At 61.2% G+C, this 56,765-nt stretch carries 59 protein-coding genes (2 of these 59 running past the window's edge); 14 read left to right on the forward strand and 45 right to left on the reverse strand.

Annotated elements, in window-relative coordinates:
• Positions 1-2,444 carry the 3' portion of a response regulator gene (locus tag BLW36_RS04645; protein WP_091385623.1) on the forward strand. It extends 400 nt beyond the left edge of the window, so 2,444 of the gene's 2,844 nt are visible here — the last part of the coding sequence; its start codon lies beyond the left edge, outside the window; the stop codon is at positions 2,442-2,444.
• Between the two features lie 13 nt (positions 2,445-2,457).
• Here BLW36_RS04645 and acpS read toward each other — a convergent pair whose 3' ends face one another.
• From acpS to BLW36_RS04685, 9 genes are all read right to left on the reverse strand, one after another.
• Positions 2,458-2,841, reverse strand: a complete 384-nt coding sequence (acpS, locus tag BLW36_RS04650) for a holo-ACP synthase (protein WP_091385625.1) — start codon at positions 2,839-2,841, stop codon at positions 2,458-2,460.
• Positions 2,831-3,589 (reverse strand): DNA repair protein RecO, encoded by a 759-nt coding sequence (gene recO, locus BLW36_RS04655; protein ID WP_091385628.1) that lies wholly within the window; start codon positions 3,587-3,589, stop codon positions 2,831-2,833. The genes acpS and recO overlap by 11 nt, the downstream gene beginning before the upstream one ends.
• Positions 3,590-3,600: 11 nt before the next feature.
• A complete protein-coding gene (locus tag BLW36_RS17595) occupies positions 3,601-3,726 on the reverse strand; it encodes a hypothetical protein (RefSeq protein WP_280140342.1) in 126 nt (41 codons plus the stop codon).
• A gap of 14 nt (positions 3,727-3,740) precedes the next feature.
• Positions 3,741-4,640, reverse strand: a complete 900-nt coding sequence (gene era, locus BLW36_RS04660) for a GTPase Era (RefSeq protein WP_091385630.1) — start codon at positions 4,638-4,640, stop codon at positions 3,741-3,743.
• 93 nt (positions 4,641-4,733) lie between these two features.
• On the reverse strand, positions 4,734-5,426 hold the full coding sequence (gene rnc, locus BLW36_RS04665; RefSeq protein WP_211567133.1) for a ribonuclease III: 693 nt from the start codon (positions 5,424-5,426) through the stop codon (positions 4,734-4,736).
• Positions 5,419-5,859 carry a DUF4845 domain-containing protein gene (locus BLW36_RS04670; RefSeq protein ID WP_091386951.1) on the reverse strand — a complete coding sequence of 147 codons (441 nt, stop codon included), beginning with the start codon at positions 5,857-5,859 and terminating at the stop codon, positions 5,419-5,421. Before BLW36_RS04670 ends, rnc begins: the two co-directional genes overlap by 8 nt.
• Before the next feature lie 50 nt (positions 5,860-5,909).
• Complete coding sequence (lepB, locus tag BLW36_RS04675; protein ID WP_091385633.1) at positions 5,910-6,677, reverse strand: signal peptidase I; 768 nt, start codon at positions 6,675-6,677, stop codon at positions 5,910-5,912.
• A 50-nt stretch (positions 6,678-6,727) separates the two neighbouring features.
• The gene (gene lepA, locus BLW36_RS04680; protein WP_091385636.1) at positions 6,728-8,533 is read right to left on the reverse strand and encodes a translation elongation factor 4; all 1,806 of its coding nucleotides are present in this window, start codon (positions 8,531-8,533) and stop codon (positions 6,728-6,730) included.
• A 145-nt stretch (positions 8,534-8,678) separates the two neighbouring features.
• Positions 8,679-10,076, reverse strand: coding sequence for a Do family serine endopeptidase (locus BLW36_RS04685; protein WP_091385638.1), 1,398 nt, complete (start codon positions 10,074-10,076; stop codon positions 8,679-8,681).
• Positions 10,077-10,250: 174 nt separating this feature from the next.
• Between BLW36_RS04685 and mpaA the strand changes: the two genes are divergently transcribed.
• On the forward strand, positions 10,251-10,955 hold the full coding sequence (mpaA, locus tag BLW36_RS04690) for a murein tripeptide amidase MpaA (protein ID WP_091385640.1): 705 nt from the start codon (positions 10,251-10,253) through the stop codon (positions 10,953-10,955).
• On the opposite strand, the gene ycjG is transcribed toward mpaA, so the two are convergent.
• From ycjG to rpoE, 5 genes are all read right to left on the reverse strand, one after another.
• The gene (gene ycjG / locus BLW36_RS04695) at positions 10,943-11,890 is read right to left on the reverse strand and encodes an L-Ala-D/L-Glu epimerase (RefSeq protein WP_091385643.1); all 948 of its coding nucleotides are present in this window, start codon (positions 11,888-11,890) and stop codon (positions 10,943-10,945) included. The genes mpaA and ycjG overlap by 13 nt on opposite strands.
• 48 nt (positions 11,891-11,938) lie before the next feature.
• Positions 11,939-12,385, reverse strand: coding sequence for a SoxR reducing system RseC family protein (locus BLW36_RS04700; RefSeq protein ID WP_244506129.1), 447 nt, complete (start codon positions 12,383-12,385; stop codon positions 11,939-11,941).
• 17 nt (positions 12,386-12,402) lie between these two features.
• Positions 12,403-13,413: a MucB/RseB C-terminal domain-containing protein gene (locus tag BLW36_RS04705; protein ID WP_170833118.1), complete on the reverse strand. Its 1,011-nt coding sequence runs from the start codon at positions 13,411-13,413 to the stop codon at positions 12,403-12,405.
• Positions 13,414-13,480: 67 nt separating this feature from the next.
• Positions 13,481-14,212 (reverse strand): sigma-E factor negative regulatory protein, encoded by a 732-nt coding sequence (locus tag BLW36_RS04710; RefSeq protein WP_244506130.1) that lies wholly within the window; start codon positions 14,210-14,212, stop codon positions 13,481-13,483.
• A 91-nt stretch (positions 14,213-14,303) separates the two neighbouring features.
• The gene (gene rpoE, locus BLW36_RS04715) at positions 14,304-14,918 is read right to left on the reverse strand and encodes an RNA polymerase sigma factor RpoE (RefSeq protein ID WP_091385648.1); all 615 of its coding nucleotides are present in this window, start codon (positions 14,916-14,918) and stop codon (positions 14,304-14,306) included.
• Between the two features lie 181 nt (positions 14,919-15,099).
• Between rpoE and nadB the strand changes: the two genes are divergently transcribed.
• Positions 15,100-16,731 (forward strand): L-aspartate oxidase, encoded by a 1,632-nt coding sequence (gene nadB / locus BLW36_RS04720; protein ID WP_091385650.1) that lies wholly within the window; start codon positions 15,100-15,102, stop codon positions 16,729-16,731.
• A 24-nt stretch (positions 16,732-16,755) separates the two neighbouring features.
• Here nadB and BLW36_RS04725 read toward each other — a convergent pair whose 3' ends face one another.
• Both BLW36_RS04725 and BLW36_RS04730 read right to left on the reverse strand, forming a co-directional pair.
• Complete coding sequence (locus BLW36_RS04725) at positions 16,756-17,208, reverse strand: protein YgfX (protein WP_342027471.1); 453 nt, start codon at positions 17,206-17,208, stop codon at positions 16,756-16,758.
• Positions 17,183-17,428, reverse strand: coding sequence for an FAD assembly factor SdhE (locus BLW36_RS04730; protein WP_091385653.1), 246 nt, complete (start codon positions 17,426-17,428; stop codon positions 17,183-17,185). The genes BLW36_RS04725 and BLW36_RS04730 overlap by 26 nt, the downstream gene beginning before the upstream one ends.
• Before the next feature lie 178 nt (positions 17,429-17,606).
• Here BLW36_RS04730 and ygfZ point away from each other — a divergent pair, with 178 nt between their 5' ends.
• Entirely contained in the window at positions 17,607-18,650 is a 1,044-nt protein-coding gene (ygfZ, locus tag BLW36_RS04735) for a CAF17-like 4Fe-4S cluster assembly/insertion protein YgfZ (RefSeq protein ID WP_091385655.1), read from the forward strand.
• Positions 18,651-18,715: 65 nt separating this feature from the next.
• On the opposite strand, the gene ung is transcribed toward ygfZ, so the two are convergent.
• From ung to BLW36_RS04760, 5 genes are read right to left on the reverse strand one after another with little or no spacing between them, the layout of a single operon-like run.
• On the reverse strand, positions 18,716-19,438 hold the full coding sequence (gene ung / locus BLW36_RS04740; protein ID WP_091385657.1) for a uracil-DNA glycosylase: 723 nt from the start codon (positions 19,436-19,438) through the stop codon (positions 18,716-18,718).
• A 19-nt stretch (positions 19,439-19,457) separates the two neighbouring features.
• Positions 19,458-20,048, reverse strand: a complete 591-nt coding sequence (locus tag BLW36_RS04745; protein ID WP_244506131.1) for a uracil-DNA glycosylase family protein — start codon at positions 20,046-20,048, stop codon at positions 19,458-19,460.
• Positions 20,049-20,068: 20 nt separating this feature from the next.
• Positions 20,069-20,995 carry an esterase-like activity of phytase family protein gene (locus tag BLW36_RS04750; protein ID WP_091385659.1) on the reverse strand — a complete coding sequence of 309 codons (927 nt, stop codon included), beginning with the start codon at positions 20,993-20,995 and terminating at the stop codon, positions 20,069-20,071.
• 44 nt (positions 20,996-21,039) lie between these two features.
• Positions 21,040-21,522: a YajQ family cyclic di-GMP-binding protein gene (locus BLW36_RS04755; protein ID WP_091385660.1), complete on the reverse strand. Its 483-nt coding sequence runs from the start codon at positions 21,520-21,522 to the stop codon at positions 21,040-21,042.
• A gap of 31 nt (positions 21,523-21,553) precedes the next feature.
• Positions 21,554-22,090, reverse strand: a complete 537-nt coding sequence (locus BLW36_RS04760) for a YaeQ family protein (RefSeq protein WP_091385661.1) — start codon at positions 22,088-22,090, stop codon at positions 21,554-21,556.
• A gap of 99 nt (positions 22,091-22,189) precedes the next feature.
• On the opposite strand from BLW36_RS04760, the gene BLW36_RS04765 reads away from it, so the two are divergent.
• Genes BLW36_RS04765 through BLW36_RS04780 form a run of 4 tightly spaced genes read left to right on the forward strand, consistent with a single transcriptional unit; the run spans position 22,190 to position 25,074 of the window.
• Entirely contained in the window at positions 22,190-22,804 is a 615-nt protein-coding gene (locus BLW36_RS04765) for a LemA family protein (RefSeq protein WP_091385663.1), read from the forward strand.
• Between the two features lie 27 nt (positions 22,805-22,831).
• Positions 22,832-23,584 carry a TPM domain-containing protein gene (locus tag BLW36_RS04770; protein ID WP_091385665.1) on the forward strand — a complete coding sequence of 251 codons (753 nt, stop codon included), beginning with the start codon at positions 22,832-22,834 and terminating at the stop codon, positions 23,582-23,584.
• Positions 23,584-24,195, forward strand: a complete 612-nt coding sequence (locus BLW36_RS04775) for a TPM domain-containing protein (protein ID WP_244506132.1) — start codon at positions 23,584-23,586, stop codon at positions 24,193-24,195. The genes BLW36_RS04770 and BLW36_RS04775 overlap by 1 nt, the downstream gene beginning before the upstream one ends.
• Before the next feature lie 3 nt (positions 24,196-24,198).
• Positions 24,199-25,074, forward strand: coding sequence for a PDZ domain-containing protein (locus BLW36_RS04780; protein ID WP_091385669.1), 876 nt, complete (start codon positions 24,199-24,201; stop codon positions 25,072-25,074).
• 61 nt (positions 25,075-25,135) lie between these two features.
• On the opposite strand, the gene lysS is transcribed toward BLW36_RS04780, so the two are convergent.
• From lysS to BLW36_RS04835, 11 genes are all read right to left on the reverse strand, one after another.
• Positions 25,136-26,629, reverse strand: coding sequence for a lysine--tRNA ligase (gene lysS / locus BLW36_RS04785; RefSeq protein ID WP_091385672.1), 1,494 nt, complete (start codon positions 26,627-26,629; stop codon positions 25,136-25,138).
• An 82-nt stretch (positions 26,630-26,711) separates the two neighbouring features.
• Positions 26,712-27,807, reverse strand: a protein-coding gene (prfB, locus tag BLW36_RS04790) for a peptide chain release factor 2 (RefSeq protein ID WP_139304817.1) whose coding sequence is annotated in 2 segments (ribosomal slippage) — positions 26,712-27,734 and positions 27,736-27,807 — 1,095 coding nt in all. Because the reading frame shifts where the segments join, the coding sequence is not laid out codon by codon here.
• Positions 27,808-28,263: 456 nt separating this feature from the next.
• Positions 28,264-29,364, reverse strand: a complete 1,101-nt coding sequence (locus BLW36_RS04795; protein ID WP_244506133.1) for a permease — start codon at positions 29,362-29,364, stop codon at positions 28,264-28,266.
• Entirely contained in the window at positions 29,357-29,752 is a 396-nt protein-coding gene (locus BLW36_RS04800; RefSeq protein ID WP_091385676.1) for a MerR family transcriptional regulator, read from the reverse strand. The genes BLW36_RS04795 and BLW36_RS04800 overlap by 8 nt, the downstream gene beginning before the upstream one ends.
• A gap of 65 nt (positions 29,753-29,817) precedes the next feature.
• Complete coding sequence (locus BLW36_RS04805) at positions 29,818-30,258, reverse strand: hypothetical protein (protein WP_139304818.1); 441 nt, start codon at positions 30,256-30,258, stop codon at positions 29,818-29,820.
• 148 nt (positions 30,259-30,406) lie between these two features.
• Entirely contained in the window at positions 30,407-30,928 is a 522-nt protein-coding gene (locus tag BLW36_RS04810; protein WP_091385680.1) for a hypothetical protein, read from the reverse strand.
• Between the two features lie 36 nt (positions 30,929-30,964).
• Positions 30,965-31,603 carry a LysE family translocator gene (locus BLW36_RS04815; RefSeq protein WP_244506134.1) on the reverse strand — a complete coding sequence of 213 codons (639 nt, stop codon included), beginning with the start codon at positions 31,601-31,603 and terminating at the stop codon, positions 30,965-30,967.
• Positions 31,603-32,532, reverse strand: coding sequence for a DMT family transporter (locus tag BLW36_RS04820; RefSeq protein ID WP_091385682.1), 930 nt, complete (start codon positions 32,530-32,532; stop codon positions 31,603-31,605). Before BLW36_RS04820 ends, BLW36_RS04815 begins: the two co-directional genes overlap by 1 nt.
• A gap of 174 nt (positions 32,533-32,706) precedes the next feature.
• Positions 32,707-34,434, reverse strand: coding sequence for a single-stranded-DNA-specific exonuclease RecJ (recJ, locus tag BLW36_RS04825; RefSeq protein ID WP_091385684.1), 1,728 nt, complete (start codon positions 34,432-34,434; stop codon positions 32,707-32,709).
• Positions 34,435-34,450: 16 nt separating this feature from the next.
• Positions 34,451-35,845, reverse strand: a complete 1,395-nt coding sequence (gene thrC, locus BLW36_RS04830) for a threonine synthase (protein ID WP_091385686.1) — start codon at positions 35,843-35,845, stop codon at positions 34,451-34,453.
• Positions 35,846-36,049: 204 nt separating this feature from the next.
• Positions 36,050-37,384, reverse strand: a complete 1,335-nt coding sequence (locus tag BLW36_RS04835; RefSeq protein WP_244506182.1) for a homoserine dehydrogenase — start codon at positions 37,382-37,384, stop codon at positions 36,050-36,052.
• Positions 37,385-37,789: 405 nt separating this feature from the next.
• On the opposite strand from BLW36_RS04835, the gene BLW36_RS04840 reads away from it, so the two are divergent.
• From BLW36_RS04840 to aspA, 3 genes are all read left to right on the forward strand, one after another.
• On the forward strand, positions 37,790-38,803 hold the full coding sequence (locus tag BLW36_RS04840) for a type I asparaginase (RefSeq protein ID WP_091385690.1): 1,014 nt from the start codon (positions 37,790-37,792) through the stop codon (positions 38,801-38,803).
• Between the two features lie 51 nt (positions 38,804-38,854).
• The gene (locus BLW36_RS04845; protein ID WP_091385692.1) at positions 38,855-39,670 is read left to right on the forward strand and encodes a helix-turn-helix transcriptional regulator; all 816 of its coding nucleotides are present in this window, start codon (positions 38,855-38,857) and stop codon (positions 39,668-39,670) included.
• A gap of 95 nt (positions 39,671-39,765) precedes the next feature.
• Positions 39,766-41,232, forward strand: coding sequence for an aspartate ammonia-lyase (gene aspA, locus BLW36_RS04850; protein ID WP_091385694.1), 1,467 nt, complete (start codon positions 39,766-39,768; stop codon positions 41,230-41,232).
• A gap of 59 nt (positions 41,233-41,291) precedes the next feature.
• Here the strand turns inward: aspA and BLW36_RS04855 are convergent, their stop codons facing one another.
• The 8 genes from BLW36_RS04855 to ffh form a co-directional block, all read right to left on the reverse strand.
• Positions 41,292-42,044, reverse strand: a complete 753-nt coding sequence (locus BLW36_RS04855; RefSeq protein ID WP_091385696.1) for a DsbC family protein — start codon at positions 42,042-42,044, stop codon at positions 41,292-41,294.
• 139 nt (positions 42,045-42,183) lie between these two features.
• Complete coding sequence (locus BLW36_RS04860) at positions 42,184-43,596, reverse strand: serine hydrolase domain-containing protein (protein WP_211567134.1); 1,413 nt, start codon at positions 43,594-43,596, stop codon at positions 42,184-42,186.
• 53 nt (positions 43,597-43,649) lie between these two features.
• Entirely contained in the window at positions 43,650-44,555 is a 906-nt protein-coding gene (gene xerD, locus BLW36_RS04865) for a site-specific tyrosine recombinase XerD (protein WP_091386961.1), read from the reverse strand.
• Between the two features lie 76 nt (positions 44,556-44,631).
• Positions 44,632-44,982 carry a 50S ribosomal protein L19 gene (rplS, locus tag BLW36_RS04870; protein WP_091385700.1) on the reverse strand — a complete coding sequence of 117 codons (351 nt, stop codon included), beginning with the start codon at positions 44,980-44,982 and terminating at the stop codon, positions 44,632-44,634.
• A 151-nt stretch (positions 44,983-45,133) separates the two neighbouring features.
• Entirely contained in the window at positions 45,134-45,901 is a 768-nt protein-coding gene (trmD, locus tag BLW36_RS04875; protein WP_211567136.1) for a tRNA (guanosine(37)-N1)-methyltransferase TrmD, read from the reverse strand.
• Between the two features lie 2 nt (positions 45,902-45,903).
• Positions 45,904-46,455, reverse strand: coding sequence for a ribosome maturation factor RimM (gene rimM / locus BLW36_RS04880; RefSeq protein ID WP_091385704.1), 552 nt, complete (start codon positions 46,453-46,455; stop codon positions 45,904-45,906).
• 24 nt (positions 46,456-46,479) lie between these two features.
• On the reverse strand, positions 46,480-46,719 hold the full coding sequence (gene rpsP, locus BLW36_RS04885) for a 30S ribosomal protein S16 (RefSeq protein ID WP_073271637.1): 240 nt from the start codon (positions 46,717-46,719) through the stop codon (positions 46,480-46,482).
• A 159-nt stretch (positions 46,720-46,878) separates the two neighbouring features.
• Positions 46,879-48,300: a signal recognition particle protein gene (ffh, locus tag BLW36_RS04890; RefSeq protein WP_091385706.1), complete on the reverse strand. Its 1,422-nt coding sequence runs from the start codon at positions 48,298-48,300 to the stop codon at positions 46,879-46,881.
• Between the two features lie 203 nt (positions 48,301-48,503).
• Between ffh and BLW36_RS04895 the strand changes: the two genes are divergently transcribed.
• The 3 genes from BLW36_RS04895 to BLW36_RS04905 all read left to right on the forward strand — a co-directional run bounded on the left by BLW36_RS04895 (position 48,504) and on the right by BLW36_RS04905 (position 52,404).
• Positions 48,504-49,304 carry a cytochrome C assembly family protein gene (locus BLW36_RS04895; protein WP_091385709.1) on the forward strand — a complete coding sequence of 267 codons (801 nt, stop codon included), beginning with the start codon at positions 48,504-48,506 and terminating at the stop codon, positions 49,302-49,304.
• 88 nt (positions 49,305-49,392) lie between these two features.
• Positions 49,393-50,676 carry an HlyC/CorC family transporter gene (locus tag BLW36_RS04900; RefSeq protein WP_091385711.1) on the forward strand — a complete coding sequence of 428 codons (1,284 nt, stop codon included), beginning with the start codon at positions 49,393-49,395 and terminating at the stop codon, positions 50,674-50,676.
• Between the two features lie 321 nt (positions 50,677-50,997).
• Positions 50,998-52,404 (forward strand): aminotransferase class III-fold pyridoxal phosphate-dependent enzyme, encoded by a 1,407-nt coding sequence (locus tag BLW36_RS04905; protein ID WP_091385713.1) that lies wholly within the window; start codon positions 50,998-51,000, stop codon positions 52,402-52,404.
• Positions 52,405-52,475: 71 nt separating this feature from the next.
• On the opposite strand, the gene rnhB is transcribed toward BLW36_RS04905, so the two are convergent.
• From rnhB to lpxD, 5 genes are all read right to left on the reverse strand, one after another.
• Entirely contained in the window at positions 52,476-53,093 is a 618-nt protein-coding gene (gene rnhB, locus BLW36_RS04910; protein WP_091385716.1) for a ribonuclease HII, read from the reverse strand.
• On the reverse strand, positions 53,090-54,244 hold the full coding sequence (gene lpxB, locus BLW36_RS04915) for a lipid-A-disaccharide synthase (protein WP_091385718.1): 1,155 nt from the start codon (positions 54,242-54,244) through the stop codon (positions 53,090-53,092). Before lpxB ends, rnhB begins: the two co-directional genes overlap by 4 nt.
• Positions 54,245-54,361: 117 nt before the next feature.
• On the reverse strand, positions 54,362-55,141 hold the full coding sequence (gene lpxA, locus BLW36_RS04920; protein ID WP_091385720.1) for an acyl-ACP--UDP-N-acetylglucosamine O-acyltransferase: 780 nt from the start codon (positions 55,139-55,141) through the stop codon (positions 54,362-54,364).
• 123 nt (positions 55,142-55,264) lie between these two features.
• Positions 55,265-55,702, reverse strand: a complete 438-nt coding sequence (fabZ, locus tag BLW36_RS04925) for a 3-hydroxyacyl-ACP dehydratase FabZ (protein ID WP_091385722.1) — start codon at positions 55,700-55,702, stop codon at positions 55,265-55,267.
• A gap of 84 nt (positions 55,703-55,786) precedes the next feature.
• Positions 55,787-56,765, reverse strand: the 3' portion of a protein-coding gene (lpxD, locus tag BLW36_RS04930) for a UDP-3-O-(3-hydroxymyristoyl)glucosamine N-acyltransferase (RefSeq protein ID WP_091385724.1). The gene runs 83 nt beyond the window's last position; only the last 979 of its 1,062 coding nucleotides appear in the window; its start codon lies beyond the right edge, outside the window; it ends in the stop codon at positions 55,787-55,789.

Raw genomic sequence — 56,765 nt, forward strand, 5'->3', positions numbered from 1 at the left:
CCATCAGCAGCGAACTGCTGCGGGGCGACGAAGCATTTGTGTTCGAGCGGAACAACAGCCTGCAGATACTCCAACCGCTGGAAAGCGACGTCACCACCTGCTGGATCGCGATAGAACTGCACCGCCCCTATTTTCTGGTCGGCACCTACCAGGTGGTGCTGATCGGGCTGGTCGGGTTGATCATATGTTCCCTGGCGGCACTGATCTGGTCGGTCTTCCTGTCCGAGCGCTTCGCCCACAGCCTGATGAGACTCGGACAAACCCTCGAAGCCATCGGCCGCGGCAAGTTCAACAAACGCGCCGAAGAGACCGACAACCGCGAGCTCGCCAGGCTGGCGGAGCAGATCAACGAGATGGCTGGCAATCTCTCAAGCTATCAGCAGGAGTACAAAGCCAACCTGATGCAGTCGATGGACGACCTGCGCCAGTCACTGGACAGCATGGAAGAACAGAACATCGAGCTGGACCTGGCGCGCAAGAAAGCTCTGGAGGCGAGCAGGGTCAAATCCACCTTCCTCGCCAATACCAGCCACGAGATCCGCACCCCACTGAACGGCATTATCGGTTTCACCAACCTGCTGCTGAAAACCGACATCGACGAACTGCAGCAGGACTATCTACAAACCATTCTGCGCTCGTCCGAGAATCTGCTCACCACCATCAACGATATTCTCGACTTTTCCCGCATCGAGTCCGGCAACCTGGTGCTAGATCACATACCGATGAATCTCGGCCAGTTGCTGGAGGAAACACTGCAGATTTTGGCGCCCTTCGCCTACGAACAGCAACTCGAACTGGTTCCACTGATCGACGCACAGCTGCCCGGCACGCTGGTCGGCGATCCGCTGCGGATCAAGCAGATCCTGACCAACCTGGTCGGCAACGCGGTGCGCAGCTCCGAGGACGGCAATATTCCGGTGCGCATGAGCGTACAGAGCAGCAAAGACTCGGAGCTCATGATTCGCATCAGCGTCACCGATCTCGGCAACCGAATCGACGAACTGAGCCGCCGGGAACTGCACCAGATACTGGTCAGCAAGACGCAGCAGCACAACCAGCAAATCAGCAATAACGGCCTCGGGCTGGCCATTGCCCGCAGTCTGGTGGAACGCATGCGCGGCAGTATCGGTATCGACGAGGCCGCCGGTGGCGGCAGCACCTTCTGGGTACTACTGCCGCTGCTGCTGGAGCGCAATCGCACCATGTCGGTACGGGAACAGTTCCCCGGCTGCCGCCTGCTGCTTGCCGATCCGAATCGCATGACTCGGATGCAGGTGGCACAGCTGCTCAAGCACTGGCAGGTGGAAGCCGTCGAGCTGGCCGATGCCGATACGCTGCAGCCGGCCGTCGAGCAGATGTGGCGCCACGATGCCCTCTCCGATGCAGTGATCATCGACACCGCCATCGCCCAAGGCGACTTCGACAATTTCATCAGCACCGTACAGTCCCTTGTGGACACCTACCAGTGCCGGGTGATCATCCAGGGCTCCCCGGTGGAGCTACGTCGCTGTTACGAGCAGCTGCGCACCCGCGTGCTCACGTTCCTGGCCAAACCCGTCACCCGCGACAACCTCTTGCGCGCGCTGAAGCGGGTGGCACCGCAACAATCCCCAAGCCGGCCCGGCGGCGCTAACCCGGCCCTGCCCTGGCCCGCGGCGCCGCGGGTGCTGGCGGTAGACGATCACGAAGCCAATCGCCTGCTGGTCAGTGAACTGCTGCGCGCGCAGGGCATCGAGGCCGTCATTGCCGCCAGCGGAGAGGAAGCGCTGGAACTATGGCAGCAGGAAAACTTCGACCTGATTTTTATGGACATTCAGATGCCCGGCATGGACGGTATCGAAGCCACGCGACGCATCCGCGAGCAGGAAACCGGCCGGCGCATTCCAATTATTGCTCTGACTGCGCACGCCGGCGCCGAAGAGAAAGCGCGACTGCTCTCCGCCGGCCTCGACGACTACCTGAGTAAGCCGGTTAGCGAAGCCCAGCTCTCCCATATGATCAAGCGCTGGATGAAAATACTGACCCCAGCGATGCCCGATAACTACAGTTTTGAGCGTCTACGGCTGGTCGATGTCGCGGAGAGTGTCAGCCTCAGTAACAACGATGCCGGCCTGGCGCGGGACATGATGCAGATGCTGATCAAGGGACTGGTTTCAGATGAACAGGAATTGAACCGGCTGCGCAGCAGCGGCGATCACAAGGGCATGTTCGAATTGGCCCACCGGATGCACGGCGGCTGCTGCTATTGCGGGGTCCCGCGACTGCGCGAAGCCACCGGCAAACTACAGGAAGAGTTGCGCCCGCTGCAGAATCGCGACACAGCGGAAATCAATGACCAGAGCGTAGAGGCAGTTATGCGGGAAATCCGCGCGCTGCGCGAATGGGCGTCGGAGCAGGACATGGACGCGTTGTTCGGGGTGGAGGCAACCGAAACAGAAAGCTGAGTGCGAGCGCCGGCTAACTCTCAAAAATAACAAACGCCAGGGCGAAGTCTTTTTCATCCGACAGGCTCAGGTGAATCCGCGCCACCCCCATCGCATCGGCGCGCGCCCTGGCCGCGCCGGACAAGAACACCTGCGGTGCCTCCCCCCTGCGGCGCCGCACTTCGATATGCTGCCAGGAAATACCGCGGCCAATACCGGTGCCCAGCGCCTTGCCCAGCGCCTCCTTCGCGGCGAAGCGCTTGCAGAGATAGGCGGCGCGATTGGGGATCGCCAATTCGGCAAAGGCGCGCTGCTCCCCCGCAGACAGTACCCGCTCGACAAAGCGGTCGCCGAACCGACGCCAGGCGGCTTCGACGCGGGAATAACTGCAGATATCGGTACCGATGCTAACGATCATTGTTGCTGTAGACCTGTCTGAAAAGTTCGCGGCTCTGCAGTGGGCGGTCGCCCAACAGCGGAGTCAGGAGCAGGCGGGTGAGCCGCTTGGCAGGAGCCAGTAGAGTCGTGGCGAATTCGCCGTTTTGCAGCGCCTGTTCCAGCGCCAGCAGATCGGCGCCGGAAAACTCGCCACGGATCTCTCGCTCATCGCCCCGGCGGTGTACCGGCACAAAACCGGTTTCAGCCTCCAACCGGTAACACGCACCGGCTGTCACGGGCCCCTGACTGTGAGCACAGTAACTCAACTGCGGACAGCTGCCGAGCTCCTGCAACAACTGCAGCTCGAAGCGCCGCAGCGGGGGCTCCAGTTGTCCCGCACCGGTGCCATCGAGCGCTGCCAACGTCTGTAGCAGGGTCTGGTAGCAGGCGAAGACTTCATACTGAGCCTCCCCCACCGCCAACAGGCGCATCAGCAATTCGTTGGCATAAAGACCGGCGTATACGGCCCGGCCCTTTAGCCAGAGCGCGCTGCCGGCATTCTCCACCGGCCCCAGGGTTTTCAGTTCGCCGCGCCCGAGCAGGGAAACCAGTAACGGTACAAAGGGTTGCAGCGATTGCTGGCGGCGCTGCTTGTCGCGGCGTGCACCGCGCGCAACACAGCCGATCCTGCCGTACTCCGGCGTCAACAGCTCCAGGATCAGACTGGAATCGCTGTAGGGGCGCGAGTGCAGAATGTAGGCGGGCTGTAGAGGTTGCTGTTGCGCCATGGCGTGCTCGGTCAGGGCAAATGCTCGAGATGGTTCGGCAGCGGAACCCAGTGGTGCTTGTGTTTTTCATAGGTGGAGACCGGCGGCGCGGCAAATACGCCCACCGGCTCCGGCTCCACATTCAGCTGCAGATACACTGTGGCGCCGAGAGTTATTCGTCGCGGTAGCCGAGGCTGCGCAAGGCACGCTCGTCGTCGGACCAGCCGGATTTCACCTTGACCCACAGGTTGAGCATGACCTTGCTGTCAAACAGCCGCTCCATATCCTCGCGCGCCTGACTGCCGATCTGCTTGATGCGCTCGCCCTTGTTGCCGATGATGATGCGCTTCTGTCCGGAGCGCTCTACCAGAATCGCGGCACTGATATGCAATATAGGACCGTCTTGACTGAACTCCTCCACCTCAACCGTAACCTGATAGGGCACTTCGGCACCGAGCTGACGCATGATCTTCTCGCGCACAATTTCCGCGGCAAGGAAACGCGAACTGCGGTCGGTAATCTGATCTTCCGGAAAGAAGTGCTGTCCCTCCGGCAGGTGTTGCACTATCACGTTTTCCAGCGTATCCAGATTGGTGCCACGCAGGGCTGAGATAGGCACTATTTCGGCCTTTGGATGGCTTTCCGCCAGCGCCTGTAACTGCGGCAGTAGGTCGCCCTTGTCGCCGAGCTGGTCCACCTTGTTAACCGCGATGACCAGCGGGCACTTAATACCGCGCAGCTTGTCCGCCACCAGCTGATCGCCCTCGGTCCAGCGGGTGCGTTCCACCACGAATACAACCACATCCACATCGCGGGCGGCACTGGCCGCCGCGCGGTTCATATAGCGGTTGATCGCTTTTTCCTGATCGGCGTGCAGGCCGGGGGTATCCACAAAGATGATCTGGTTCGGGCCTTCGGTCTTGATGCCGAGCATATTGTGGCGGGTTGTCTGCGGCTTGCGCGAGGTAATCGCCAGCTTCTGTCCCAGCAAGTGGTTCAGCAGGGTGGACTTACCCACATTCGGGCGGCCGACAATGGCGACATAGCCACAGCGGGAGGGTTGGTCGTTCAAATAATTTCTCCGAAAAAGTTATTCCGGGTTCCACCCAGCGCGGGATTCCCGGAGCGGCTCGATCTGCGCTAAAGAACTTCGAGCATAATAGCCTCAGCCCTGGCCGATCAGGCGGTTGTATGCCTCGGTGGCTGCGGCCTTTTCCGCGCCGCGGCGACTGCTGGCCTGACCGCGTACCGGCTGCGCCAGTCCGCTGACCCGGCACTCTACGACAAACTGCTGGGCGTGCTCGGCACCGGCGACCTCCACGACAGTGTACTCCGGTAGCGGTTTCTGACGCGCCTGCAGCCATTCCTGCAAGCGCGTCTTGGGATCCTTGGCGGTTTCCAGGGAGAGGTTCTGCAGGCGGGACGCGAACCAGGCCAGCACCCGTTCGCGGGCGGTTTCCAGGCCGGCATCCAGATAAATGGCCCCTATCAGCGCTTCCACCGCGTCGGCGAGGATTGACGCGCGGCGGAAACCGCCACTCTTCATTTCACCCTCACCGAGGCGCAGACAATCGCCGATCTCCATCTCCCGCGCCAGTTTCGCCAGGGTCTCACCGCTGACCAGCTGCGCGCGCAGGCGGCTCAGCTGCCCTTCCCTGCCCTGGGGAAACTGCTCGAACAGGGCGGCGCCGATGGTAAAGCCGAGAATGGAATCGCCGAGAAATTCCAACCGCTCGTTGTTGCGGCTGCCGTGAGAGCGGTGAGTCAGCGCCAGTTCCAGCAGGTCCCGGCGCTCGAAGCTGTGGCCGAGGCGCCCACACAGGCGCTCCAGCAAGAGGTCATTGGAGAAATCAGTCACGTTTGCGGAATTGCTCCAGATCTACCAGCGGCTCACAGCAGAGCTCCGGCTTGGCGGTATTGAGCTGCTTATCGAACTTCATCACAACATCCACGTTGCGGATCAGCGGCTGGCGCAGCTCGTAGTCCACACTCACCAGCACGCTGTCGGCACCACGGATAACCTGCACCGCCTTGGTCGGCTCACCGCGCACGTTGTTGATCAGGAAGAAACGGTCGAGTTCACTCTTGATCTGCCCACGTGTCATATCGCGCAGATTTGGATTCTCCGCCAGCTTCTTCAACCCCTCGTCCACGTAGTAGGCGTCAATATAAGCCGGCCCCATCTTGGACACACAAGTCAGGATAAAACCGAAAACCGCTACTATCAGCATTAAACTCCAGTAGCTCATGCCCCGCTGGCCGCGCAGAGAAGAACGGATATACCCACTCATTGAATCACCCTCGATCATTATTGCTGTAATTAATTCGATCGTAACGCCATTTACTGAATTGTGCCTACCCGGCTGAAACTCGGCAAACTGAGCAGCTTGTCCCAGTGCATCCAGATGGCGAAAGCCTTACCGACCACATCGCGCTCCGGCACAAAGCCCCAGGCGCGGCTGTCCAGGCTGTTATCGCGGTTGTCACCCATCATAAAGTAATGCCCCTCGGGCACCGTCGCACTGAAATTGCTGTAGCGACTGGGCGCGATGTCCTTGGCCATCAGGTGACGGCGGCCGTAGATTTCCTCCCACAGCACCTCGACCTGTGGATTGGCCGGTGGCAGTGCCTGGATCAGCTGCTGCGAAGCCCTCTCACCATTGATATACAGCACGTTGTTCTTCATCTCGACCCTATCGCCGGGAAGCCCGATAACCCGCTTGATAAAGTAAGTGTCATTCATATGCGGCGGAAAGAACACCATCACGTCGCCTCGCTCGGGCTCACCGACATCCACGACCTTGGTGCGGGATACCGGCAGGCGCAGGCCGTAGGCATACTTGTTCACCAGAATAAAATCTCCCACCTGCAGAGTCGGCACCATCGAGGCGGAGGGAATCTGGAAGGGTTCCACGATAAAAGAGCGCAGCACGAACACGATTGCCAGAACCGGAAAGAAGGACTTGGCGTATTCCACCACGACCGGTTCTGCCGCCCGCTCGCCGGCTTGCTGCCGCCGCCGGCGCGCGAAAAACAGGCTGTCGATCAGCCAGATAACACCCGTGACGACAACCAGCCACAGCAGAATCAGGGGGAAATTAATATCCATTCACTATTCTCTATTGTCCCTTCGAACCATCAGCGGGGCGCACCGGCGCCCTACTGATCTACTTTCAATACGGCGAGGAAGGCCTCCTGCGGCACTTCCACGCGGCCGAGCTGCTTCATGCGGCGCTTGCCCGCCTTCTGTTTTTCCAGCAGCTTTTTCTTGCGTGTCACGTCGCCACCATAACACTTGGCGGTAACGTTTTTGCGCAGGGCCTTGACGGTAGTACGGGCCACCACCTGGCCGCCGATGGCTGCCTGGATGGCCACATCGAACATCTGCCGCGGAATCAGTTCCTTCATCTTTTCCGCCATGGCGCGGCCCTTCTGCTGTGCGTTGTCGCGGTGCACGATCAGGGCCAGGGCGTCGACGCGATCACCGTTAATCAGGATATCCAGACGCACCAGCTTGGCCGGATCGAAACGCGCGAAACTGTAGTCCAGCGAGGCGAAGCCCCGGCTGACGGATTTGAGGCGGTCAAAGAAGTCCATCACCACCTCGCTCATCGGCAGCTCGTAGCGCAGGGATACCTGGCTGCCCACGTACTGCATGTCTTTCTGAATACCGCGTTTCTCCACGCACAGCGTAATCACGTTGCCCAGGTATTCCTGCGGCACCAGGATATTGACCTCCGCGATGGGTTCGCGCATTTCCTCGATATTACCAACATCGGGCAGGCGCGACGGGTTGTCTACCGTCACAACAGCACCGTCGGTCTGCTGCACCTCGTACACTACCGTCGGCGCAGTGGTGATCAGATCCAGGTCGTACTCACGCTCCAGGCGCTCCTGGATGATCTCCATATGCAGCATGCCGAGGAAGCCACAGCGGAAACCGAAGCCCAGCGCATCGGAGGTTTCCGGCTCGTAAAACAACGAGGCGTCGTTCAGGGACAGCTTCTCCAGCGCGTCGCGAAAGGCCTCGTAGTCATCAGAACTGACCGGGAACAGTCCCGCGTAGACCTGCGGCTTAACTTTCTGGAAGCCCGGCAGCATGGACACTTCTTCAACACCCTTGGCATGGGTCAGGGTGTCACCCACCGGCGCGCCGTGAATATCCTTGATGCCGGCGACCACAAAGCCCACTTCGCCGGCGCGCAACACGCCGGTTTCCTTGCGTTTCGGCGTGAAGATGCCGACGCTGTCGACCACGTGGGCGCGACCTATGGATTTGGTTACGATCTTCTCTTTGGTTTTCAGGGTGCCATGAACCACGCGCACCAGCGACACCACTCCGAGATAGCTGTCGAACCAGGAATCGATGATCAGCGCCTGCAGCGGTGCATCCACATCCCCCGCCGGCGGTGGCACCAGCCGCACCAGATCCTCCAGCACATCCTCGACGCCGAGCCCGGACTTGGCACTGCAGCGGGTCGCTTCGGTGGCGTCGATACCGATGATGTCCTCGATCTCCTCGGCCACCTTGTCCGGATCTGCCTGCGGCAGGTCCATCTTGTTCAGTACCGGGATCACCTCGAGCCCCTGCTCGATCGCGGTGTAGCAGTTGGCCACGGACTGGGCCTCCACACCCTGGGCGGCGTCGACCACCAGCAGGGCGCCCTCACAGGCCGCCAGGGAGCGGGACACTTCATAGGAGAAGTCCACGTGACCGGGCGTATCGATAAAGTTCAGCTGGTAGGTTTTACCATCCCGCGCGGTATAGTCGAGGGTCACGCTTTGCGCCTTGATGGTGATACCGCGCTCCCGTTCCAGGTCCATGCTGTCCAGCACCTGCTCGGCCATTTCGCGATCGGAAAGGCCGCCGCAGACCTGAATGAAGCGGTCCGCCAGGGTGGATTTGCCGTGGTCGATATGGGCAATAATGGAGAAATTGCGGATATGGGAGAGATCTGTGGCCACTGCGGAATAAAAATCCTTGAAAAATCAGAATGTTAGCCGGCAGCGATGCCGGCTGTGTGGCGCAAGTCTATCAGAACTAGTGATCGGTGGTGAGTGGTTGGTGTCGAGAGACTCGGCGCCCCCGTCACCAACCAAGCGTTACCCGTCAGTCTTCGATTTGAATGGTGCGGAAGGTCGGCTGGCCGGCGCGGAAGAAGCGGATCGGCAACAGCTCGTCTGAGGGCAGGTCCTTGACCACCCTGTCGTAGTCCTTCATGTCTCCCACTTCGTCAAAACCCAGCTGCGCGATAATGTCGCCGCTGCGCAGACCGGCCTTGGCGCCGGCCTTACCCGGAACCACCTGTTTGACCAGCACGCCGCTATCCACATTCCAGCGCTGCTTGAGGGCATCGGGAATCTCGCTGACCACCAGGCCCAGGCGCCCGCCGACATCGGTGGACGGCTTTACCGACGCTTGCTGTTCGTCGTCGTCCTGTCCCGGCAGTGCCCCTACAGTGACCCGCAGCCGCTTGGACTTGCCCTTGCGCATCAGTTCCACGCTTACTTCGCTGCCCGGACGGGTCTGACCGACCACGTGCGGCAGGTCGCCATGCGTCTCGATTTTGTGGCCGTCGAAGCGGGTGATGATATCGCCGGCCATAATGCCGGCCTCAGCCGCCGGTGCGCCGGCTTCGACCTGCGCCACCAGGGCGCCAACCGGCTTGCCAAGCCCCATGGCCTCCGCCAGGTTGCGGTCCACATCCTGAATCCCAACGCCGAGCCAGCCGCGGTCGACACGGCCCTTGCTCATCAGCTGCGCCACCACGTCGCGGGCCAGGCTGGCCGGAATGGCGAAAGAGAGGCCGATAGAGCCGCCGCTGCGGGTATAAATCTGCGAGTTGATGCCGACCACTTCACCCTTCAGGTTGAACAGCGGGCCGCCGGAGTTACCGGGGTTGATGGCCACGTCCGTCTGGATGAACGGCACGTAGTTCTCGCGGCTCTCATTGGGAATACTGCGCCCCATGGCACTGACGATGCCGGCGCTGGCGCTGTAGTCGAGCCCGAACGGCGAACCGATGGCAACCACCCATTCGCCCACTTTCAGATCCTCGGAATCCCCCCAGCGGATCGACGGCAGGTCCTGCGCATCGATCTTGATCAGCGCCAGATCGGAGCGGAGATCCGTACCGATGACCTTCGCCTCGTACTCGCGGCGATCGGTCAGGGTAACCGTCACCTCGTCGGCACCGTCCACCACATGATTGTTGGTGACTATGTAACCATCGGAGGAAATGATGAAGCCGGAACCCATGCTCGCCACGGGGCGCTGCTGGCGGCGCCGGGGCTCCAACAGGTGGCGGAAGATGTCCGGAATATCCTGCTGGTATTGCGGCGGCGGCCCGCCACGGGTCACCTCATTGCGCTCCACGGTATTGATCTTTACTACCGCGGGGGAATTCTGTTCGATCAGGTCGGTGAGTTCCGGTAGCCCACGGGCGCAGGCAGAACCCGCTATCAACAGGCTGAGGACCAACAAGTACTGCGTACAGCGTTTAACCATAGGTTTGTTACCCCTAATGATCGCTTCTAATATGAAATCAGTTGCTTTTTGGATGTCCTAGTGGATCACCCGCAAAAGATGCGGGCACCCTCGCGGACATTCAAGTTACTAATTAGTGGCAATCTGGCCACGAAAGTTCTCCCATATTATGTAAAACAGTGTAAAGGGCCCCCTATGTCCACACTGCGCCCGCGCACCGAACGCGGTCATTTCAGCCACCCGCGACGGCCGTACGGGCAGTCGGAACTGGGGGCGCCGCTGTTTTACTTCCCCGCCCAGAGCGGCGCCAATCACGGTATCGTCATGGCCGGCACCCACGGAGACGAGGTGGCGGCGGTGGTGGCGCTGTCCTGTGCACTCCGCGCCCTGCCGCCCGAACGACTGCGCCACCACGTGATACTCGCTGTCAATCCGGACGGCTGCCAGCTGGGAATCAGGGCCAACGCCCGCGGCGTCGACCTGAATCGCAATTTTGCCACCGGCAACTGGGACGGCAGCGGCAGCGTCTACCGCTGGAACAGCGCCGCGGAAGAGCGCGACGTGCTCCTGAGCACCGGCAGCGAAGGCGGCTCCGAGGCGGAGACTCACGCCCTCTGTGAGCTGATCGGCAAGCTGCAACCGGCCTGGGCGGTATCCATTCACGAGCCTCTGGCCTGTGTAGAGGACCCGGACAACAGCCCGCTGGGCCAGTGGCTGTCCGCAGGGCTGAATCTACCCCTGGTGACCGACGTCGGCTATCTGACGCCGGGCTCCTTCGGCACCTGGTGCGCGGAACGCGGGCTGCCCTGCATCACCGTGGAACTTCCGCCAGTATCGGCCGATCACGCCAGCGAGGACTACCTACAGGCGTTGATAGAGCTGCTCACTTACGACCAGTAGACCCGCCCCGCCGCGAAGCGCAGCGCCGGCTCCACATCCTTTGCCAGCCAGGTGGGACCGTCGAGATCGAGAAAGCGCACTTTATCGCCCAACGGCCAGGCCGCGCGGATGGCCCGGGACGTACACAGCATGCAACCGAGCATCAGCTCGAACCCCTGCGCTTTGGCCGCATCGGCCAGCGCCAGCGCCTCGGTGATGCCCCCGGTCTTGTCCAGCTTGATATTCACCATCTCGTAGCGACCGCGCAGTCGCGGCAGATCCTCGCGGGTGTGGCAGCTTTCATCGGCACAGATCGGCAGTGGATGGGCAAAGCTTTCCAGAAAGGCATCGTCATTGGCGGGCAGCGGCTGCTCCAGCATCGCCACCCCCTGCTCCGCGAGCTGCCGGCAGCGCTCCTGCAGCGTCTCCGCAGGCCACGCCTCGTTGGCGTCGATTACCAGTTGCGCATCCGGTGCCGCACGGCGCACGGCGGTTACCCGCTCCAGAACCTCGCGGTCGTCGAGTTTCAGCTTGAGCACGGACACGCCCTGCGCGACTGCCTGGACGGCGGCGCCGGCCATCGCCTCGGGGCTATCGATTACCAGCGTCTGTACCGTCGGCAGGGATGCCGGCCCGGAAAATTTCGAGCCGCTACGCTTCGCCTCCCAGTCGGCCAGCGCACAGTCCAGCGCGTTGCGGGCCGCACCGGCGAACAGGCGCGCCTGCAGCTGCTCTCGGGTAAGGCCCTGGGCCACTTCGCACAACAGCGGTTGCAGCTGCTGCAATACCGACTCGACACTCTCGCCATAGCGCGGATAGGGGGTACACTCGCCGACACCGGTAACACCGTCACCGGTTACCTCCACCACCACCACCTGCGCCTCGGTACGGGCACCGCGGGAAATGACAAAGGCGGTGCGCAGCGGCCAGCTTTCCGCATAGCAGCGAGCCTGCATTGGAAATCTCCTACAGGGTTCGGAGATAACAGTTTAGGTTAGGGAACCCTAGAGCGGACTGGAGGGCTCGACGCGCAACAGCAGCGGCGTGTAGGCGGGATTGGCAACGTGGCGGAGACTGTACCAGCGCACAAACAGGGCGCCGCCGATCAGGCCGATCAGCGCACCGATGATGGCACCGACCTCACCGGCCAGCGCCTCGCCAGCCAGCGCTGCCAGCACCAGAGAAACCAGCGGCAACAGATACACCAGCAGAGCACTGGTGGTCAGGGCGTTCTCGGCAATGCCGATTACCGCAGTATCGTTGAGGGAAATATTGTCGGGATCCCAGCTGTTCAGGGCCACCCGCACACGTGTCGCGCCGGACAGGTAGTCGCCCAGCAGGCCGGTACCGCAGCCGGACTTGGCGGAACAGCCATGACAGCCGCTGCGCTGGATCGTTTCGACCCAGATAGCGCCCGGCTCTATGGCCACCACCCGACCGCGCTCTTCCACCACAGTCCTGCCCTCGCTCAGCCTTCGACAGTGACGGCGCTCGCTACCCGCTGCGCGGTGATATCGGGAATCTCACCCACTACGGTCACCGTGTAGCTGACGCCATCCACCTCTATGCGATCCATATAGGCCACGGTGGCGCCGCGGATTGCACGCCCCTTGAAATTGAGCTCGGGGCCGAGCCGCTGCACGAACACGGTAAACACGCTCAGACCATCGCTGAACACCAGCATGTCACCATCGGTAAGCGGCTTGACCGAGACCGGCTTGAAGCCGTCCGGCAGCCAGCTGACCTGCCAGCGACTCTGCGAGGTGCTGCAGGGATTGTTGTTGTCGATACGACGCGCATCGGCGGACTGAGGCTGCAGATCGCTGTCCTGCACCGGAGACAGGTCCAGTTGCACAAACTGGTAGCGTTCCAACACACGCCCCTGGGCACCCACCAGCATCGTCTTCAGCGGCAGGCCGGTCTCGCGGTCCAGGTTAACCACCAGCCCCAGGCGGTGGCGATCCCGCGGGCGCGCCTCGATCACCACGGTATCGCGATCAGCGATACGCTCCTCGCCGCGCAAAATAAACTGATAGGCACGCTGCACATCCTGCTGCCCGGCGCGGCTCCACAGCCCCACCCGCGCCATCGGGCCCGAGGTCCGCTCGCAATTCTCGCTGTTGCCGTGACTGATCAGCTCGCGCGGCTCGCCACTCAGGTAGCGCACCCGCTCGATCTGCTCACCGTCACGCACCGCGTGCACGACCTGCAGCGTTTCCAGCATGCCGGCGTGTTCAAAGGTCACCAGGCCGCGGTAATCCAGTTCGCTGACGGCCCGGGCGAGCTTACCGAGCCACTGCTCGACCTCAGGGGCGGCGCTTTGCGGCAGAAGACTTTGCGGCGCGACTTGCCCGACAGGAGTACCCTCCGGAGCCACAATTTCGGGGCCCGCACTTTCAGGAGCTGCACCCTCACCGACGTTCTGCTCACCGCCGGCGCTCTGTGCGTAGGCAGCGGGCGCCAGTAGAAATAAAGCCAACAGAACGCTGTTGGCTTTACGAATTCTGCGGCTTACCTGGCCTCGACGATTACCGAGTTCCCCCACGCTACAGCCCAACCTGTTCACCGTAGGTGGCCCGGGCGAAGGGCACCATTCCCTGACTGCCGACGTGGGCGGCCTGTTCGGAGTGCTGGATCATCACCCGGTTGAGATGGCGCATCAGTTCAGGGGTTGGCATCTGCTGAATAACCGCCTGGCCGGCAACGCCGGGCTGGGAATCCGGCACCAGCCGCGGTGAGGCCGTGCTCACCGAACGCGTCGAAGGCGCCGGCACATAGAATCCTGTCGGTTGTGGCGAAGATTGCACCACCTGCTGCGCCGGGCGTTCCACCTCGGCGACCAGTTCACCACCGCTCTGGACGCCTCGATCCGCGCTGGACAGCTGCAGCTGTTGCACGCCCAGAATCGCCGCAAAGGCCACCGTCGCCGCCACTGCGCCCCGAGACAGGGGACGCCACCAGCGGCTGTTCGCCAGGCCGTCTGCCGCCTCAGCGCCGCCACCGGACTGGGCCAGGGGCTCTTCCCGCTCAACGGCCGCGGAGATACTCGCCGCCAGACCGGTGTCCACCGGGGCCACCTGCTCGCGGCGCATTACGCTCGCCGCCAGCTGGTAGCGAGACCAGCGCGCGCTCACTTCCGCCGAGGACGAACTGGCTTTCAGCAACCGCTGCAGCTCCAGTTCGCTGACCTCGCCGTCCATCAGCGCCGACAGCGACTCGTTCAGACGATCATGATGATTCCCGTGGGACATACGGGTAAACCCTCTCTGTGCAATCATTCTTGGTGCCCGCAAGCACCGCTTGTGGTTATCAGTTATGACCCGATATCCGGCGGTTTGTTTCGCCACCGGCAAAAAATTTTCTCCGCCGTCAGCCGCGGTCGCCGAGAGTCTCCGGTTCACCTGCCATCACCGCCTGCACGGTGCGATCGATGGCCTCGCGGGCGCGGAAAATCCGCGAGCGCACGGTACCCACCGGACAGCCCATCACTTCGGCGATTTCCTCATAGCTAAGCCCCTCCAGCTCGCGCAGGGTCACCGCGGAACGCAGGTCCTCCGGCAGCGCGCGAATGGCCTCGTGAACAGCCGCCTCCAACTGGTCACGAAACAACTGATTCTCCGGGGTCTCGTTGTCCCGCAGCAGGTCCGCGCCGGAATAGAATTCGGCGTCGTCCAGATCCACATCGGAGGACGGCGGGCGACGACTGCGGGATACCAGGTGGTTCTTGGCGGTATTGATGGCGATGCGATACATCCAGGTGTAGAAGGCGCTGTCGCCGCGGAAGTTGGCCAGGGCGCGGTAGGCCTTGATAAAGGCCTCCTGGGTCACATCCTGCACCTCGCTGTGATCCTTGATAAAGCGACTCACCACGGCGACTATCTTGTGCTGGTATTTCAATACCAGCAGGTCGAAAGCGCGCTTGTCCCCTTTCTGTACCCGCTCCACCAGCTGGCGGTCACTCGGCGACGCCTGTTGCGCTGTCATCCCCTACTCCCCTTACTCCTACAACCAGCAGTCGCACCGCGGGCGCCAAATCTTCCGAGGGAGTGGCTGCCTGCGCAGGCGTTTATTCTGTGGTGTTCAAGACACTGGCAATAGGACATAAGTTCCGGGTCAAATCGACGTAGTTCAAGGAGGCGCTATACTACGCGACCCCTAAACATAAATGAAATGTATGACTGCACAGGCTACCCTCAACTCAAAACAGTACGACGTACTGGTGATCGGCAGCGGCGCCGCAGGCCTTACCCTGGCCCTGCACCTGGCGGCGCGCTACCGCGTGGCCCTGCTGTCCAAACAGCGGCTGCAGGACGGCTCCACCTGGTTCGCCCAGGGCGGTATCGCCGCGGTACTCGACGAAATGGACTCGGCGGATTCCCACATTGCTGACACATTAGACGCGGGCGCCGGCCTCTGCCACCCGGACGCGGTACGCTTTACCGTGGAAAACAGCACCGCAGCCATCCAATGGCTGATCGATCAGGGCGTGGACTTCACCCGCGAACAGGGCGAATACCACTTGACCAAAGAAGGCGGTCACAGTCACCGGCGCATCATCCACAGCGCCGATGCCACCGGCCGCGCCGTGCACAGCACCCTGATCGAAAAAGTGCGCGCGACCGACAATATCGACTGTTTCGAGCACCATGTCGCACTGGATTTGATTCGCCAGCCGGATCCCAGCAAGGGGCGCTTCCGCTGTGCCGGGGCCTATATCTACAACAAGAATACCGAGGAAGTGGAACTCTTCCAGGCCAGGGCCGTGGTCCTCGCCACCGGCGGCGCCAGCAAGGCCTACCTCTACACCAGCAACCCGGATGGGGCCAGCGGCGACGGTATCGCCATGGCCTGGCGTGCCGGCTGCCGGGTCGCCAATATGGAGTTCAATCAATTCCATCCGACCTGCCTCTACCATCCCAAAGCCAAGGCATCGCTGGTCACCGAGGCACTGCGCGGCGAGGGAGCGCGGCTGAAGCTGCCGGACGGCAGCCGCTTTATGCACCGCTTCGACAAGCGCGGCGAGCTGGCGCCGCGGGATATAGTGGCGCGCGCGATTGACCATGAGATGAAGCGTCTCGGCGCAGACTGTCTGTACCTGGATATTTCCCACAAGGACTCGCAGTTCGTGCGCGAGCACTTCCCCACGGTCTACAACAACTGTCTGCAGTACGGCATCGATATCACCAGGGAACCCATCCCGGTGGTGCCCGCCGCGCACTATACCTGTGGCGGCGTGATGGTGGATCAGTTCGGCCGCACCGACCTGGACCAGCTGTACGCGATTGGCGAAACCACCTTTACTGGCCTGCACGGCGCCAATCGCCTGGCCAGCAACTCACTGCTGGAATGTCTGGTCTATGCCCGCTCGGCGGCCCTGCACCTGGACGAAATGCTGGAAGAAGTGCAGCCACCGCGCCCGGCGCCGGCCTGGGATGCTTCCCGGGTAACCGACTCCGACGAGGACGTAGTGATCTCGCACAACTGGGACGAGCTGCGCCGGTTTATGTGGGACTACGTGGGTATCGTGCGCACCCGCAAGCGCCTGCTGCGAGCCGAACACCGCGTCAGGCTGTTACAGCAGGAGATCCGCGAGTTCTACGCCAACTACAAGATCACCAGCGACCTGATCGAACTGCGCAACCTGGCACTGGTATCGGAACTGATCATCCGCTCGGCGCTCGACCGGAGGGAGAGCCGTGGCCTGCACTACTCGCTCGACTATCCCAACCTGCGCGAGCTGGCGATGGACACCATCCTGGTGCCGGAAAATTTTGCCGACCAGCAACAGTTTGTCTGATGCACGGCGGGCAAATGCCCGCCGTTAGCGCGAGAAACGCAATGCCACTTGCAGGCGGCGCCAGTCATCCCGGCTCATGCAGTCACGTGCCAGCACCAGGCGCAGTCGCCGTCCCTGCAGGTCACGCCCGTTGATCACCAGCAGCCACTGCCATAACACCAGTTCACCGTGGAAAGTAAACTCCCGCGGTTCACCACCTGACGGCAGCCAGAACCAGCGGCGTTCGCGGGTGCTGAGGTGGCCCTGCATCAGCTGCAGGCGCCGCCATTCAACAGCAGCATAAAGCAACACCAGCAGCGCCGCCGGCAGCATCAGAGATAGCACCAGCTGGCACCACCACAGCAGCGACAGCGTCTGCACAACGACCAGGCTGAGAAGGATAAATAGAAGGCGGGAGGGCGCCACGGCACAATCCAGCCGGGCGCTGCGTTCAAAATACTGCGGGGAGGGGCTATTCCTGGAGGCCGGTATTGTCACGGATGATCTGCACTATACGCAGCAACTCAGGATCCGCGGGATCCTCGCGGCGCATGAACCAGGCGAACAGATCCTGATCCTGCTCGTCGAGCAATTTGATGTAGCGCTGCTTGTCGGCCTCATCCAGCGTCTCATAGACGTTGTCCAGAAACGGCAGCAGTACCAGGTCCAGTTCCAGCATGCCGCGGCGGCTGGCCCAAAACAGACGATTGCGATCCATACTTCTTTCCCAATTGCCCAACGCCGGCAGATCGCCGACGGCGGCACTCTGATGCCGCTCGTGATAAAGAGCCGCAGTATACCCCTGTCCCGGACAAAGTTGAAAAGCCCGGCAACCTTGAAAAGACCGCCGCAAACCCCAAATAATCCACCCAAGACAACTCCTAGGTAGCAGGACTATGGATCAGCAGCAGTGGCAGGATTTTCTCACCGGCGCAGGCGCTATCTGGGAGGAGGACAAAGCGCATTTTCCGGAAACCGAAGCCGACCTGCACCTGATTGACCTGAGTCCGATCGGAGCCATCTCGATCGATGGCCCGGACAGCCAGAAGTTCCTGCAGGGTCAGCTCACCTGCGACCTGGTCAACCTGCCCGACAACCACAGCACCCTCGGCGCCCACTGCAACCCGAAGGGGCGCATGATCAGCGCCTTCAGCGCTCTGAAGCTGTCGCACAGTAATTTTATTTTCCGCCTGCCCCGCGATCTTGCCGGTACCGCCCGCGAGGCACTGGCCAAGTATGCGGTTTTCTTCAAAACCGAACTGAAGGATATGAGCGGCGCCAATACCGGGGAAAAGCATCGCTGGCTGGGCCTGCAGGGCAAAGGCGCAGCACAGCGTGCCGCCGATCTGCTGGGGCTTGAACCCCTGAGCGCCGGCGAGGTATGCACCTTTGACTGCAACGGCGCCACTGCCATAGCCCAGGCCCTGAACGCAGATCAGATTGCCCTGCTGGTCCCGGCAGCAAAGGCCAAAGATCTCTGGCAACAGCTGGCCACGGCCACCGAAGCCGCCAGTTACGACCGCTGGCAGCAGCTGCAGATAGAGGCGGGCATTCCCCAGTTGCACGCGGCGACCAGCGAGCTGTTTATTCCGCAGATGGCCAACCTGCACCTGCTGGGCGGCGTCAGTTTCAAGAAGGGCTGCTATACCGGACAGGAAGTGGTCGCGCGCATGCAATACCGCGGTGCCTCCAAGCGGCGCCTGTACCGCGCCCGATGCAGCGCGGGGGAAATCCCCACACCGGGACTGGAGATTTACGCCGACGGCGAATCGAGTATCGGCAACCTGGTGGAGGCCTGTCGCAGTGAGGAAGGCATTGAATTGCTCGCGGTGCTGACCATCACCAAGGTCGCCGCCGGCGAACAGCTGCGCCTGGCGGATGGCCGCGTACTGGAAATCCAGGAATTGCCCTACGACGCGGACGCAGATCCGCTGGCTTAAACCTAAAGTGGAGTGAGCACCGGCAAGCGACTCTGTGGCCCCTTCACCCGCTTAGCTGGACTCCGTCAGACTTCCACAGCGACCCGCTGCAGTTCCGAGGCCGCCGGCAATGCCCAATTGATCGGCGGCTGGCCGTGCTGCTGCAACCACTGATTGGCCTGCGAAAAAGGCCGGGTGCCGAAAAAACCCCGGTGTGCGGACAGCGGCGATGGATGTGGCGCGCGCAACACCAAATGTTTATTGCGATCGATAAAACCGCCCTTCTTCTGCGCGTAACTACCCCACAGAATGAACACCAGCCCCTCGCGCTGCTCCGCCAGTTTGTGAATCGCCGCATCGGTAAACTGCTCCCAGCCGCGCCCCTGGTGAGCGCCGGCCCTGCTGTCCTCCACCGTGAGCGTCGCATTCAATAGCAGCACGCCCTGCTCCGCCCAGGGCTGCAGGCAGCCGTGGTGCGCCGGCGGTATGCCCAGGTCCGAGTGCAGTTCCTTGTAGATATTCTGCAGCGACGGCGGAATGCGCACACCGGGCAACACGGAGAAACACAGGCCATGCGCCTGACCCGCACCGTGGTAGGGATCCTGGCCGAGGATAACGACTTTGACCTGGTCGAAAGGCGTCGAGTTGAAGGCGTTGAAAATCTGCCCGCCCGGAGGGTAAATCCGCTTGCCGGCCTGTTTTTCCGCCTGCAGAAATCCGCGCAGCTCCGCCATATAGGGCTTGTGGAATTCACCTTCGAGGACCTGGTACCAGGAGGGGTGGATTTTTATATTGTCGGGGTTCTGCATTCCAAGTGTCCTGTAGGCACTAATCCTTGAGAATCTTCTTTACCTGCTTTCGCAACTCGGGCACCACCTCTTGTTCGAACCAGGGCCGCTGGCGCAGCCATAGCGTATTGCGCGGGCTCGGATGGGGCAGCGGAAAGTAGCCCGCCGGCAGCGCATCGCGATAGTGGCGCACGTTTTCGGTGATACTGCCATACCAATGCGGCAGATAATGGCGCTGGGCATATTGTCCCACCAGCAGAGTGAGTTGCAAATTTGGCAACAGCGCGAGCAGCCGCCGGTGCCAGGTGGCGGCGCACTCGGGGCGCGGCGGCAAATCACCGCCTTTGCCGCGACCGGGGTAGCAGAAGCCCATGGGCACAATGGCGATACGCGATTGGTCGTAAAAGGTTTCCCGGTCCACCCGTAGCCAGCTACGCAGCCGGTCACCGGAAGGATCATTCCAGGGAATACCGGTGGCGTGCACCCTGGTGCCCGGAGCCTGGCCGATGATGAGCAGACGCGCGGACTCAGCCGCACGCACAACCGGGTTGGGCCCCAGTGGCAGGAATTCTTCGCACAGGCGGCAGGAACGTATTTCTTCGAGCAGCGTCGGCAGTCGGTCGGCAGTCAAACCTCAACCTCTAACAGTGATCACGGCAGTGACTTTTCACTGCCCGAATTACCTTCGGGAAAGGCCAACTGCAACAGCAGTGCGCGCCGGTCATCGGGAGCGGCTGCGCGACCAACGTTATTGTTGTCCAGTACCACGTAGATACCGCTCGCATCTACCGCCAGGCCCTCCGCCTTGCCATAGCGGGTCTCGCTGTAGACATACTGCGGAGCCTCTTCAATACTCCGGTACTCGATACACCATTCGGCCTGCAGACTTTCGATGGAGCGTTTGCAGACCGCAAAAGCATTGCGTTCCAGTGTGAACATCGCGCCGTCGTAGTAAGCGAGGCCGGTGAGATCTTCCGAGCGCCCGCGAAAATCCAGTGCCGTGACCGGAGGCAGGTCCAGCAACTGCGGCGCCGCACCTTCTGCAAGGTAGACCAGGCCGCGACGATCGCGCTCCAGCGCCACCCAGTAATCACCACCGACTTTCAGCAGCCCCTCGCTGGCACCGTTGAATTGCTGCATGTAGCCACGCTTGCGCGCGGCCGCCGACCATTGCCACGGCAACCACACAGCGTCCTCGGGATTCTCAAGTGGCACACGCACGATGCGGTGATGGCGCTCACTGACGAGGAACAGCGCATCGTCAGAACAGCTTATGCCCTCAAAGTCGGCCGCGGCACCCGCCTGTAAAGTATTGAGTATTTTGGCCTTGAGGCCGTCGGCAGGCTGATCGGGGACTTGCAGTGCGTCAAACCGCAGCCAGGGTACCAGGCCCGCCGAGCCCTCCGTGCGGCGCACGGCGTAGACGATCGCGGAATTCTTGTCTGAAACCGCCAGCAATTCGCCGCTGCAAAACGCCAGACCGGATATATCCAGTCCAGCGCTGCCATCCAGCCAATGGCTGGCGAGCAGCTGCGCCGGGCTGACAGTCGCAGCTGCCGCCAGTGGAGACAGCTGCATACCTATAAGGGCGAAAATACGTTTTCCGAGCAAGGGGATTCGGATTAATCGCGGAAGTTGTTGAACTGCAGCGGTTGCTCCAGCTCCTTACCTTTCAGCATGGCAATAACCTGCTGCAGGTCATCGCGTTTCTTGCCGGTAACCCGCACCTGGTCGCCCTGAATCGCAGCCTGCACTTTCAGTTTTTCATCTTTGATGATCTTGACGATCTTTTTTGCCAGCTCTTTGTCCAGACCGTTTTTCATCGTGATCGCGACTTTGACCTGCTTGCCGGACTGTTCCTTGTCACCGACCTCCATGGCCAGCGGATCGATACTGCACTTGATCAGCGATGCCCGCAGCATATCCACCATCTGATCCACCTGAATGTCCGCCTCGGCGCGCGCCACCAGGGAAAACTCGTTCATTTCCACTTCGGCATCGACGCCTTTGAAATCAAAGCGGTTGGCCACTGTGCGGTTCACCTGGTCCACGGCATTGTTCAGCTGGTGCTTGTCTACTTCGGACACTATGTCAAAGGAAGGCATTGAATTCTCCGTTCTTATTTCCAGCGGTTTTTCATTTTAAAACTTCGGGAATGATTTCCACGTTGCGATCATCGCTGCTGAGCCAGATATGGCCGTCCTGAATGGTCGCATTCAGGTCCATATTGCGCTCGGCCATGGCGGCCAATTGTTCGGTCGCATCTGCCGATAGGGAATAGACGCGCAGATTGTCGAAACGCGCCAGCGCGCTCTCCTGCTTCTGCCACCATACCGGCGCCGTGCGGCGCCCATAACTGTACACCAATACCTGCTTGGCGCGGTTGCTGGCCTTGCGCAACCGCTCTTCGGTCGGCAGGCCCACCTCGATCCACAGATCGATCTCGCCACTGAGGCTCATCTGCCACAGATCCGCCTCCTCGTCGGAGGAGATGCCGCGGGTAAATTCCAGGCTGTCGGACGCGTTGTGGGCAAAAGCCAACAGCCGCACCATCATGCGCTCATCCGTTTCGGAGGGATGACGTGCCAGTGTCAGCTGGTGCTCGCCATAGTAGTCCCGATCCATATCGGCGATCTGCACGCCGGCTTTGAAGATAGTTGCCTTTAACGCCATTTCGGCTCCAAGTTTGCGCCGGCTCCGGCATGGGAGGGACGGCGGACTATTCTAGGGAGGTTTACTGGAAACACTTTTGGAATCCCAGAGGTATCCCGCATGAATGTTGTATTCACGGATGGCCGCCGACTCTGGGCCGGCGCCCTGCTCTGCCTGCTGGTATTCGGTCTCAGCGGCTGCGGTATCAACAATATCCCCACTTATGACGAACAGGTCAAAGCCGCCTGGGCGCAGGTGGAAAACCAGTATCAGCGCCGCGCCGACCTGATTCCCAACCTGGTGAAAACCGTCAAGGCCTACGCGGCCCACGAGCGGGAGACGCTACAGGCCGTTACCGAGGCACGCGCCAAGGTCAGCTCCATGCAGGTGGACGAGAACCTGCTCAACGACCCGGCCAAACTGCAGCAATTCGAAGCCGCCCAGGCCCAGCTGTCCAGCGCCCTCGCCCGCCTGATGGTCGTGGTCGAGAGGTACCCGAACCTGAAGGCGGATCAGAACTTCCTCGCCCTGCAGTCGCAACTGGAGGGTACCGAAAACCGCATCGGCGTCGCGCGGCGGGATTATATACAGGCGGTGGAGCGCTACAACCGCGAGATCCGCACTTTCCCCGGGCGCATCTGGCACATGGTCCTGTACAGCGATATGCCGTTGCGCGAAACCTTCCAGGCCACCAGTGAGGATGCAGAGAAGGCTCCGGAAGTCGACTTCCAGTAAGCGCCCCGAAAGAGCCTTTTTCCAATAATGAATTTTCATCGGCTAGTTACGCTCTCCGTCGCCATCACCGCGCTGCTCTGCGCGCTGGGGGTATTGGCCGACGTGCGCTTTCCGCCGCTGTCCGGACGCGTGGTAGACAGAGCCAACCTGCTGCAACCGGAAACTGAGTTCCGCCTGACAGAAATAATGCAACAACACGAAAAGGAGACCAGCAATCAGCTGGTTGTCGTCACGCTGCCCGACCTGCAGGGCCTGACCATCGAAGAGTACGGCTATCAACTGGGACGTCACTGGAAGATTGGCCAGAAAGGCAAAGACAACGGCGTGCTGCTGATTGTCGCGCCGAGTGAGCGCGAGGTGCGCATCGAGGTGGGCTACGGTCTGGAAGGGGCGCTGACGGACGCGCTGTCAGCCAACATCATCCATACCAAGATACTGCCGAAATTCAGAACCGGCGATTTCGACGGCGGCGTCAGCGCCGGGGTGCAATCCATCATCGCGGCGATCAAGAACGAATATGTCGCCGAACCCACCGAGGACGGAGGCGACCGCCGCACGGCGCTGTTGATCGGCCTGTTCCTGCTGCTGGTGATGCTGCAACTGTTCGGCGCCTCGGTACTCGGCTCCCCCAGCGGCAGCCGCGGCTATCGTCGCGGTCGCTACGGCGGCTATTACGGGGCCGGCGGTTTCGGCGGCGGCTTTGGTGGCGGTGGACTTGGCGGCGGCTTCGGTGGCGGGGGCGGCGGCTTTGGCGGCGGAGGCGCATCGGGCGGATGGTAATGCTCACCAGCGAGTATCGGCGCCGGGTCGCCGATACGATCAAGGAAGTGGAGGCGCGCACCGACGCCGAGTTGGTCACGGTACTCGCGCGCACGGCCGACAATTACCTGTATATCTCCACGCTGTGGGCGGCCTTTCTCGCCCTGCTGCTGGCGCCGCTGCTGCAGTTTTTGCCCTGGTGGCTGGAGTACCAACAGGCATTTACGCTGCAGTGGATTCTGTTTATCGCCCTGGCGGTGCTGTTTCGCTGGCGGCCACTGACCATGCGGCTGGTCCCCAAGAAAGTGAAATACTGGCGCGCATCCAACCTGGCGCGACGGCAATTTCTGCAGCAGGAGCTACACAGCACCCAGGGGCGCCTGGGACTGCTGATCTTTGTCGCCGAGGCGGAACACTATGTGGAAATACTGGCGGACCGCGGGCTGGCGGAACATATCAGCAACGACAACTGGCAGGAGATCGTTGAGAACTTTATCCACGAGATCAAGCGCGGCAAAACCGGTGAGGCTTTTTTGCACTGTATCGAAAAGTGCGGCGAGCTGTTGCAGGAGGCCGCCCCGGCCAGTGCGATCAAGAACGAACTACCGAACCACCTGATTATTCTGGATTGAGGTATGCAAAAGAGAAAAACCGCAATAATCGCAGGCTCAACGCTGTTGCTGATATTCGTGGCCTATGCGGTCAGCGGCGCTTTTTGGCAAAGTGACTCCGTTGACGGCAAACAGGCGGCGCGATCACAGCTCTCGCGCCTGTTCTCTAACGATAACGGCAATCTTGAAGACCGGATCCGCAAACTGGAGACATCGCTGGAGGATGCCAACCAGATCCAGTCCCAGCTGCTGGAAGTGGTTGAGGAGTTGCGCGCGCGGCTGGAGCGCTACGCCCCCACACAGTCTGCAGAAGATATTCGCACTGCGGCGCTGACCTCCTCGCCAGAGCGGCATGGCACCGAACACGCGGATCGCCCGTCACGCAGGGACCGCTACAGCGGGCACCGCGACCATCAGCTGCAGCGATTGATCGATGCCGGCATCAACCCGGATCGAGCGGAATTTATCCTCGACAAGCAGGAGCGCTTCCAGTACGAGCACATGCAGCTGTCTTATCAGTACCGCCATGTAAAGGACAAGTCCTCCGCCGAGGCCGAACGCCTGCGCCGGCAGCTCGACCGGTACAGCCACCCGCGCAAGTATTTCGAACACGAACTGGGCGAGCAGGAATTCGAACTCTATTTAGAGGCTAACGGCGGCCGCCAGGAAATGCGCATCGACAGGGTCGTCAGCGATACGCCGGCATCCGGGGCGGGCCTGCAAGCGGGAGACAAAATCATTTCCTATAACGGCGAACGGGTATTCCATATGGGGGATCTGCGCACGCAGGTCTACAAGGTCGCACCGGGCAAGACTGTCGCCATCGAAGTGCAACGGGAGGGGAGTTCGAGCAGGGAGGTGATTTACGTACCCAGCGGCCCACTGGGTATCCAGGGATAACTGTCTGCGCATGCTGCAGAGACGGCCCACGGCCGCCTCCACAGATCTTCGCAACCGACACTTACTCTGCGGATGTCTCCGGACGCATATGCGGGAACAGCAGCACATCGCGGATTGACGGGGAGTTGGTGAACAGCATCACCAGTCGGTCGATACCGATGCCCTCACCGGCGGTCGGCGGCAGGCCGTATTCCAGCGCGCGGATATAGTCGGCGTCGTAGTGCATCGCCTCGTCATCACCGGCATCCTTCTCCGCCACCTGGGCCTTGAAGCGCTCGGCCTGGTCTTCCGCATCGTTCAGCTCCGAGAAGCCGTTGGCGATCTCGCGGCCGCCGACGAAGAATTCGAAACGATCGGTGACGAACGGGTTGTCATCATTGCGGCGCGCCAGCGGTGACACCTCGGTCGGGTACTCGGTGATAAAGGTCGGCTGGTCCAGGCGGTGCTCGACGGTCTTCTCGAAAATCTCGATCTGTACCTTGCCCAGGCCCCAGCTGTCCTTCAGCGGAATACCGAGCTTGTCGGCAACGGCGCGGGCGCTTTCCAGGTTGTCGATATCGGCGTGGCTCAGGCTCGGGTTGTGGCGCAGGATGGAGTCGAATACCGACAGGCGCGCAAACGGCTTGGCGAAGTCGTAGCTGCTGCCCTGGTACTCCACGGTAGTGCTGCCCAGCACATCCTCACAGATACCGCGCAGCATTTCCTCGGTCAGATCCATCAGGTCGTTGTAGTCGGCGTAGGCCTGGTAGAACTCCAGCATCGTGAACTCGGGGTTGTGACGCGTGGACAGCCCCTCGTTACGGAAATTGCGGTTGATTTCATACACGCGCTCGAAGCCACCGACCACCAGGCGCTTCAGGTAGAGTTCCGGCGCGATGCGCAGGTACATATCGATATCCAGCGCATTGTGATGCGTGATAAACGGCCGCGCGGTGGCGCCGCCGGGGATCACCTGCAGCATCGGCGTTTCCACTTCCATGAAGCGGTGACCGTTGAGGAACTGGCGGATGTACTCGATGATCTGCGAGCGCAGGCGGAATACGTCGCGGGATTCCGGCGTGGCGATCAGATCGACGTAGCGCTGGCGATAGCGCAGCTCCTGGTCGGCGATACCGTGGAATTTCTCCGGCAGCGGACGCAGCGCCTTGGTCAGCAGCGTGTATTCCTCGCAGTTCACGTACAGGTCGCCCTTGCCGGACTTATGCAGCTGGCCGCGCACGCCGACGATGTCGCCGATATCCCAGGCGCCGTGACGCTCCTTGATATCCTTCTGCGCCGCCTTGTCCGCATACAGCTGGATGCGGTCGGACACATCCTGAATAACCATGAACGGACCGCGCTTGGCCAGGATACGCCCCGCCACACAAGCGGTCTTGCCCAGTGCTTCCAGCTCCTCCTTGGATTTCTCGCCGAATTCCGCCTGCAGGTCGGCAGCGAGGTTTTCGCGGCGAAAACTGTTCGGGAAGGCATTGCCCTTCTCGCGCAGCGCGGACAGTTTGGCGCGGCGCTCGGCAATGAGTTTGTTTTCGTCTTGCTGGATTTGCGTATCAGTCATGATGATTCGTCGGTTGCAGTTTCAGATGGTTGTTCCCCTCTCCCGCAGGGAAGAGGGGCTGGGGAGGAGGCTCGCTCCCGGCTTACAGCCCGGCTTTCAGGCTCGCTTCGATAAACTGGTCCAGGTCGCCGTCGAGTACCGCCTGGCAGTTGCTGGTCTGCACGCCGGTGCGCAGATCCTTGATGCGCTGGTCGTCGAGCACGTAGGAACGGATCTGGCTACCCCAGCCGATATCCGACTTGCTCTCCTCCATCGCCTGTTTCTCCGCGTTGCGCTTGAGCATCTCCTGCTCGTACAGCCTGGCGCGCAGCATCTTCCAGGCCTTGTCGCGGTTCTGGTGCTGGGAGCGCTCGCTCTGGCAGGCCACCACGATACCGGATTCGATATGGGTCAGGCGCACAGCCGAGTCGGTCTTGTTCACGTGCTGGCCGCCGGCACCGGAGGCGCGGTAGGTGTCCTCGCGCACCTGCGACTTGTCCACCTCGATCTCGATGTTGTCATCGATTTCCGGCGATACGAAGACCGAGGAGAAGGAAGTGTGGCGGCGGTTACCGGAATCGAACGGGGACTTGCGCACCAGGCGGTGCACGCCGGTTTCGGTACGCAGCCAGCCAAAGGCGTGGTCTCCCTGAAAGTGGATAGTGGCGCTCTTGATACCGGCCACTTCCCCGGCGGAGGCCTCCTCCAGGGTGGTCTTGAAGCCGTGGGCCTCACCCCAGCGCAGATACATTCGCAGCAGTATCTCGGCCCAATCCTGCGCCTCGGTGCCGCCGGAACCGGCCTGGATATCCAGATAGGCGTTGTTCGCATCGGTCTCGCCGGAGAACATGCGGCGGAATTCCAGTACACCCAGCTGCTGCTGCAGGTTATCGATTTCGGCGGCAACCTCGGTGACGGAATCCTCGTCGCCCTCTTCCACCGCCATTTCCAGCAGCTCGCGGCAGTCGGAGATACCGGAATCCAGGTTCTCGATGGTGGTGACTACGGTTTCCAGGGAGGAGCGCTCACGACCCAGCTCCTGGGCGCGGTTAGGGTCGTCCCAGACGCTCGGCTCGGCCAGCTCCAGCTCGACCTCGGTCAGGCGCTCTTTCTTGCTGGCGTAGTCAAAGATACCCCCTAAGAACGTCGGTGCGCTCTTCGAGGTCTTTCAGTTGATTGAGAAGGGGATTGATTTCCATGAACTCTCGGATTCCGGACATAAGATAAAGCGGCGCGCATTCTACCGCAGCGCACCGTGGGGGTTCCAGTGGCCTTCCAGACCCAGGTAGGCTCCGCAGCGAGGTCCGGGCGGCCCTGCTAGCGGGATCCGCTTTCGGGACACGCCGTGAATACATCCCTGTAGGCTTGTCTGCGAGATCCTTCTCGCAGACAGTCCCGAAAGCGAATCCCGCTAGCAGACCCTTAGCATGAGGTTGCTGAGCGTTACTCGCCTTTGCAAAGCAAATTGAAATGAACACCGAGTCTCTATGCTAAGGAGCTGATGCCGGAGCCTGTTTGTGGGACCTTCCGCGGCCATGGATGGCCGCGGAGAGCGTACAGGGACGTATTCACAGCGTGTCCCACAAACAGGCTCCGGTAGCAGCGCCGCCAAGGGCCTGTGCCGCCCCCTCACTGGAGAGAAGAAGGACGGGAATTCAGGCGCCAAACCCGTTCATCAGCAGTCCGGCGACGACAATCTGCGGCAACGTCAGCAGTGGCAGCGCCAGGGCCAGGCGCCAGGAACCTGTAGTGTCCTTGATCGACATCAGCTCGGTGTAGTCTGTGGAAACCCCGGCCATCAGGAAGGCGAAGGCGTTGCCGGGCGCCGCCGCCCGGCTGAAGATATCCGCGGCCAGCGGCGTGGCGCCCTCCGAGCAGACTTCCAGGATTGTCGCCGCCACCAGGGTTGCCCCCAAGCCCAGCAGCGACGGGCCGAACCACTGCTGGAACACCGCCGGATCCACGAACGCGCGCACCAGCACCGCCAGCACTATGCCCACCAGCAGCCAGCGCACCACCATCTGTGAACCGCGGATGCCCTCCCACAGCAGGCCGCCGATACTGGTCGGCGTCAACTCGGCGCGATTCCACAGCTCGCGCACCTCGGTGCGCCAGTCGTAATCCTCCGGCAGCTCCACCCGGTTGGGGTTGGCCGGCAGCCTGCCCCGCTCCACCATGCGGTCGGCCAGATAGCCGGCGATCAGCGCGATCACCGCGGAGCAGAGGATAAACAGCAACGTCCACCAGAGGCCGATCAGCGCGATCAGGATCACCGTCAGCGACAGCGAGTTCCACGGGCTGGCGACCAGGAAGGCCATCACCTGTCCCAGGCTGGCGCCGCGCTTGTACAGCTGCATGCCCACCATCAGGATGCCGTGGGAGCAGAGATCGAAGAAAAGCCCCGCCAGGGTGGCGCGAAACAGGCCGCGCTTGCTGCCGCCACGCCCCAGCACCTCGATGACCAGCTCTTGCGGAATGCGCCCGAGCAGGCCGACAAACAGCGCCCCGGCCACTACACCCCACCACATCGTATGCACCAGTTCCACCACGCCGGTGGACATGTGGTGCAGCCACTCCGGCATGGCCGACAGGTCTACAGCCCAATAACTGAGGTAGAGAACCGCTACCAGTGACAGGCTGATCCATAACAGCCAGTCGATTCGGCCGTGGGGTTCGTCGGCACAGCAGGCCGAGGTGTGCGATTCCACCACCACCGCATCCCGCGGTGGCTGGGGCCCACAGCATTTGTCAGTCACGCTGACCTCCCGACAGGTTGTCCAGAATCGCGCACTCCGGCGACTCGTCGCCGGCACAGCTATCCGCGAGACCGCGCAGGCTGGTGCGCATCTCGCGTAGATTGCGCAGCTGCTCTTCTACACGCCTGAGTTTTTCCTCCACCAACCGCTTGGCATCGTGACTTCGACGCCCCGGGTCGCGGTGCAACTCCAGCAGATCGCGCACCTCGTCGATAGAAAAGCCGGTAGCTCGGGCGCGCTGGATAAAGCGCAGTGTCTCCAGGTCCCGCTCGCTGTAGTCGCGGTAACCGTTATCGGCACGCCCCGGCGCGAGCAAATCAATGGATTCGTAGTAGCGCAGCGCCTTCGCGGTCAGGCCCGACCGCTGCGCCGCCTGGGAAATATTCATCACACCTCCCGCAGTGCAGTGTCTTATTACGGTGCAGGAGGCTAAAGGTTACCGCGAGAGGAAGGTCAATTGTTATTTTTCGGGCAGTCGCCCTTCTCGTATTTAATTTGGTCGGCCGGATCGAAGCCGAGTTCCAGCGCGGCATCCAGCGAGCCCTCTTCAATCAGGTGCAGCAGAATATCTCCGGTGGGACCGCCACAGACGGCGGCATACATCCGGTCGGTGCGGCTGCCGCAACTGGATTCCTGCACAACCACGCCATTGTCGGTCAGATTGGCACCGCTCTCTTCCAGCGACATGCCACCGCCCTCGCACTGGCGACTGCCGCGGGCGCGGAAAACCCAGATCAGCTCGTCCGGCTGGACCGCCGGTTCTTCGGGCGCAGCCGACTCTTCCGCAGCCGTGACAGTTTCGTTTTCCGGAGCTTTTTCCTCCGCCCGCTCGCCGCAGGCGCTCAGCCCGGTAACAGCGGCCAGCGCCAACAGTAGAGATGTATTCCGGTTCACTTCTGCTTCCTCCGTAAAGCCAGTTAACTGAACCCCAGAGTATGCCCGATGCTGGTCGACACGCCACGCCGGCCGTATCTGTATCGCGGCTGCGGGTTCGTTGGATACAGCGTAGCGCCTTCAGAAGATACTCGCCCTGAGAGGAAGATCAGTCTTGTTTGTTCGGGCACTTAACGGTTTGATATCTAATCTGCTCCGCCGGGCCATATCCAGCTGCCAGGGCCGCATCCAGCGAATTACCCCTGATCAGGTGCAGCAATATATCCCCTGTAGGCTCGCCGCAACCGGAGACAAAAACGAGGTCGGTACGCAGACCACAGTGGGACTGGTGCGCGACCACGCCACTATCTTTGAGTTTGGCACGGCTGTCATCCAGCGACATATCTTCGCCTATACACTGCTTGACGCGGCGGTGCCGGAATACCCAGATCAGCGGCTCCTGATCGGCTGTCTCCTCCGCTTGGGCCGCAGGCGCTTCCGCTTGGGCCGCAGGCGCTTCCGCCTGGGCCGCAGGCGCCTCCGCCTGGCCGGCCGGCTCTTCGGATTGCTCCGCCGACTGTTGCGCGGCAGCGTAAGTCGCCTTTTCCGCTTTGTTTTCCGCGGGCAGCCCAAAGACCCCGACGGACAACGTGAGACCCAACACCAACAGAAGTAACAGTGTGCGCTTCATTTCTAGCTTCCTCCGTGAAGCTTGTCATCTGCCCGGTCAGCCAAACGCCAGCCAGGCGCCCACCAGCAACATCAGCGTGCCGGCAATGCGGTTGATCAGGCGCACATTCTCACCGCGCTCCAACAACCGGCTGAGCGTGCGTCCGCCGCCTGCGTAAATCAGCATACACAGGGTTTCCAATAGCAGAATGATAGCAATGAGCACCGCCAGCTGCGGTGCCAGCGGGTAACTGTCGTTGATAAAGGGCGGCAGCAGCGCGATAAAAAACGCCCAGCCTTTCGGGTTGGCCACCGCGGTGACGAATCCCTGTGCCGCCAGCGACTGCCGCGAGGGCATCGCGGTACTGCCATCGCGATCCTCCGGCGCGACCATCACCATGCGCCCGCGTGCGCGCCACATCTGAACGCCCAGCCAGGCCAGGTAGGTACCGCCGCAGTACTTGAATACCTGAAAGGCGGTCGGATATTGCAGCATCAGCGCAGCGATACCCAGTACCGCTGCTACCGCCACCAGCGCCACGCCGAGCAGTTCGCCGGCCATCATCCACAGGGTGCGGCGCACGCCGAGGGTCATTCCCAGGGTCAGCGCCAGGGTCATACACATACCCGGCGTCAGCGACACGAAGAAAAATGTGGGCACGAAAAGCGCCAGCACGGACAGATCGATAATCCCCATCAGTGATGCGTTCCCGTATGGTTGCCGTAATGGCTCACCAGCATGCCCGCCAGCATCAGGCCACAACCGAGCAGTTCGCGACCACTCAACACTTCATTCAGGAACAGCCAGCCCGCCGCTAGTGCAAACACCGCCTCCAGACTCATGATCACGGTCGCGTGCGAGGGTGCAGCGTGACGTTGCGCCAGCAGTTGGAAGGTGAAGGCGATGGCCGTGGAGAAAATCATCATGTAGGCGATGGGCCAGGCCGCGTTAACTGCAGACTGCAGGCTTGGCTGTTCAACCATCAGCGAGGCCACGCCGGACAGCAGGCCACAGACGAGAAACTGCACGCAAGCCAGCCGCAGTGCATCGTAGCGTCGCACCAGGTGATCCGCGGACAGCACCTGCACGGCAAACACGAAGGCACTGGCAAACACCAACAGGTCCCCTACCAGCTGTGACTCCTCACTGAAATCGGCGAGCTCGTAGAGCCCCGCCAGCGCCAGGCCGATCCCCGCCCAGGTCCAGCGATTGGTTTTGTGGCCGAGAGACAGGCCGATCACCGGTACCAGCAACAGGTAAAAACCAGTGATAAAACCGGCGCGGCCGGCGGTGGTGTACAGCAGGCTCACCTGCTGCAGGGCCGCCCCCAGAAACAGCCAGAAACCCAGAATCGCGCCGCCAGGCAGGCAGGCGCGCCAGCCGTGCGCGACGCTTGCCCCACCCTCTTCACCGGGCTGTATCTCTTCGGCGAGCTGCGGTGCGCGGCGGGAAGAGAGCCAGTAGACAATCGGGATCAACAGCAGTCCGCCGAGGAAAAACCGCCAGGCGTTAAACGCCAGTGGCTCGATATGCTCCATGGCGATTTTTTGCGGCACAAAGGCCACGCCCCAGAACAGGGCCGCCAGCAACAGCAGAATTTCCGCCTGAGCTTGTTTGCGTTTCATTCAGTCACATCTCAAAAACGGTAATAAGGTAATTTCTACTTCGAATGCACAAAGGGAGGCTCTGCCGCCGGTGACCATCCGGCAAGCGATTGCCGATGAGGCTGCTTGCCGGGTGGTCACCGGCGGCAGAGCCGATTCAGAACTAATTACTTCGGTCGCCCCGACACCGCCCCACTACAAGGGCTCCAGATAATTCACCAGCAGCTGCAGCGATTCGCGGCCGCGGAATTCATTGATGTCGAGCTTATAGGCCAGACGTACCCGATCCGCCGGCTGCGGCCATTGATCGGTATCGACATTGAACGCGATCGCGTCCAGTGCCAGCTGTGGGTTTTGGCTCGGGGCCACGACCATCTTCAGGTGGCGCTCGCCGACAATGCGCTGCTGCAGCAGCAGAAACTCACCGTCGAACAGCGGCTCCGGAAACGCCTGGCCCCAGGGCGCACAGGCGCGCAGTGTGGCCGCGGTGTGCAGTGTGAATTCCGTCGGTTCGAGTTCGCCGTCGGAATCGATCACTGCCTGCAGTTGCTGCTCACTCAGCCGGCTGCGCACCGCCGCTTCGAACGCATCGGTAAAAGCGGCCAGGTTTTCCGCCGGCAGGCTGAGGCCGGCGGCCATCGCGTGGCCGCCGAACTTGGTGATCAGGTCCGGCTGCGCGGCCGCCACATCACTGAGGGCATCGCGGATATGCAGCCCTGCAATCGAGCGCGCCGAGCCCTTGATCAGGCCGTTGTCGCCGTCGGCAAAGGCGATGACCGGGCGGTGGAATTTTTCCTTGATCCGGCTGGCGAGAATACCGACCACGCCCTGGTGCCAGTTCTCGTCGTAGAGGCACAGGCTCCAGGGAATCTCGCCGTCGAGTTGCAGCTTCTCCAGCGCGGCCATGGCCTCGCGCTGCATGCCCTGCTCTATCGCCTTGCGGTCGCGGTTCAGCGCGTCCAGCTCAGCCGCCAGTTCGCGGGCCTCGCTCGGATCGCGCGTCAGCAGGCAGCGGATGCCGGTACCGATATCGTCCAGGCGCCCGGCGGCGTTGATGCGCGGTCCGAGAATAAAACCGATGTCCGTCGTCGACAGCTTGCGCTGATCGCGACCGGCAACCTCGAGCAGTGCACTGATGCCCGGCCGGCAGCGGCCGGCGCGGATACGGGCGATACCCTGCTGCACCAGGATGCGGTTGTTGTGGTCAAGCGGCACTAGGTCCGCGACCGTGCCCAAAGCCACCAGATCCAGGTACTCGGCCATATTCACCGGCGCTATACCGCTGTCGGCAAACCAGCCACTGTCTTCCAGAGCACTGCGCAGGCGGCTCAGCAAGTAGAAGATCACCCCCACCCCGGCGAGATTCTTGCTGGGGAAATCGCAGCCGGGCTGGTTGGGGTTAACGATCGCGTCGGCATCCGGCAGCTCGGCTCCCGGTAGGTGGTGATCGGTGACGATCACCGTCATTCCGGCAGCCTTGGCCGCGGCCACGCCGTCGATGCTGCTGATGCCGTTGTCCACGGTGATCAGCACGTCGGGGCTGAAATCCTTCGCCACCTCGACGATCTCCGGCGTCAGGCCGTAGCCAAAGTCGAAGCGGTTGGGGACCAAAAACTCTACCCCGGGAGCGCCCATGGCACCCAACGCCAACACCGCCAGCGTGCTGCTGGTGGCGCCGTCGGCGTCGAAGTCGCCGACGATCAGGATCTTCTGCTGGGCGCGCACGGCACTCACCAGCAGCTCCACCGCTCGCTCCAGGCCCCGCATGGTTTGGGGTGCGTGCAGTTTTGCCAGGCGGTGATCCAGCTCGGCCTCACTGGTAACGCCGCGGCCGAGCAGCACGCGCTGCAGGATTTTCGGTGTGTCAGATGCAAAACGGCCAGTGGAATAATCCACTGGCCGTCGCTGAATTCTTGTCGTCATTCTCGCTCAGCTATTTTTAGGTATCGAGTGCCGTCGCCATAAACTCATGTACCTGCGACAGGTCGTTGGGCAGGACCTTCATGCGCTCCGCGCGCTCGAACAGGTCCTGCATGTGCGCCGGCAGGGGAATTTTCTCCAGGGGCAGCGCGCGGGCTACCGCGTCGGGGAATTTTGCCGGATGGGCGGTGGAGAGGCAAACCATTGGCTGTTCCGCGGATTTACGCACTCTTCGCGCGGCCTCGACGCCGATGGCGGTGTGGGGGTCCAGCAGGTACTCGCTGGACTCGAACACCTCGCGGATCACCTCTACCGTACGCGCATCATCCACCCGACAGGAGGAGAAGACTTCACGCGCCCTGGACAGCACGCTCGGATCCAGGTGCATCGGCGCACTGCGATCCGCCAGCAGCTCCGCTACCGCCGAACCGTTGCGATCGTACAGGTCGAACAGCAGGCGCTCGAAGTTACTCGATACCATGATGTCCATGCTCGGCGACAGGCTGTGCACCAGCGGTCGCGGCGAGTGATCGTTGTCGCTGATACAGCGGTGCAGGATATCGTTGGCATTGGTGGCGATCACCAGTTGATCGATGGGCAGACCCATCTGCCGTGCCAGGTAGCCGGCGAAGATATCGCCGAAGTTGCCGGTGGGCACGGAGAAGTTCACCGTTTTCTCCGGCGCACCCAGCCTTAGCGCGGCGTAGAAGTAATACACGATCTGCGCCATGATGCGCGCCCAGTTGATCGAGTTGACCGCCACCAGGCGGCGGCCGTCGGGCAGAAACGATTGGTCGGCGAAGCTCGCCTTGACCATGTTCTGGCAATCGTCGAAGTTGCCCTCTAGGGCGATATTGAACACATTGTCCGACATCACCGTGGTCATCTGGCGGCGCTGCACCTCGGACACCCGGTTGTGCGGGTGCAGAATGAAGATATCGATATTGTCGCAGTGGCGGCAGCCCTCAATGGCGGCAGAGCCGGTATCACCGGACGTCGCCCCCATCACCACGACCCGCTCGCCGCGCTTTTTCAGCAGATGGTCGAACAGCTGGCCGAGGAACTGCAGGGCAAAATCCTTGAACGCCAGTGTCGGGCCGTGAAACAGCTCGAGTATCCACTCGTTGGTGCCTGTCTGCACCAGCGGCGCGATGGCGCGGTGGCGGAAAGTCTCGTAAGAACGCTCGATGATATCGCGCAGCTCTTCGTCGCTCAGGTCGTCACCGACAAACGGCTGAATAATACGGAAGGCCAGTTCCCGATAATCGAGCCCGGCCATAGCCGCGATCTCCGCGCGGGAAAAAGTCGGCAGGGACTCCGGTACATAGAGACCGCCGTCACTGGCGAGGCCGGTGAGCACGGTATCGGCAAAGGAAAGTGACGGCGCGCGGCCGCGGGTACTGATGAATTTCACGGTTTTCTTACTAACAGTTAAATAATTTCGATGCAGGAACAGCCGGACGCGAGGATCAGCCTTGGACGCCTGGCTCAGGGCCAGGCCCTGCCGCCGGGGGCCATCCGGCAAACGATTGCCGATCAGGCTGTTTGCCGGATGGCCACCGGCGGCAGGGCCGATTCAGAACTTCTTCTTTCGATCGCTCTTTCCGGAAACGGGAAGTTACCCCAGCGTCTCCACACGGATACGCACCACCTCGCCCTCGACGGTATCCAGCGCCTCTATCTGCGTCACCGCCTCGCGCAGGCGCGCCTCTTTGGCGCGACTGGTCAGAATGACCACCGGCACCAGCGCCTCGCCTTCGGCCGGTTCGTGCTGAATCAGGGCCTCGATGCTGATGCCCTCGTCACTGCAGATTTTCGCCACCTGGGACATAACGCCTGGCTTGTCGTGCGCGGAGATGCGCAGGTAATAGCTGGTCACCACTTCATCCATCGGCAGCACCTGCGGACCGGCCTGGCTGCCCTCGGCCACACCGGCAGCGGGCACACGCTGGTCCGGCTTCGCCTCGAGGGTGCGCGCCACATCGACAATATCGGCGATCACCGCCGAGGCGGTGGCCTCGGCACCGGCGCCAGCACCGTAGTAGAGCGTCGGCCCCACGGCATCGCCATTGACCAGCACCGCGTTCATAACGCCGTTCACGTTGGCGATCAGGCGGCGCTGCGGGATCAGGGTCGGATGTACGCGCAGCTCGACGCCGTGCTCGGTGCGCCGCGCAATGCCCAGATGCTTGATGCGGTAACCGAGCTCGTCCGCATAGCGGATGTCCTCACTGGAAACGCGGCTGATGCCCTCGGTGTATACCTTGTCGAATGCCAGTGGCATCGCAAAAGCCAGCGAGGCCATGATCACCAGCTTGTGGGCCGCGTCTATGCCCTCGACATCGAAAGTGGGATCCGCTTCCGCATAGCCCAGCTCCTGGGCCTGGGCGAGCGCCTCGGCAAAGCTGCGCCCTTTTTCGCGCATTTCGGTAAGGATGTAGTTGCCGGTCCCGTTGATGATGCCGGCAAGCCACTGGATGCGGTTGCCCACCAGTCCCTCACGCAGGGACTTGATGATCGGGATACCGCCGGCCACGGCGGCCTCGTAGGCGATGGTCACGCCCTTTTCGGCGGCTGCGGCAAACAGCTCGTTGCCGTGCTCCGCAATCAGCGCTTTATTGGCGGTGACGATATGCTTGCCGTTATTGATGGCGGCCAGTACCAATTCACGGGCCACAGTGGTGCCGCCGATCAGTTCTACCAGGATGTCCACGTCCGGGTTGTTGGCGACATCGAAGATTTCACGGGTGCTGTCGAGCTTGCTGGTGTCACAGGCTGGATTATCACGGCGCGCGCCTATCTGCACGATTTCCACCGGGCGGCCACAGCGCGCCGCTATCTCCTCGCCGTTGCGCGCCATCACGTTTACCGTACCGCTGCCGACGGTACCCAGGCCACAGATACCAATGCGCACCGCGCGCCGCGTGTTGTCGGCCGGGAGACGGGTTTCCAGTTCGGTGGTTTGTTCGACGGATGCGCTCACAACTTCCCTCCGCGCAAAAAGATCCTGAACAGTGTAGCGGCGGGGATTCGGCGCGACGGCGAAAGCCCCGGCGCCGGACAGGTGCCAGGCAACAGCGCAATAAGTGGTACAGAAAATGACAAAAGGACGACAACCTTACTGATTTATAGGGGAAAATGTCAATAAAATTGCGCGCAAGTGGTGCCGTCGCGCGCGTCTGCCAACGGGATTCGACTGCCGCCATCCTCTTATTCACACCGCAGCAGGACACTGGCGCTAGTTGATGCTATAAGAGCATCTATTGACATCGAATGCCGACAGCCTGCGAAATTGCACCTGTTGTCGCTTTTCGCCAAAAATGTGCCTCCCCGAAACGGTCCAACTCGCGAAGGAATTATGAAGAAGACCCTGATCCTCTACACCGGCGGCACCCTGGGCATGCGGCGCAGCGCGTCCGGCTATATTCCCGACGCGGATCTGGAGACTCTGCTGGCCAAGCTGCTGACCGGTATTCCCGGCCAGTTGCCCGAATACGATTTCCACGCGTTCGACCAACTCCTCGACAGCGCCAACATGCAGCCCGCCGACTGGTATCGCATCGCCGCCTGCATTCGCGACAACTACGACCGCTACGCCGGCTTCGTGGTGCTGCACGGCACCGACACCATGGCCTATACCTCGTCGGCGCTGTCGTTCGCCCTGCAGGGGCTGCACAAGCCGGTGATTGTTACCGGTTCACAGATACCGCTGCGGGAAATGCGCAGCGATGCCCACAACAACCTGATCGCCGCCCTGTTGCTGAGTACCGACGAGACACTGGCGGAAGTGTGCCTGTATTTCAACGGCAAACTGCTGCGCGGCAATCGCGCCACCAAGGTCAGCTCCGGCTCGCTCGACGCCTTCGCCACCCCGAACTACCCCCTGCTGGGTGAAGTCGGCATCCAAGTGGACATCGACCGCTCTGCCCTGCTCGCGCCGGCGCTGCGTCGGGATTTTCAAATTCCCGAATTTGCCGACGGCGGAGTCGTGGTACTGAAACTCTTCCCGGGTATATCGCCCTTCTTTTTAAGCAAGGTGCTGGAATACTCGCCGCGGGGCCTGGTACTGGAAACCTACGGCACCGGCAATGCGCCGACGGAAGACAAATCGTTCACCGGCTGGCTGGAAAAAGCCACCGCGCGCGGCACCGTATGTGTCGCCGTGTCCCAGTGTCTGGAAAACCGTGTTGACCTCGGCAAGTACGCGGCGGGCTCGGCCCTTCTGCGGGCCGGTGTGATCGGCGGCCTCGATATGACTACCGAAGCCGCCTATTCCAAACTGAACCACCTGCTCGCCATGGATCTGCCGGAACAGGAAGTGCGGGAACTGATGCAGACTTCGCTGTGCGGTGAATGCACACTGCTTCACTGATCACCACAGTTAATTGACTGACACGACGATTCTGCACAAACGAATGCATCCATGAGCAAGGACTTCTCGCAAAACCTGCGCTTACTCTGCAGCTTCTACCGCTCCATCGCGGAGGTATGCCGACGCATGGGCGTAAACCGGGCGCAGTTCAACAAGTACCTGAGCGGAGACACCCAGCCGTCTCGCTATACCCTGACGAAAATCTGCGATTTCTTCGGCGTGGAAGCCCATGAGATCCTGATGCCCCACGAGCAGTTCGCCCAGATCGTCCGCGTCCGCACCGCGCCGGGTACTGCAGCGGCACAACCACAGCCTTACAGCGCCGATATCGAAAGACTGATGCGTGAATCGAGGGGACACGCCGACAAGTATCTCGGTTACTACTTTGAATACCACTACTCGATGACCTTCCAGGATCACATCATCCGCAGCCTGCTGCGCATCGAGTCAGATGGCGACGGATATTATTTCCAGCGCTTCGAGCGCATGCGCTACCCGAACCGGGAGGAGTGGTACAAGTCCCGCTACAAGGGCATGCTGTTTTTTCTCTCCGAGCGTATTTTCCTGATCGGCTACGAGGCGCTGACCCGCAACGAGATAGCCCAGACGATCCTCTATCCAACTTACAAGAGCCGCGTGAGCTATCTGTCCGGCCTGAAGCTCGGTGTCTCCGCCAGCGATCGCCGCGACCCCGTCTGTACCAAGGTGGTGCTGGAGTCCCTCGGGCGGAATATCAGTATCCGCAGCGCGCTCAAACTGTGCGGGGTTTTCGGGCCGGATTCGGGAGAGATCAACCGCAATATCCGCGAGAGCATCCGCGCTACCGCCAGCGAGGGGCCGCAGAGCTTTTTCGCCACACCACTTTAACATTTGCGCCCAACGGGATTTACCCGTGACCAGAGCGCCACTAGTATCGCCAACAATACCCCACAAACACCGGGCGAGGCCCAACAGGAAGCTGCATGACCAATGAATTCCACACCCTGAGACCCATGCCGTTATTTACCGCCGGAACGGCGGTGCGACTGGAGCACGATCTCCTGGGCGACCGCGAGGTACCCGCAGATGCCTATTTCGGTATCCAGACGCTGCGCGCGCTGGAAAATTTCCAGATTACCGGCATTACCCTGAATCACTTCCCGAACCTGGTAAAAGCGCTGGCCATGGTCAAGAAGGCCGCCGCCAGTGCCAACAGCCAACTGGGCTACCTGCCGGAAGAAGTCGCCAGTGCCGTTGGCAAGGCCTGCGATGAAATCATTGCCGGCGAGCTGCACGACCACTTCCTCGTGGACATGATCCAGGGCGGAGCCGGCACCTCCACGAACATGAATGCCAACGAGGTGATCGCCAACCGGGCACTGGAGCTGCTCGGCCACAGCAAGGGGGAATACAAAAAGGTCCACCCGAACAACCACGTGAACCTGTCGCAGTCCACCAATGACGTCTACCCGACATCGATCAACCTGGCGATCCTGCTCAGTTACAGTGACCTGGTGCACTCGATGGAGCAGCTGTGCCTGGAGTTCGACAGGAAGGCTGACGAGTTCACCAGCGTGATCAAGATGGGGCGCACCCAGCTGCAGGATGCGGTACCCATGACCCTGGGGCAGGAATTTGCCGCCTTTGCCGCCACCGTGCGCGAGGACGTGGCCAGGGTTAAGGAGCTGGTGGTGCTGTTCAAGGAGATCAATATGGGCGGCACCGCGATCGGCACCGGTATCAATACCGATCCGGCCTACCGCCAGCTGGTCGTGGATGCCCTGTCGGAAATCTCCGGCATTGATTTTATCTGCGCGGAGAACCTCGTCGAGGCCACGTCCGATATGGGCGCCTTCGTGATGTTTTCCGGCGTTATGAAACGCATCGCCGTGAAGATTTCCAAGATCTGCAGCGATCTGCGTCTGCTCTCCAGCGGCCCCCGCGCCGGCTTCAACGAAATCAATCTGCCACCGATGCAGCCCGGTTCGTCAATCATGCCCGGCAAGGTGAACCCGGTGATCCCCGAAGTGGTGAACCAGGTGGCCTACCAGGTGATCGGCAACGACCTGACCATCACCCTGGCGGCGGAGTCCGGACAACTGCAGCTGAACGTGATGGAGCCGGTGATCGCCTTCAACCTGCTGCAATCCATGCGCCTGATGACCCAGGCCATGCACACGCTGGCCAACCGCTGCGTCAACGGGATCACCGCCAACGTGGACCACTGCCGCCAAATGGTGGAAAACAGTATCGGCGTAATTACCGCGGTGAGCCCGTTTATCGGCTATGAAAATGCCACCCGTATCGCCAAGCAGGCGCTGGTGAGCGGTTGCAGTGTCAAAGACCTGGTATTACAGGAAGGGCTGCTGAGCGAGGAGGAGCTGAGTGATATTCTCCGACCGGAGAACATGACCCAGCCGCGCAAGGTGGATATCAAAGTCCGGGCCTGAGGCGCCCGGGAAAGGAACATGTTATCGCCGGCAGCGACTGCTGCCGGCCGATTTCTAAATTAAAGGCCCAATGCCTTGACCATGGTTTCCGGCGGCAGATAGCCGGGCACCACGCTGCCATCCTGCATTACGATCGTGGGCGTACCGCGCACGTCGATCACATCGTTGCCCAAATTGTACTGCGCCGCGACCGGATTGTTCTTACAAACCTTCAGCGGCACATTCTCGCGGTTTTTCAGCGCCGTCAGGGTCTTGTTGCGATCTTCGGCACACCAGGCCGTGGCGATCTTGCGATAGCCGAGGGAATTCAGGCCCGCGCGCGGGAAGGCCAGGTAGCGCACCTCGATACCGCGCTTGTTCAGCTCCGGCACATCGTTGTGCAGCTTGCGACAGTAGCCGCAGTCCACGTCGGTGAATACGTAGATATGGGCCTTGGTCTCCCCTTTGGGCGAGAAGACGATCATGTCGTCGACGTTCTGCGCATCCATGACCTTGGCACGCTTGGTGGTACGGCGCTCTTCGGAGATGTTTGCCAGACCGCCACCGGCCTTCACCTGGTACAGATCGCCGAAGATAAAGTGGCTGCCGTCAGCCGACACGAACAGCGTATTTGCACCGCCATCCACATCCACTTCGTACAGGCCGCTGATCGGACTCTCCCGCACGTCGCCATAGCTGGCCTTTGGATTGCCGGCCTCGAGGCGCGCCTTGATGGATTTGGCAACCTCCGCATCCACTTCCGCCTGGGCTGCGGGCCCCAACAGGGCGAACAGTGCGCCGACCAGCATCAGCGGCTTGTTAAAAAGAGTCATTCCCGATAGCTCCTTAAATTCTTCGTTGGCTTCGACTTGCACACCGCACTTCGGTTCCAGCCATTATGGCACCTATTGGCGACAATCGTTTCTTACGGCGTGTTTTACAGCATTCGCCACCACGGCGCCACCGGCATCCCTAGAGTGCGGCGATGATATCCCGGGCGAAAGCAGCGATATCGAACTGCTGGCCGCCGGATTCGTCATAACCGCGCCGGACTATCACCAGGTCCAGTGAAGGCACAACGTATACATATTGGCCGCGATGACCAGCCGCCATGAAGCCATCCTGCGGTAGATCGAAGCGCTGACCCAGCAGCCACCACTGGGCGCCGTAGCCCCAGCCGGGCTCGCCGCGACTGTTCAATGCCGGCGGTTGCTGGGGCGCCGGCGTCCGCACGTAATCGACCCAGGACACGGGCAACACCCGGTCCCCCGCCCAGACGCCGTCGTTGAGGTACAGGATGCCGAGACGCGCCAGATCCCGCGCCGTCGTCCAGACCTGCGAAGACATGACAAAGTTGCCCTCCCAGTCGGTTTCGAGCAGCGTATCGCGCATGCCGATACGGTAAATCAGCTTCTCGAACGGGTAGCGCAGGTAATCGGCGTCGCTGTCGAGGCGCGCGCGCAGGCTGCGCACGGCCAGCAGGGTATCGTTGTTGGCATAGCGCCAGCGGCTGCCCGGCAGGGCATCGAGCGGCGCCTCTGTCGCGCGGTCAGTGACTCGGGCACCGCCGGCGTAGATCTGGTCCGTGCGGCTGCCGGAGCGACCGCTATAGAGCCCCGAGGACATATGCAGCAGGTTGGCGAGGGTTATCTGGCGGCGCGGATCCAGGGGGCTCTGCCACTCCGGCACCAGTGCCGGTTCGTCCAGCTCCAGTAACCCCTCGTTGACCGCGACGCCGATGACGGTCGCGGCGATACTCTTGGCCACCGACCAGGTGCGCTGCGCCGTGTGCAGGTCGTAGCCGTCGCGGTAGCGCTCCCCCAGCAACGCGCTGCTGCGGCTCACCACCACCGCGGAGGTCTCGGTGCCGACACCGTAGGTCCTGCCGTCGAATGCCTGCGCGATGATGTCGGCAAGTGCCTGATTTGCGGCAGGCTGGCCTCGGTCGCCGACGGGCCAGGGCTGGTCGGCTGTGCTCGGCGTATCGGGCAGCTTTACACGCGGCAGTTTGGCGGCGGCATTCGCTGCGGCACCGATCGGCAGCTGACTGCAGCCGAGATGGGGCCGCCAGGCACTGATACGCGGCGGCATCTGCTCGCTGTAGCGCACACTCACTATTTTGCGCTGGCGGTCGATCTCGGCTGCGGGCAGCTCCGCCAGAATTTCCCGGTAGCCGGGGTAGATCCGATTCAGCTCGAGGGCGGCGATAGAGGCCGGTGCGCGGCCGGCATTGAAGGTCGCACTGCAGGTAAATGCGGCCTTGTAGCCGGCCACCAGCGCGTGCATGTGTTCCGGCGTCTCCTGGGCTCCGGCCACAGCTGGCAGGCCGGCCGCGAGCGGGAGAGCGGCGACCATTCTGAAAAGGTGGTGGGATATCCGCTTCATGCCGTGAATCCTGTTGTTATCTTTCGTTGATTTCACTCGGGTGCCCGGACACCTCAACCCCGCGGGTGGTGATCGCGGTGCAGCGCCTGCAGGCGCGCCTTGGCCACCTGCGTGTAGATCTGGGTCGTCGACAGGTCCGAGTGGCCAAGCAGCAGCTGCACCACGCGCAGGTCGGCGCCGTGATTGAGCAGGTGCGTCGCGAACGCGTGGCGCAGGGTGTGCGGCGACAGCGGCTTTTCGATTCCGGCCACCTTGGCCCAGTGCTTGATCCGGTACCAGAAGGTCTGGCGGGTCATCGGCCGGCCGGCGCGCCCCGGGAAACAGGTATCGCTGTGGCCGGCTGGCAACAGCTGCGGCCTGGTCGAGCCCAGGTAGCGCAGCATCCACTCCTGTGCCGCCTCCCCCATGGGTACCAGCCGCTCTTTGCTGCCTTTGCCGAATACCCGCACCACCCCTTGGCGCAGGTTGACCTGCGACACAGTCAGCTCCACCAACTCGGTCACGCGCAAGCCGCAGGCGTAGAGCAATTCCAGCATGGTGCGATCCCGCATACCGATCGCCGTCTCGGTATCCGGCGCCTCCAGCAGCGCTTCCACATCGGCCTCGGACAGAGATTTGGGCAACGGCTTGGGCAACTTCGGGTTCTCGATCAGCGCGACCGGATCTTCCTGCATCAACCCCTGGCGCAGGCAATAGCGATAAAAGCTGCGCAGTGCGGCGAGGGCGCGGGCTGTGGAGCGGGCGGAACTGCCGCTCTTATGCTTGCTGGCGAGGTACTGCTGGACCTGCACGCGGCCGACAGACAGCAGGCCAGTGCCACATTGCCCTGCACAAAACGCCGTGAAGGCACGCAGGTCGCGTCCGTACGCGGCGCGGGTGTGCTCGCTGGCACCGCGCTCGGCCCAGAGCATGTCCAGCCAGCGGTTGATCAGCGGTTCCTGTTCGGCAATGGTGTCCATGGGCGCATTAAACCACAGGCAAAAAAAAAGCCGGAGCATCTCTGCTCCGGCTTTTTGTACTCGATCAAAGAAAAACTTAGTTGAGCTTCTCTTTAATACGGGCAGCTTTACCAGTCAGGCTGCGCAGGTAGTACAGCTTGGCCTGACGCACGTCACCGCGACGCTTGACAGAGATGCTGTCAACCAGCGGGCTGTGAGTCTGGAAGGTACGCTCTACGCCAACGCCGTGGGAAATCTTGCGCACGGTGAACGAAGAGTTCAGACCGCGGTTGCGCTTGCCGATTACCACGCCTTCGAAAGCCTGCAGACGCTCGCGGTTACCTTCTTTAACCTTAACCTGGACAACAACGGTGTCGCCCGGGGCAAAGGCCGGAACTTCGCTCTTCAGCTGTTCCTGTTCCAGCTGCTGAATGATTTTGTTAGTCATTTGGAATACTCCCAAATACAAATTGTGTAGCTTCTCAGCTAGTTCACCGAACTACTTGCGCCTCCCGGCGAATCCGGCATTACGGGCACCGCTAAAATCTACTGTGCGGGCACCTGGTGGCATCCGCTCGCTACGATTTTTACAGCACCCCTCAAGTTTCTTCGGATTTCCGCTCCTGCCGGATTTCCTCCAGCAGCAGCTTCTGCTCCTTATCCAGCTCCAACCCCTGCAAAAGATCGGGGCGGCGCTGCTGTGTGCGCGCCAGTGCCTGCTTCAGGCGCCAGCGGCGAATTCTCTCGTGGTTACCGGACAGCAATACTTCCGGCACCAGCCTGCCGCGGTATTCTTCCGGGCGGGTGTAGTGGGGACAGTCCAGCAACCCCTGGGCGAAGGAGTCCTCCACCGCCGACTGATCGTGCCCCAGAGCTCCGGGAATCAGTCGGGTAATGGCATCCACCATCACCATTGCGGCCAGCTCACCACCACTTAAAACATAGTCGCCGATCGACCACTCTTCGTCGATCAGCATCTCGACGATGCGCTCGTCGATACCTTCGTAGCGCCCCGCCAGCAACACCAGGTTGCCCGCTTCGGCGAGCGCCTCAACACCGCCCTGATCCAACTGCCGCCCCTGGGGTGACAGGTAGATACTGCGTGCGGTTGCATCGCCCTCTTCCGCCCAGGCACGGGCTGCGCTCAGCGCCTGGTACAGCGGTTCCGCCAGCATCACCATGCCCGGGCCACCCCCGTAGGGGCGATCGTCCACAGTACGGTGGCGGTCACTGGTGAAATCCCGCGGGTTCCAGCAGCGCACTTCCAGCAAACCGTCTTTGACGGCTCGCCCGCTGATACCGTAATCGGTCAGCGCGGCAAACATCTCCGGAAAAATGCTGACCAGGGCAACACGCTTTGCGGCCACCACTAAAATTCCGGATCCCAGTCGACGGTGATGACACCGGCATCCAGGTCGATATCGGTGATGAATTCGCCGGGCAGATAGGGGATCAGACGCTCGCGCCCGTCCTTGCCCCCGCGCACCACCATCACATCGTTGGCACCGGTTTCCATCATGCGGACTACGGTACCTAATTCGTGCTCAGCGCCACCGAAGTGGCTGATCACGCGCAAGCCTTCAAGCTGGTGCCAGTAGAACTCGCCTTCGTCGAGCGTCGGCATCAGCTCCCGGCGCACGGCGATATCCCGCTGACAGAAGCCCGCCGCCAGATCCCGGTCATCGATGCCCTTGATATGGACGATCAGACCCTTGCCGTGGCGCTTGCCTGCGTCGATCTGCAACGGCTCCCAACCGTTCGGCTTCTGCAGCCACCAATCTGGGAACTGCAGGATATTGTCCATCGGCTCGGTATAGGATTGAACCTTGACCCAGCCGCGAACGCCGTAAACCGAGGTTATACGCCCGACCGTGACCAATTCATCGGATTTGGATCCGCTGCTATCAAGGTCTAGGGCCACAGGCGCACCACCAACAGGCTTAAATTAAGCGGATTCTTTCAGCAGCTTGCTGACGCGATCGGAAACCTGCGCACCCTGGCCTACCCAGTACTCAACGCGCTCGCGGTCAACACGCAGACGCTCTTCCTGGCCGCGGGCAACCGGGTTGAAGAAGCCAACGCGCTCGATGAAGCGACCGTCGCGGGATTTGCGGCTGTCAGTAACAGTCAGGTGATAAAACGGGCGCTTCTTAGCACCGCCACGAGCCAAACGAATGGTTACCATGTAGCTTTCCTGTAGGTTCAACACTGGGCGGCCTTACAAAGGACCGCCTACAACAACTATGCCGGTAGCTCACCCGGCTGAAAGGCGGCGTATTCTAATGTACCGCCCAGGGTTTGTATAGCGCTTAATCCGCCCGCCAGATTGGGGGGATCAGGCTCACTATTTCTTCTTGATACCGGGGGGCAGGCCGCCGGGCAAACCGCCCATACCACCCAGGCCTCCCATGCCGCCACCGCCCATGCCGGGCATGCCGCCCATACCGCGCATCATCTTGCTCATGCCGCCGCCTTTGAGCTTCTTCATCATCTTGCCCATCTGCTTGTGCTGTTTGAGCAAGCGGTTGAGGTCCTGCACCTGGGTGCCGGAGCCCGCGGTGATGCGGCGCTTGCGCGAGCCATTGAGGATATCCGGGTTGCGGCGCTCGGCCGGCGTCATGGAGCCGATAATGGCGTCCATGCGTTTGAATTCCTTGCCCATATCCGCCTGCTGCGCCGCCTGGGCGAGACCGCCCATGCCCGGCATTTTCTCCAGCAGGGAGCCGAAGCCGCCCATGTTCTGCATCTGCTGCAGCTGGTCGCGCAGGTCTTCCAGATCGAAGCCCTTGCCCTTCTGCACCTTCTTGACCAGCTTCTCAGCCTTGGCCTTGTCGATCTTCTGCTCCGCCTCCTCGATCAGCGACAGGATGTCGCCCATACCGAGAATGCGCGAAGCGATACGATCGGGGTGGAAAGTCTCCAGCGCGTCGGTTTTCTCGCCGACGCCGATGAATTTGATCGGCTTGCCGGTCACATGGCGCACGGACAGCGCCGCACCGCCGCGCGCATCGCCGTCCGCCTTCGTCAGGATCACGCCGGTCAGCGGCAGCGCATCATTGAAGGCACTGGCAGTGTTGACCGCGTCCTGGCCGATCATCGCATCGATCACGAACAGGGTTTCCGCCGGCTTCAGTTCGCCGTGCAGATCGCGGATCTCATCCATCAACTGCTCGTCGATATGCAGGCGACCGGCGGTATCGACGATCAGTACATCGGCGAACTGCTTGCGCGCTGCGTCCATCGCGCCCTTGGCGATATCCAGGGGCTTCTGCTCCGGGCTGGACGGATAGAAGAGTGCGTCCACCTCGCCGGCGAGTGTTTCCAGCTGCTTGATGGCCGCGGGGCGGTAGACGTCCGCACTGACGACCATGACCTTCTTCTTCTCGCGCGTCTGCAGATATTTGGCCAGTTTGGCCACGCTGGTGGTCTTACCCGCGCCCTGCAGGCCCGCCATCAGGATAACTGCCGGCGGCTGTACCGCCAGGTTCAGCGGCTGCGCCGCCTCCCCCATCACCTTGACCAGCTCGTCCTGTACGATCTTGACGAACTGCTGGCCCGGGTTCAGCGCCTTGCTGACCTTCTGGCCCACCGCCGCGGTGCGCACCTGCTGAACAAAGGCCTTCACCACCGGCAGGGCCACATCCGCCTCCAGCAACGCCTTGCGCACTTCGCGCAGGGTATCGCGGATGTTGTCATCCGTCAGGCGCGCTTTACCGGTGACTTTCTTTAACGCGGCCGATAAGCGGTCGCTCAGGTTATCGAACATATATACGTCTCGATCTCTCTGTTTGCGGACAACTGGTCATTACAGGGGCCCGCTCAATTTGTAGCAGCCGATTACGGCTCCTTTCTCCGAGGCGCGGCAGTATAGCTCAGGACTGATCACAGCCGAAATATCACCAGAGCTTTCCTGCATCGGCGCGCTGTGACACACTGCCGCCCTATCGTAACGGAGACACGGATTTATCGATGGCGACATTCGCCCACTGGACGGCAATCGCGCTCTACCTGGCCACCACCGCCGTGGCCGCCCTGACCTTCGCCCGCAAACGCCAGCCCAACAATGTGCTGCTACTGGGCCTGCTCGGTGGCGCACTGCTCGCCCATGCCATTTCCCTGGCCCACACCCTGGTTGCACCGGCGGGCTACCGTTTCGACCTGCTTGCAATGCTGTCTCTGATCGCCTGGGTGGTGAACCTCCTACTATTGATTCTGGCCGCCCGCCGCCCTCTCACACTGCTGATCCTGATCCTGGCGCCCCTGGGCGCCCTCACCGAGCTTGCGGCCGTGCACGCCTGGAGCGGGACACCACCGCACGAACAGCTCTCCGCGGGTGTCGCCGTGCACGCATTGCTGTCGATCACTGCCTATTCGATGCTGGCCCTCGCCACGCTGCAGGCTATCTACCTCTACTACCTGAACCAGCAGTTACACAATCACCGGCCCGGCGGCATCAGCCGCTTTCTGCCGCCCTTACAGAGCATGGAGTCGCTACTGTTCGGCCTGATCGCCTTCGGCCAGCTGCTGCTTACCGCGTCGCTGCTGACCGGATTCCTGTTCGTAGACAATCTGTTTGACCAGCACCTGGTGCACAAGAGCACACTGTCACTGATTGCGTGGGTGCTATACAGCATACTACTGTGGGGACACTGGAAGCTGGGCTGGCGCGGCAATACCGCAGTGCGCTGGACCCTTGTCGCCTTCGCCACGCTGATGCTGGCCTATTTCGGCAGCAAACTGGTCCTGGAAGTCATTCTGCAGCGCGGTTGAGACATTTGTCCGCCGCGACCGCGGGTAAACTTGCGGCGGCGGGAATTCTGTTTCAATATCCCCGCTTCGAAATAAAAAGAGTTCTCCCTTGAACGAGATACCGCTCGGCCTGCTGTTCAGCCTGCTGGCTCTGCTAATTGTCATTTCCGCCTTCTTCTCCAGCTCCGAAACCAGCATGATGGCGCTGAACCGCTATCGCCTGCGCCATCAGGCCAAGAGCGGTCACCGCGGCGCCCGGAGAGCGATGGAGCTGCTGTCGCGGCCGGACAAGCTGATCGGCGTAATTCTGATCGGCAACAACCTGGTCAATATCCTCGCCTCGGTCATCGCAGGTGTCGTGTTCACCCAGCTGTACGGTGACGCCGGTGTCTTCTATGCCACCGCGGTGCTGACCGTTGTGATCCTGATCTTCGCCGAGGTCACACCCAAGACGATCGCCGCCCTGCACCCGGAAAAAGTCGCCTTTCCCGCCTCGCTGGTGCTGCGCCCGCTGCTGTGGCTGCTGGCTCCGGTAGTGTGGCTGGTAAGCAGCATTTCTAACGGCCTGGCGCGCTTGGTCGGCGTAGAAGCCACTGCCGGCGCCGAGGCCGAACACCTGGCCCCGGAGGAACTGCGGACTGTCGTGTTCGAGTCCGGCGCCCTGCTGCCGAGCAAGCACAAGGGCATGCTGTTGAACGTGCTGGACCTCGATCAGGCCACGGTGGAAGACATCATGATCCCGCGCAACGAGGTGGTGGGCATCGACCTGGAACATAGCGGCGACAAGATTCTGCGGCAACTGGCGGAGAGCAGCTACACCCGCCTGCCGGTATTCAAGGGCGATATCAACCAGGTAGTCGGCATACTGCATTTGCGCCGCGCGGCGCAGATACTCCGCGATGGCCCTGACGAGTTCAGCGCGGAGCGCCTCAAGTCCTACACCGACGAACCCTACTTCGTGCCCGAAGCAACTCCCCTGCCCACGCTGCTGATGAACTTCCAGAAGAAGAAACGTCGCATGGGACTGGTTGTGGACGAGTACGGTGAGGTGATGGGTATCGTGACCCTGGAAGACCTGCTGGAGGAGATTGTCGGTGACTTCACGGCCAGCCCGGTACCCAGCGAAGACGAGGAAATCGTCGCCGCCGGTGACGGCTGGTATCTGATCGAGGGCGGCACCTCGATACGCGACATCAACCGCACCCTGCACTGGGAACTGCCCACGGATGGCCCCAAGACCTTCAACGGTCTGGCGATGGAGCATCTGGAGAGCATTCCGGACGGCAATATCAGCTTCTACATCCTGAATTACCTGGTGGAAATCGAGGAAGTCTCGGACAAGATGATCACCAGGGCGCGGGTCAAGAAAATGAACTCGGGCAACCGATCTTAAGCGCGCCCCGCCCTTCAGACCAGACGCGAATCCCGATCACGCAATACCCATCGACAACTGCTTCACCGGCGCAAAGCCCTGCCGGTGAATCGGGCCGGGGCCGAGCTGCCCCGGCGCCTGCAGCTGTGCCTTGGCCGTTTTGGGGCGGCCTGACGTACTTCTACCCTCTTGGCGCGAAAGCAGTTAAAATCACATCCGTGCGGCCGGTGGTCGCCATCCCTCCTGAAGACACTGCAGCCTGAGATTCCCTCAGGCATCAAAAGCCAGGCAAGCCTTAAACATAACTTTTAGCTTAAAACGCTAGAAATAGTGGTGATTGCTATGTCTGAAAAAGTAGACGTTTCCCAATTTGATACCGCCCAGATCGTGGCCGATGACAAACGCCATTTCCATCACCCCTTCCAGCTGATCGATCTGATGCGCGAAGAGGGCGAGGGTGCCCTGCCCTTCTTCAAGGCCGATGGTTGCTACCTGTGGGATACCAACGGCAACAAATACTTCGACGCCGTGGGCGGTATGTGGTGTACCAATGTGGGGGCCAGCCGCGAAGAAATCGCCAGGGTAATGTACGAAGAAACCATCAAGGCCAGCTACATCAACCCCTTCGTGGATATGACCCACCCCAGCGGTGTGACCCTGGCGAAGAAACTGGCTGAGCTGACTCCCGGCGACCTCAACCACACCCTGTTCACTGTGAGTGGCTCTACCGCCACCGACGACGCCTACCGCCTGGCGGTTGCCTATCACCGCTGTCGCGGTAACTTTAACAAGACTCAGGTGTTATCCCGCAACAAGGCCTTCCACGGCTCCACCTTCCTGACCCAGAGTTTCTGCGGCAAGGCCAACGAGAAGCCCGAATACTTCAACTTCCTCAGCGACATGGTGCACTTTGTCTCTGCCCCCAATAGCTACCGCGAAGGTGCCGGCAAGACACCGGAAGAATTCAAGACTGAATTGCTGCAAGAATTTGAAGACAAGATTCTGGAAGTGGGACCAGACAATATTGCCTGCCACTACGCCGAGCCCGTATACGGAGGTGGCGGATGCTTTGTGCCCCCCGTGGGCTACCACAAAGGCATTATCGACATCTGCCACAAGTACGACATTCTCTACATCTCTGACGAAGTGGTGACGGCCTTCGGTCGTCTCGGTCACTTCTTCGCCTCCGAAGATCGCTTTGGCATCGTGCCTGACATAATTACCGTGGCCAAGGGTCTGACTTCCGGCTACATCCCCATGGGTGCCTGTATCTTCTCCGATCGCATCTATGATGCTCTGGCCAGCGAAGAAGGTCGCTTCACCATCGTCGGTTCCACCTACACGGCTCACCCGGTAGCAGCGGCGGTAGCCCTGAAGAATATCGAGATCATCGAGCGTGAAAACCTGCTGGAACACGTGCGTGAAATCGGTCCCTACTTCCAGGAACAACTGAACACCCTGAAGGATCTGGACATCGTCGGCGACGTGCGCGGCTCCCACTTTATGCAGTGTGTGGAGTTCGTGAAGAACAAAGAGACCAAGGAAATCTACCCGGATGAATTCGATATCGGTAAGCGCGTCTCACTGCACGCCGATGCACTGGGTTTGATTGTCCGCCCGCTGATTAACCTCAATATCATGTCACCTGCACTGACCATGACAAAAGAGGAAGTGGACTTCGTCGTATCTGCCCTGCGTAAAGCCATTGAGTTGACACAGGACGACCTGCGGGAAATGGGCGAGCTGTAAGTATTTCTAGCTTTGCCCATCGCGAAAAAAGGCGCTTTAAAAAGCGCCTTTTTTACCTGAGGTATCTTATTTTAGAGGAGCTCAATCGACAGCTGCTTCACCGGCGCAAAGCTCTGTCGGTGAATGCGGCTGGGGCCGAGCTGCTCCAGAGCCTGTAGATGCGCCTTGGTCGGGTAGCCCTTGTGCCCGGCCAGTCCATAGCCCGGATACTGTTGATCCAGGGCCACCATTTCCCGATCGCGAGTAACCTTGGCCAGGATCGACGCAGCGGCAATCGCAGCCACCCGGCCGTCGCCCTTCACTACCGTATCGCAGGGGTAGCGCCAATCCGGTTTTTTATTGCCGTCCACCAACACAAACTCCGGCTGAATAGGCAGCTGCTCTACCGCGCGGCGCATCGCCAGTAGGCTGGCATGCAGAATATTCAGCTGATCGATCTCCGCGACGGTTGCGCGTGCGACGGCGAAGCTGAGCGCACGCTCGCGAATCTGATCAAATAGCAGCTCTCGCTTTTTTTCGCTCAGCTTCTTGGAGTCTGCCAGCCCCTCAATCGGCCGCGCGGGGTCGAGAATCACCGCGGCGGCGACGACATCGCCGGCCAGGGGCCCACGGCCCACCTCATCAACACCAGCCAACAGCTCCCCTTGGTAAGGGGACACGTAAGGCGGCAAGTCTGTCTTTTTACTCATTGGTGTTCAATCAATTTACAAACCGCATCGGCAGCGCGCTCAGATGCATTGCGGCGCAGCTGTTGATGCATATCATCGAATTCACGCTGCAGCCGATCACTCAACAGTGGGTCATCAAAAAACTGCAGCAGCGCGGCGCCGAGATTTTCCGGAGTCGCATCGTCCTGCAGGATTTCCGGCACCAGCTCCCGCTGCGCCAGCAAATTGGGCAGCGATACCCAGGGCGTGTGCAGCATGCGGGAAAAAATGGCATAGGAGAGCGTCGCCATCTTGTAGGCCACAACCATCGGCTTTTTCAGCAGCATGGTCTCTAGGGTTGCCGTACCGGAAGCGATAAGCACACTATCGGCGGCGGCTAGCGCCTGATGTGAATTGCCTTCGAGCAATGTTACCGGCAGATCCGCATATCCCTCGAGCTGCGTTTTCAGTTCGGCGAGTCGCTGCTCATTGGCCGCCGGCAACACGAACTTAAGCCCCGGGCGCCGCTGGTGACACCAGCGCGCGGTCTGCAGGAACAGCGGCCCCAGCAACCGCACTTCGCCGCCGCGACTGCCGGGCAACAGCGCAACTACCTGATCGTCCTGCCCGAAGCCCAGCTCGCGGCGCGCCTCGATCGAATCAACCTGTAGCGGGATTTCATCGGCCAGCGGATGGCCGACAAAGGTCACCGGCACATTGTGCTCTCGGTAGAAACTCGCCTCGAACGGTAGCAGCGTCAGCATATGATCCACGGCGCGGGCAATTTTCTTGATCCGCCCGCGGCGCCAGGCCCACACCGACGGGCTGACATAGTGCATCGTCGGAATACCCGCCGCCTTGATTGCGCCTTCGAGGGCGAGATTAAAGTCTGGCGAATCTATGCCAATAAAGAGATCTGGGGGATTGTCGATAAAGTGCTGGCGCAGGGTGCGGCGAATTTTCAACAGTTCCGGCAAGCGCTTGAGCGGCTCCACCAGCCCCATCACCGATAGGCGTTCCATCGGGAACAAAGAGCTGGCCCCGAGGGCCAACATGCGCGGACCGGCGATACCTTCAACCTTCAGCTGCGGAAAACGCTTTTGCAATGCAGCGATCAGCCCGGCACCGAGTATATCGCCGGAGGCTTCGCCAGCAACCACACCAATCCGCAATGGCTTATCGTTAACTGTCACTCCGCGAAACTCTCTCTTGCACTAACGGTTTTTGACCGCGCCCAATCGCTACGGCCGGCGCTGATCGCCTGCCGCAGCCTCTGTCAGCAGTCCAACAGGCCAATTAGACTTTTCTGGTCAGCGGACGATGCCGCGGGTGGAGGATTTCAGGGAATCGATCCAGGGCTGCACCACCGCCGACTGATTGCGCAGCTCTGTCAGCGCTTCCAATGCCTCCTGCATGGTGAGGCCGCGGCGATAGACAATCTTGTAGGCCTTGTTGATCAGCGCGATTTCATCACGGGAAAATCCGCGGCGGCGCAACCCCTCGGCGTTGATGGTTTTGGCTTCGGCTGGATTGCCGGCGACCATCACGTAGGCGGGTACATCTTTGCCAATGGCGGCCCCCATACCGGTAAAGGCGTGTTCACCGATAGTACAGTGCTGGTGCACCAGGCTGAAACCGCTGAGGATCGCCCAGTCCCGCACGATCACATGGCCGGCAAGGGCGACATTGTTAACGAGGATGGTGTTATTGCAGATGACACTGTCATGCCCTACGTGTGCGTAGGCCATGATCAGATTGTCATTCCCGATGGTGGTCTCCCCGCGGTCCTGAACGGTGCCGCGGTGGATGGTGACGCCCTCGCGAATCACATTGTTGTCACCGACCACCAAGGTGGTGTCCTCACCCTGGTATTTTTTATCCGGGGTATCCTGACCGACGGAAGCAAACTGGTAGATGCGGTTGTTTTTGCCCAGAGTGGTGGGGCCGCTCAGGACCACGTGAGAGGCGATCTCACAGCCGTCGCCGATTTCGACTCCCGCCCCCACGACAGTGTAGGGACCGATACTCACCCCGGAACCTATCGTTGCCGAATCGTCGACAATGGCGGTGGGGTGGATATTCGTCTGCATTCTGCGCCCTACTCCTCGGATACCGGAAAATGCGGTTACTTTAAACGCGAATCGAAAATAAAGGAACCGAATTGGTCACAGTGCTGCCGCAGCAGTTTTCCAGCCGGCGACAGCGGCCCTCGATCAAACCTGTTTCACCGCACAGAGTACATCGGCGGAAGTAGCCAGTTCACCGTTGACACTCGCCTTGCAGGAGAACTTCCAGATACCGCGGCGCTCCGATACGACCTCTGACTCCAGATCCAGCCGGTCTCCCGGGATGACCTGGCGCTTGAAACGCACGTTATCGATACCGCCGAACAGGTACAGGAAACCATCCTCGGGCTTTTGACCGAGAGTCTTAAAGCCGAGAATCCCCGAAACCTGCGCCAGGGCTTCCACAATCATGACACCGGGAAAAATTGGCACCTCTGGGAAGTGGCCATTGAATACTTCCTCGTTAACGGAAATATTCTTATAGCCCTTAATATATTTTCCTTCCTCCAATTCAACCACCCGATCCACCAGCAGAAACGGATAACGGTGCGGCAGATATTGACGAATTTCGCGTACGTCCATCATTCGAAAAGTCCCCAGAAACCACTTCGGGGCGTGAAACGCCCCGAAAACAACAAACCCAATTTGATCGACTCGACGTCGGTTAATCTAATCTTCTGTTCCGTCGCGGTGCGCCAGGCCTTCCAGTTGCTTCTCCAGCTCCTTCAGGCGGCGCGCCATCTGGTCGAGTTGCCCGTAGCGCACGGCATTGCGGCGCCAACTACGGCTGTCGGAGAAAGGCGTGCCACTGGAATAGGATCCGGCGCTTTCGATGGACTTGGTCACCAGTGTCCTTGCGGTGATATGGCTGCCATCCGCTACGGTGACATGCCCCACCACACCGACACCACCGGCCAGCGTGCAGTGCTTGCCGATGACGGCGCTACCGGCAACTGCCGAACAGGCAGCCATGGCTGAGTAGTCACCAATTTGCACATTGTGCGCGATTTGCACCTGGTTGTCGATCTTGACCCCGCGACCGATCACGGTATTGCCCAGGGCGCCGCGATCAATACAGGAACATGCGCCGATCTCCACGTCATCGCCGATCTCGACACCGCCGAGCTGGTGAATCTTTGTCCACTGCCGCTGGTAGGGGGCAAAACCGAAGCCGTCGGCGCCAATCACCGCCTGACTGTGGATAGTGCAGTCGCGACCAATAGAACACCCGTGGTAGACAATCGCGCCCGGCTTTAGCCGGGTGCCGGCACCGATTTCACTGCCCTCACCCACCACGCAGTTGGCACCGATATGGACGCCAGCACCGATGCGGACAGATGCCTCAATCACCGCACCCGCGGCGATACTCGCAGACGCGTCTATTTCGGCTGAGGGATCTACGGTCGCCGCAGGGTGAATTCCGGGTGCCGGCTGTGGCGTCGTATCAAAGATTGCAGTGGCGCGGGCAAACGCATGGTAGGGATTGTCGACAACCAACGCCGACACCGGGCATTCATCGGCCAGCTCCGCGCCGATAAGCACACCGGAGGCGCGCGTACTGGCGAGGAAGCGACGATAGTTGGCACTGGCCAGGAAGGACACCTGACCAGAGTTGGCATCTTCCAGGGTATTGAGCCCGGACACCGGC

It is taken from the genome of Microbulbifer marinus, from assembly GCF_900107725.1.
GTDB classification, from domain to species: Bacteria; Pseudomonadota; Gammaproteobacteria; order Pseudomonadales; family Cellvibrionaceae; genus Microbulbifer; species Microbulbifer marinus.

Coding starts and splice junctions, on each gene's coding strand:
- ycjG (WP_091385643.1), bottom strand. CDS start 11,890: ATGCAGGCTCGCTGCTATGCGGAAAGCTGGCCGCTGCGCACCGCCTTT.
- aspA (WP_091385694.1), top strand. CDS start 39,766: ATGACCAATGAATTCCACACCCTGAGACCCATGCCGTTATTTACCGCC.
- BLW36_RS04815 (WP_244506134.1), bottom strand. CDS start 31,603: ATGGGGATTATCGATCTGTCCGTGCTGGCGCTTTTCGTGCCCACATTT.
- BLW36_RS04840 (WP_091385690.1), top strand. CDS start 37,790: ATGAAGAAGACCCTGATCCTCTACACCGGCGGCACCCTGGGCATGCGG.
- lpxA (WP_091385720.1), bottom strand. CDS start 55,141: ATGCAGACGAATATCCACCCCACCGCCATTGTCGACGATTCGGCAACG.
- ung (WP_091385657.1), bottom strand. CDS start 19,438: ATGCAGAACCCCGACAATATAAAAATCCACCCCTCCTGGTACCAGGTC.
- BLW36_RS04855 (WP_091385696.1), bottom strand. CDS start 42,044: ATGACTCTTTTTAACAAGCCGCTGATGCTGGTCGGCGCACTGTTCGCC.
- nadB (WP_091385650.1), top strand. CDS start 15,100: ATGAAATGTATGACTGCACAGGCTACCCTCAACTCAAAACAGTACGAC.
- recO (WP_091385628.1), bottom strand. CDS start 3,589: ATGGCGCAACAGCAACCTCTACAGCCCGCCTACATTCTGCACTCGCGC.
- BLW36_RS04750 (WP_091385659.1), bottom strand. CDS start 20,995: ATGCAGCTGTCTCCACTGGCGGCAGCTGCGACTGTCAGCCCGGCGCAG.
- xerD (WP_091386961.1), bottom strand. CDS start 44,555: ATGGACACCATTGCCGAACAGGAACCGCTGATCAACCGCTGGCTGGAC.
- fabZ (WP_091385722.1), bottom strand. CDS start 55,702: ATGATGGACGTACGCGAAATTCGTCAATATCTGCCGCACCGTTATCCG.
- BLW36_RS04760 (WP_091385661.1), bottom strand. CDS start 22,090: ATGGCGTTAAAGGCAACTATCTTCAAAGCCGGCGTGCAGATCGCCGAT.
- rnhB (WP_091385716.1), bottom strand. CDS start 53,093: ATGAGTAAAAAGACAGACTTGCCGCCTTACGTGTCCCCTTACCAAGGG.
- BLW36_RS04820 (WP_091385682.1), bottom strand. CDS start 32,532: ATGAAACGCAAACAAGCTCAGGCGGAAATTCTGCTGTTGCTGGCGGCC.
- recJ (WP_091385684.1), bottom strand. CDS start 34,434: ATGACGACAAGAATTCAGCGACGGCCAGTGGATTATTCCACTGGCCGT.
- ffh (WP_091385706.1), bottom strand. CDS start 48,300: ATGTTCGATAACCTGAGCGACCGCTTATCGGCCGCGTTAAAGAAAGTC.
- BLW36_RS04810 (WP_091385680.1), bottom strand. CDS start 30,928: ATGAAGCGCACACTGTTACTTCTGTTGGTGTTGGGTCTCACGTTGTCC.
- BLW36_RS04755 (WP_091385660.1), bottom strand. CDS start 21,522: ATGCCTTCCTTTGACATAGTGTCCGAAGTAGACAAGCACCAGCTGAAC.
- BLW36_RS04770 (WP_091385665.1), top strand. CDS start 22,832: ATGAATTTTCATCGGCTAGTTACGCTCTCCGTCGCCATCACCGCGCTG.
- BLW36_RS04780 (WP_091385669.1), top strand. CDS start 24,199: ATGCAAAAGAGAAAAACCGCAATAATCGCAGGCTCAACGCTGTTGCTG.
- ygfZ (WP_091385655.1), top strand. CDS start 17,607: ATGGATCAGCAGCAGTGGCAGGATTTTCTCACCGGCGCAGGCGCTATC.
- BLW36_RS04775 (WP_244506132.1), top strand. CDS start 23,584: ATGCTCACCAGCGAGTATCGGCGCCGGGTCGCCGATACGATCAAGGAA.
- mpaA (WP_091385640.1), top strand. CDS start 10,251: ATGTCCACACTGCGCCCGCGCACCGAACGCGGTCATTTCAGCCACCCG.
- BLW36_RS04860 (WP_211567134.1), bottom strand. CDS start 43,596: ATGAAGCGGATATCCCACCACCTTTTCAGAATGGTCGCCGCTCTCCCG.
- BLW36_RS04670 (WP_091386951.1), bottom strand. CDS start 5,859: ATGAGTGGGTATATCCGTTCTTCTCTGCGCGGCCAGCGGGGCATGAGC.
- BLW36_RS04800 (WP_091385676.1), bottom strand. CDS start 29,752: ATGAATATTTCCCAGGCGGCGCAGCGGTCGGGCCTGACCGCGAAGGCG.
- rplS (WP_091385700.1), bottom strand. CDS start 44,982: ATGACTAACAAAATCATTCAGCAGCTGGAACAGGAACAGCTGAAGAGC.
- BLW36_RS04685 (WP_091385638.1), bottom strand. CDS start 10,076: ATGGTTAAACGCTGTACGCAGTACTTGTTGGTCCTCAGCCTGTTGATA.
- BLW36_RS04845 (WP_091385692.1), top strand. CDS start 38,855: ATGAGCAAGGACTTCTCGCAAAACCTGCGCTTACTCTGCAGCTTCTAC.
- lepB (WP_091385633.1), bottom strand. CDS start 6,677: ATGGATATTAATTTCCCCCTGATTCTGCTGTGGCTGGTTGTCGTCACG.
- rpsP (WP_073271637.1), bottom strand. CDS start 46,719: ATGGTAACCATTCGTTTGGCTCGTGGCGGTGCTAAGAAGCGCCCGTTT.
- BLW36_RS04895 (WP_091385709.1), top strand. CDS start 48,504: ATGGCGACATTCGCCCACTGGACGGCAATCGCGCTCTACCTGGCCACC.
- rpoE (WP_091385648.1), bottom strand. CDS start 14,918: ATGACAGCGCAACAGGCGTCGCCGAGTGACCGCCAGCTGGTGGAGCGG.
- lysS (WP_091385672.1), bottom strand. CDS start 26,629: ATGACTGATACGCAAATCCAGCAAGACGAAAACAAACTCATTGCCGAG.
- BLW36_RS04905 (WP_091385713.1), top strand. CDS start 50,998: ATGTCTGAAAAAGTAGACGTTTCCCAATTTGATACCGCCCAGATCGTG.
- acpS (WP_091385625.1), bottom strand. CDS start 2,841: ATGATCGTTAGCATCGGTACCGATATCTGCAGTTATTCCCGCGTCGAA.
- BLW36_RS04710 (WP_244506130.1), bottom strand. CDS start 14,212: ATGATTGCACAGAGAGGGTTTACCCGTATGTCCCACGGGAATCATCAT.
- BLW36_RS04730 (WP_091385653.1), bottom strand. CDS start 17,428: ATGGATCGCAATCGTCTGTTTTGGGCCAGCCGCCGCGGCATGCTGGAA.
- BLW36_RS04765 (WP_091385663.1), top strand. CDS start 22,190: ATGAATGTTGTATTCACGGATGGCCGCCGACTCTGGGCCGGCGCCCTG.